Origin of the sequence: Uliginosibacterium gangwonense DSM 18521 (assembly GCF_000373965.1) — a bacterium.
Lineage (GTDB): Bacteria > Pseudomonadota > Gammaproteobacteria > Burkholderiales > Rhodocyclaceae > Uliginosibacterium > Uliginosibacterium gangwonense.
The window spans coordinates 1-57,026 of record NZ_KB892841.1; the positions used below are offsets into that span (position 1 = coordinate 1).

The 57,026-nt window shown below is 58.3% G+C and carries 55 protein-coding genes and 2 tRNA genes (1 of these 57 running past the window's edge); 25 read left to right on the plus strand and 32 right to left on the minus strand.

Translation table 11 applies throughout. The features are described 5' to 3' along the window. Positions 1-312: hypothetical protein (locus B145_RS29060; protein ID WP_033406836.1), on the plus strand; the 312-nt coding region annotated here is incomplete at its 5' end. A 518-nt stretch (positions 313-830) separates the two neighbouring features. Then, positions 831-907 (plus strand) — tRNA-Val (locus B145_RS0109640). A 197-nt stretch (positions 908-1,104) separates the two neighbouring features. On the opposite strand, the gene B145_RS29065 is transcribed toward B145_RS0109640, so the two are convergent. Beyond that, on the minus strand, positions 1,105-1,548 hold the full coding sequence (locus tag B145_RS29065) for a hypothetical protein (protein ID WP_157288355.1): 444 nt from the start codon (positions 1,546-1,548) through the stop codon (positions 1,105-1,107). 215 nt (positions 1,549-1,763) lie between these two features. Then, complete coding sequence (locus B145_RS0109650) at positions 1,764-3,737, minus strand: DNA topoisomerase IV subunit B (protein WP_018606964.1); 1,974 nt, start codon at positions 3,735-3,737, stop codon at positions 1,764-1,766. A 143-nt stretch (positions 3,738-3,880) separates the two neighbouring features. Between B145_RS0109650 and B145_RS0109655 the strand changes: the two genes are divergently transcribed. Next, a complete protein-coding gene (locus B145_RS0109655) occupies positions 3,881-4,993 on the plus strand; it encodes an HD-GYP domain-containing protein (protein WP_018606966.1) in 1,113 nt (370 codons plus the stop codon). A 22-nt stretch (positions 4,994-5,015) separates the two neighbouring features. Here the strand turns inward: B145_RS0109655 and dnaQ are convergent, their stop codons facing one another. The 5 genes from dnaQ to B145_RS0109680 form a co-directional block, all read right to left on the minus strand. Continuing rightward, positions 5,016-5,732, minus strand: a complete 717-nt coding sequence (dnaQ, locus tag B145_RS0109660; protein ID WP_018606968.1) for a DNA polymerase III subunit epsilon — start codon at positions 5,730-5,732, stop codon at positions 5,016-5,018. A 22-nt stretch (positions 5,733-5,754) separates the two neighbouring features. Beyond that, entirely contained in the window at positions 5,755-6,516 is a 762-nt protein-coding gene (gene tpiA, locus B145_RS0109665; protein ID WP_018606970.1) for a triose-phosphate isomerase, read from the minus strand. Positions 6,517-6,587: 71 nt separating this feature from the next. Continuing rightward, entirely contained in the window at positions 6,588-7,955 is a 1,368-nt protein-coding gene (gene radA, locus B145_RS0109670) for a DNA repair protein RadA (RefSeq protein ID WP_018606971.1), read from the minus strand. After that, positions 7,955-9,022 (minus strand): alanine racemase, encoded by a 1,068-nt coding sequence (gene alr, locus B145_RS0109675; protein ID WP_018606973.1) that lies wholly within the window; start codon positions 9,020-9,022, stop codon positions 7,955-7,957. Before alr ends, radA begins: the two co-directional genes overlap by 1 nt. 280 nt (positions 9,023-9,302) lie before the next feature. Continuing rightward, a complete protein-coding gene (locus B145_RS0109680; protein ID WP_018606975.1) occupies positions 9,303-10,256 on the minus strand; it encodes a LysR family transcriptional regulator in 954 nt (317 codons plus the stop codon). Positions 10,257-10,427: 171 nt separating this feature from the next. Here B145_RS0109680 and lplT point away from each other — a divergent pair, with 171 nt between their 5' ends. Beyond that, complete coding sequence (gene lplT / locus B145_RS0109685) at positions 10,428-11,687, plus strand: lysophospholipid transporter LplT (protein WP_018606977.1); 1,260 nt, start codon at positions 10,428-10,430, stop codon at positions 11,685-11,687. Positions 11,688-11,717: 30 nt separating this feature from the next. Here lplT and B145_RS0109690 read toward each other — a convergent pair whose 3' ends face one another. From B145_RS0109690 to moaC, 7 genes are all read right to left on the minus strand, one after another. Next, entirely contained in the window at positions 11,718-11,981 is a 264-nt protein-coding gene (locus B145_RS0109690; protein ID WP_018606979.1) for a DUF2164 domain-containing protein, read from the minus strand. A gap of 11 nt (positions 11,982-11,992) precedes the next feature. Next, positions 11,993-12,796, minus strand: a complete 804-nt coding sequence (locus tag B145_RS0109695) for a uracil-DNA glycosylase (protein ID WP_018606981.1) — start codon at positions 12,794-12,796, stop codon at positions 11,993-11,995. After that, the gene (gene rimI / locus B145_RS0109700; protein ID WP_018606983.1) at positions 12,793-13,239 is read right to left on the minus strand and encodes a ribosomal protein S18-alanine N-acetyltransferase; all 447 of its coding nucleotides are present in this window, start codon (positions 13,237-13,239) and stop codon (positions 12,793-12,795) included. Before rimI ends, B145_RS0109695 begins: the two co-directional genes overlap by 4 nt. Continuing rightward, a complete protein-coding gene (tsaB, locus tag B145_RS0109705) occupies positions 13,236-13,913 on the minus strand; it encodes a tRNA (adenosine(37)-N6)-threonylcarbamoyltransferase complex dimerization subunit type 1 TsaB (protein WP_018606985.1) in 678 nt (225 codons plus the stop codon). Before tsaB ends, rimI begins: the two co-directional genes overlap by 4 nt. Before the next feature lie 44 nt (positions 13,914-13,957). Next, the gene (locus B145_RS0109710) at positions 13,958-14,410 is read right to left on the minus strand and encodes a SixA phosphatase family protein (RefSeq protein ID WP_018606987.1); all 453 of its coding nucleotides are present in this window, start codon (positions 14,408-14,410) and stop codon (positions 13,958-13,960) included. After that, positions 14,410-15,966, minus strand: coding sequence for a CYTH and CHAD domain-containing protein (locus tag B145_RS25120; RefSeq protein ID WP_018606989.1), 1,557 nt, complete (start codon positions 15,964-15,966; stop codon positions 14,410-14,412). The genes B145_RS0109710 and B145_RS25120 overlap by 1 nt, the downstream gene beginning before the upstream one ends. Before the next feature lie 76 nt (positions 15,967-16,042). Further along, complete coding sequence (gene moaC, locus B145_RS0109720) at positions 16,043-16,522, minus strand: cyclic pyranopterin monophosphate synthase MoaC (RefSeq protein ID WP_018606991.1); 480 nt, start codon at positions 16,520-16,522, stop codon at positions 16,043-16,045. Positions 16,523-16,578: 56 nt separating this feature from the next. Between moaC and B145_RS25125 the strand changes: the two genes are divergently transcribed. From B145_RS25125 to B145_RS25130, 6 genes are all read left to right on the plus strand, one after another. Then, positions 16,579-18,093 carry a M48 family metalloprotease gene (locus tag B145_RS25125; protein WP_018606993.1) on the plus strand — a complete coding sequence of 505 codons (1,515 nt, stop codon included), beginning with the start codon at positions 16,579-16,581 and terminating at the stop codon, positions 18,091-18,093. Positions 18,094-18,195: 102 nt separating this feature from the next. Further along, on the plus strand, positions 18,196-18,426 hold the full coding sequence (locus B145_RS0109730) for a sulfurtransferase TusA family protein (protein ID WP_018606995.1): 231 nt from the start codon (positions 18,196-18,198) through the stop codon (positions 18,424-18,426). A gap of 25 nt (positions 18,427-18,451) precedes the next feature. After that, complete coding sequence (locus B145_RS0109735; protein WP_018606997.1) at positions 18,452-18,991, plus strand: YaeQ family protein; 540 nt, start codon at positions 18,452-18,454, stop codon at positions 18,989-18,991. 3 nt (positions 18,992-18,994) lie between these two features. Next, positions 18,995-20,395, plus strand: a complete 1,401-nt coding sequence (locus B145_RS0109740; RefSeq protein WP_018606999.1) for a DNA recombination protein RmuC — start codon at positions 18,995-18,997, stop codon at positions 20,393-20,395. Positions 20,396-20,498: 103 nt separating this feature from the next. Next, positions 20,499-22,310, plus strand: a complete 1,812-nt coding sequence (typA, locus tag B145_RS0109745) for a translational GTPase TypA (protein ID WP_018607001.1) — start codon at positions 20,499-20,501, stop codon at positions 22,308-22,310. 224 nt (positions 22,311-22,534) lie between these two features. Then, positions 22,535-24,343 carry a zinc ribbon domain-containing protein gene (locus B145_RS25130; protein WP_018607002.1) on the plus strand — a complete coding sequence of 603 codons (1,809 nt, stop codon included), beginning with the start codon at positions 22,535-22,537 and terminating at the stop codon, positions 24,341-24,343. Positions 24,344-24,433: 90 nt separating this feature from the next. Here the strand turns inward: B145_RS25130 and B145_RS0109755 are convergent, their stop codons facing one another. Beyond that, on the minus strand, positions 24,434-25,015 hold the full coding sequence (locus B145_RS0109755) for a cytochrome b (RefSeq protein ID WP_018607004.1): 582 nt from the start codon (positions 25,013-25,015) through the stop codon (positions 24,434-24,436). A gap of 437 nt (positions 25,016-25,452) precedes the next feature. Between B145_RS0109755 and B145_RS0109760 the strand changes: the two genes are divergently transcribed. From B145_RS0109760 to B145_RS0109780, 5 genes are all read left to right on the plus strand, one after another. Next, positions 25,453-26,856 carry a sensor domain-containing diguanylate cyclase gene (locus B145_RS0109760; protein ID WP_211209799.1) on the plus strand — a complete coding sequence of 468 codons (1,404 nt, stop codon included), beginning with the start codon at positions 25,453-25,455 and terminating at the stop codon, positions 26,854-26,856. A gap of 145 nt (positions 26,857-27,001) precedes the next feature. Further along, complete coding sequence (locus tag B145_RS0109765; RefSeq protein ID WP_245541848.1) at positions 27,002-27,400, plus strand: PilZ domain-containing protein; 399 nt, start codon at positions 27,002-27,004, stop codon at positions 27,398-27,400. A 139-nt stretch (positions 27,401-27,539) separates the two neighbouring features. Then, positions 27,540-28,883, plus strand: a complete 1,344-nt coding sequence (locus B145_RS27420; RefSeq protein ID WP_157288356.1) for a trypsin-like peptidase domain-containing protein — start codon at positions 27,540-27,542, stop codon at positions 28,881-28,883. 111 nt (positions 28,884-28,994) lie between these two features. Next, entirely contained in the window at positions 28,995-29,444 is a 450-nt protein-coding gene (locus B145_RS0109775; RefSeq protein WP_018607011.1) for a DUF441 domain-containing protein, read from the plus strand. A 110-nt stretch (positions 29,445-29,554) separates the two neighbouring features. After that, the gene (locus B145_RS0109780; protein ID WP_018607014.1) at positions 29,555-30,100 is read left to right on the plus strand and encodes a DUF2939 domain-containing protein; all 546 of its coding nucleotides are present in this window, start codon (positions 29,555-29,557) and stop codon (positions 30,098-30,100) included. An 18-nt stretch (positions 30,101-30,118) separates the two neighbouring features. Here B145_RS0109780 and B145_RS0109785 read toward each other — a convergent pair whose 3' ends face one another. From B145_RS0109785 to B145_RS0109795, 3 genes are all read right to left on the minus strand, one after another. Beyond that, on the minus strand, positions 30,119-31,342 hold the full coding sequence (locus B145_RS0109785) for an MFS transporter (RefSeq protein WP_051082569.1): 1,224 nt from the start codon (positions 31,340-31,342) through the stop codon (positions 30,119-30,121). A gap of 159 nt (positions 31,343-31,501) precedes the next feature. Further along, entirely contained in the window at positions 31,502-32,365 is an 864-nt protein-coding gene (locus tag B145_RS27425) for a S1/P1 nuclease (protein WP_018607018.1), read from the minus strand. Positions 32,366-32,372: 7 nt separating this feature from the next. Next, complete coding sequence (locus B145_RS0109795; protein ID WP_018607019.1) at positions 32,373-32,582, minus strand: SlyX family protein; 210 nt, start codon at positions 32,580-32,582, stop codon at positions 32,373-32,375. Positions 32,583-32,693: 111 nt separating this feature from the next. On the opposite strand from B145_RS0109795, the gene B145_RS0109800 reads away from it, so the two are divergent. After that, positions 32,694-33,545 (plus strand): sulfurtransferase, encoded by an 852-nt coding sequence (locus tag B145_RS0109800; RefSeq protein ID WP_018607021.1) that lies wholly within the window; start codon positions 32,694-32,696, stop codon positions 33,543-33,545. A 1-nt stretch (position 33,546) separates the two neighbouring features. On the opposite strand, the gene B145_RS27430 is transcribed toward B145_RS0109800, so the two are convergent. Continuing rightward, positions 33,547-35,133, minus strand: coding sequence for a GGDEF domain-containing response regulator (locus tag B145_RS27430; RefSeq protein WP_018607023.1), 1,587 nt, complete (start codon positions 35,131-35,133; stop codon positions 33,547-33,549). 118 nt (positions 35,134-35,251) lie between these two features. Further along, entirely contained in the window at positions 35,252-36,187 is a 936-nt protein-coding gene (locus B145_RS27435; protein WP_018607024.1) for a restriction endonuclease, read from the minus strand. Between the two features lie 216 nt (positions 36,188-36,403). Here B145_RS27435 and B145_RS0109815 point away from each other — a divergent pair, with 216 nt between their 5' ends. Both B145_RS0109815 and B145_RS0109820 read left to right on the plus strand, forming a co-directional pair. After that, positions 36,404-36,880: a hypothetical protein gene (locus B145_RS0109815; RefSeq protein WP_018607026.1), complete on the plus strand. Its 477-nt coding sequence runs from the start codon at positions 36,404-36,406 to the stop codon at positions 36,878-36,880. 107 nt (positions 36,881-36,987) lie between these two features. Then, the gene (locus tag B145_RS0109820; protein ID WP_018607028.1) at positions 36,988-37,830 is read left to right on the plus strand and encodes a 23S rRNA (adenine(2030)-N(6))-methyltransferase RlmJ; all 843 of its coding nucleotides are present in this window, start codon (positions 36,988-36,990) and stop codon (positions 37,828-37,830) included. 116 nt (positions 37,831-37,946) lie between these two features. On the opposite strand, the gene B145_RS0109825 is transcribed toward B145_RS0109820, so the two are convergent. Together B145_RS0109825 and hemN are read right to left on the minus strand one after the other, a co-directional pair. Then, positions 37,947-38,669 (minus strand): substrate-binding periplasmic protein, encoded by a 723-nt coding sequence (locus B145_RS0109825; RefSeq protein ID WP_018607029.1) that lies wholly within the window; start codon positions 38,667-38,669, stop codon positions 37,947-37,949. A 135-nt stretch (positions 38,670-38,804) separates the two neighbouring features. Beyond that, positions 38,805-40,190, minus strand: a complete 1,386-nt coding sequence (gene hemN / locus B145_RS0109830; protein ID WP_018607031.1) for an oxygen-independent coproporphyrinogen III oxidase — start codon at positions 40,188-40,190, stop codon at positions 38,805-38,807. Between the two features lie 88 nt (positions 40,191-40,278). On the opposite strand from hemN, the gene fnr reads away from it, so the two are divergent. Next, positions 40,279-41,016, plus strand: a complete 738-nt coding sequence (gene fnr, locus B145_RS0109835; RefSeq protein ID WP_026259000.1) for a fumarate/nitrate reduction transcriptional regulator Fnr — start codon at positions 40,279-40,281, stop codon at positions 41,014-41,016. A gap of 56 nt (positions 41,017-41,072) precedes the next feature. Here fnr and B145_RS0109840 read toward each other — a convergent pair whose 3' ends face one another. Further along, on the minus strand, positions 41,073-42,743 hold the full coding sequence (locus B145_RS0109840; protein WP_018607036.1) for a PHA/PHB synthase family protein: 1,671 nt from the start codon (positions 42,741-42,743) through the stop codon (positions 41,073-41,075). 283 nt (positions 42,744-43,026) lie between these two features. Here B145_RS0109840 and B145_RS0109845 point away from each other — a divergent pair, with 283 nt between their 5' ends. After that, positions 43,027-43,470 (plus strand): universal stress protein, encoded by a 444-nt coding sequence (locus B145_RS0109845; protein ID WP_018607037.1) that lies wholly within the window; start codon positions 43,027-43,029, stop codon positions 43,468-43,470. A gap of 90 nt (positions 43,471-43,560) precedes the next feature. Here the strand turns inward: B145_RS0109845 and B145_RS0109850 are convergent, their stop codons facing one another. From B145_RS0109850 to B145_RS0109890, 9 genes are all read right to left on the minus strand, one after another. Next, a complete protein-coding gene (locus tag B145_RS0109850; RefSeq protein ID WP_018607039.1) occupies positions 43,561-44,082 on the minus strand; it encodes a FixH family protein in 522 nt (173 codons plus the stop codon). 17 nt (positions 44,083-44,099) lie between these two features. Continuing rightward, on the minus strand, positions 44,100-45,485 hold the full coding sequence (ccoG, locus tag B145_RS0109855; protein WP_018607040.1) for a cytochrome c oxidase accessory protein CcoG: 1,386 nt from the start codon (positions 45,483-45,485) through the stop codon (positions 44,100-44,102). 121 nt (positions 45,486-45,606) lie between these two features. Continuing rightward, entirely contained in the window at positions 45,607-46,515 is a 909-nt protein-coding gene (gene ccoP, locus B145_RS0109860; protein WP_018607041.1) for a cytochrome-c oxidase, cbb3-type subunit III, read from the minus strand. A gap of 6 nt (positions 46,516-46,521) precedes the next feature. Then, the gene (locus tag B145_RS0109865) at positions 46,522-46,701 is read right to left on the minus strand and encodes a cbb3-type cytochrome oxidase subunit 3 (protein WP_018607042.1); all 180 of its coding nucleotides are present in this window, start codon (positions 46,699-46,701) and stop codon (positions 46,522-46,524) included. 11 nt (positions 46,702-46,712) lie between these two features. After that, positions 46,713-47,324: a cytochrome-c oxidase, cbb3-type subunit II gene (ccoO, locus tag B145_RS0109870; protein WP_018607044.1), complete on the minus strand. Its 612-nt coding sequence runs from the start codon at positions 47,322-47,324 to the stop codon at positions 46,713-46,715. An 11-nt stretch (positions 47,325-47,335) separates the two neighbouring features. After that, a complete protein-coding gene (ccoN, locus tag B145_RS0109875) occupies positions 47,336-48,757 on the minus strand; it encodes a cytochrome-c oxidase, cbb3-type subunit I (protein WP_026259002.1) in 1,422 nt (473 codons plus the stop codon). A gap of 410 nt (positions 48,758-49,167) precedes the next feature. Then, positions 49,168-49,377, minus strand: a complete 210-nt coding sequence (ccoS, locus tag B145_RS0109880; protein ID WP_018607047.1) for a cbb3-type cytochrome oxidase assembly protein CcoS — start codon at positions 49,375-49,377, stop codon at positions 49,168-49,170. Further along, entirely contained in the window at positions 49,353-51,863 is a 2,511-nt protein-coding gene (locus B145_RS0109885; RefSeq protein WP_018607048.1) for a heavy metal translocating P-type ATPase, read from the minus strand. Before B145_RS0109885 ends, ccoS begins: the two co-directional genes overlap by 25 nt. Before the next feature lie 80 nt (positions 51,864-51,943). Further along, positions 51,944-52,019: transfer RNA gene (locus tag B145_RS0109890), tRNA-Thr, on the minus strand. A 280-nt stretch (positions 52,020-52,299) separates the two neighbouring features. Between B145_RS0109890 and B145_RS0109895 the strand changes: the two genes are divergently transcribed. The 5 genes in view from B145_RS0109895 to B145_RS0109915 are tightly spaced (at most 48 nt apart) and all read left to right on the plus strand, a layout consistent with a single transcriptional unit that may run on beyond the window. Beyond that, positions 52,300-53,097: a BPSS1780 family membrane protein gene (locus tag B145_RS0109895; RefSeq protein WP_157288357.1), complete on the plus strand. Its 798-nt coding sequence runs from the start codon at positions 52,300-52,302 to the stop codon at positions 53,095-53,097. A 48-nt stretch (positions 53,098-53,145) separates the two neighbouring features. Next, positions 53,146-53,832, plus strand: a complete 687-nt coding sequence (locus B145_RS25155) for an RDD family protein (protein WP_018607053.1) — start codon at positions 53,146-53,148, stop codon at positions 53,830-53,832. Next, positions 53,829-54,818: a stage II sporulation protein M gene (locus tag B145_RS0109905; RefSeq protein ID WP_018607054.1), complete on the plus strand. Its 990-nt coding sequence runs from the start codon at positions 53,829-53,831 to the stop codon at positions 54,816-54,818. The genes B145_RS25155 and B145_RS0109905 overlap by 4 nt, the downstream gene beginning before the upstream one ends. Further along, a complete protein-coding gene (locus tag B145_RS0109910) occupies positions 54,808-56,340 on the plus strand; it encodes a DUF4129 domain-containing protein (RefSeq protein ID WP_018607055.1) in 1,533 nt (510 codons plus the stop codon). Before B145_RS0109905 ends, B145_RS0109910 begins: the two co-directional genes overlap by 11 nt. Then, positions 56,333-57,026, plus strand: partial view of a DUF4350 domain-containing protein gene (locus B145_RS0109915; protein ID WP_018607056.1) — the 5' portion only. The gene runs 590 nt beyond the window's last position; the window shows 694 of its 1,284 coding nt (coding positions 1-694); the start codon lies at positions 56,333-56,335; its stop codon lies off the right edge, out of view. The genes B145_RS0109910 and B145_RS0109915 overlap by 8 nt, the downstream gene beginning before the upstream one ends.

Genomic DNA, 57,026 nt, shown 5'->3' on the forward strand with positions numbered 1-57,026 from the left:
ATCAAACTCTTAAGTTCAATCTTTTTTACAAGCTCAACTCAAATTCATTTACTGACATTTGGTGTTGAGTATTCAATCATTTTGCATGCTGTCTTGCGACAGCGGCTTCTGATCAAGCACTCACACCTATCGGTTGTTCAACTTTTTAAAGAGCGTCTCGTTTGCTGCGAGAGGGGCGCATTCTACACGCCTCACATTCAGAGTCAAGCACTTTGTTTTAACTACCAACAACCTGCCCAACTCTTCGCTAAACCGCACCAGATCTACATCTTGCTCGATTCAGCCCTTCGTTGCCGTTGCTTGTTTGCGTGAGCAGCGAAGGAGATGAATTATGGGACTTTCCCCAGCCCGCGTCAAGGCTTTTCTTGCGAAAGGTTTTCAGACTGCCTGGATAGTCAGGCATTTGGCTTGTAGAAGATCGTCATGCTTCGCCTTGCACCTCCCCATCCAGCCAATCCATGAAGCGTCACTTCTGAATTGCTCTTGCAAGAACAAGAAATGAAGCCCCTATGTTGTATATGGATATGGGCATTGATGAAACGCGCTACTCCACGAAGGGGTGTCAACGCCCTGCTTTTTTGCGGTCCGTTGCAAAGCACAAGACAACACTGGTAGTGCATGGCGTTAAAACACGCGGTCTCCTATAACAAGCATCCCGTATCCGTCCATAATATCCGCACACTCTTCAGGCTTGCAGTCATTCAAGCTCAATACCCGAAGAAGGAAAACAGCGCATCAAAGCACGGGAACAAAAACTTTCGGTGAGGTGTTTGACAAGCTCGTAAAAATCCCTATAATGCTGCCTCTCACGACGACATTCATGTTGTTGCGGGCGGTTAGCTCAGTTGGTACGAGCGCGTCCTTCACACGGACGAGGTCACTGGTTCGAGCCCAGTACCGCCCACCAATTCAAGACAAGGGCTTGCGATGATGTCGCAGGCCCTTGTTACATTCCGGCTCCAGTTTTTCTGCCAAGAATCCACTACTGGTAATTCGCTTGGATTGAATCATTGAAACGGCATATAACAACAAAGGCTTGCAACTGACGTTGCAAGCCTTTGTTTTGTATCGGTCTATCAGGTTGCGTCCAAGCCCCCATCCCGGCTATGCAGGGATATGCTCTCCAACCTTGCCGCAATGCGGGCATTTGTATTTACCCCAGGCCCAAGCAATGAATATGACACCAGGGAGCACCCAAAACAGGATCAGGATCAATGCAACAAGCTGTGGCATTGTGTGATTCCGCATCCAGGTTTTCATCTGCCCAGTAAATCCGCAGGAGGTACAGCGCCGTTGCCCCGGAATACCAGAGATGGCCCCCACTACGGCAGGCTGACGCACACCACACTTGGGGCAAATCTCTGCTTTAGCCTTAATGACTGCGCCGCATTCCTGGCAAAATTTCTCGTCTGCTGATTTTTGTGAAGCTTCCATATCTCCCCCAATCAAAGCGCGCTTCATATCCAAATCAGGCTCGCCGCTTTTGCGGGTAGCCGTTCTATACAAAGCACATAGTCTATAGTCATGCGATTCTATCGCTTTCCACATCACCTCGGACTGCTCCGGGAGGAAGCTCAGCATAAAAAGTGGCGCGCGAGCCCTTGTACAGCACAATGCAGCAGAACAATTTTGTCATCGGCTCTTTCGGCCATAACAAATGCATGCTCTTGAAATGAAAATGCCCCGACTGTGGGCAGCTGATGTGCTCCACAATCAGGGCATGGGGCAAGCCTTAATCAGGCTCAACCATTTTGCATGATGGCTTACAGGTCTGCTTCCACCAGGTTACCTTTGGCCTCCATCCACGCACGGCGGCTTGATGCCTCGCCCTTCCCCATGAGGAGATCAAACAAAGCCAGTGTTCGCGCATCAATGCCTTGATCAATCGTCACCGGCAGTACCCGGCGGGTAGCCGGGTCCATGGCGGTTTCTTTGAGTTGGGCCGGTTGCATTTCGCCCAGCCCTTTGAAGCGGCCGATTTCCAGTTGTTCTTCCCGGAAACCTTCTTTGATCAGACGATCGCGGATAGAAGCCCGTTCGCCTTCATCGAGCGCATAGAAGCGCCGCGCTGGGCGTTTTTTGCCTTGTGCGGGAACGTCGATCCGGAACAGTGGCGGCAAGGCGATAAATACATGGCCCTTGGCAACCAGGCGTGGGAAGTGACGCAGGAACAGGGTCAGCAGCAAGGTCTGAATGTGTGAACCATCCACGTCGGCATCGGCCATGATGATGATTTTGCCGTAACGCAGATGATCCAGAACCGAATCCGAGGCCTCTGGCGTGTGCGGATCCACGCCGATGGCGACCGATATGTCGTGGATTTCGGCATTGGCAAAGAGCCGATTGGGGTCGATTTCCCAGGCATTCTGCACTTTGCCACGTAGCGGCAAGATAGCTTGTGTTTCCCGCTCCCGCGCCAGCTTGGCCGAGCCGCCTGCGGAATCCCCTTCCACCAGATACAGCTCGTTGTCGGCAATGTTCTCGCTTTCGCAATCGGCCAATTTGCCGGGGAGCACGGCTACGCCACTGCTCTTTTTCTTTTCGACCTTTTGCGCATCTTTCAGGCGGGATTGCGCCTGCTTGATCGCCAGTTCGGCAATCGCTTTGCCGAATTCGACATTCTGGTTGAGCCATGCCTCGAAGGGGTGAAGCAACATGGTGGAGACCAGCTTGACGGCTTCACGGCTATTGAGTTTTTCCTTCACCTGTCCCTGGAACTGTGGGTCAAGGATACGGGCAGAGAGTACGTAGCTCATCTTGCCACACACGTCTTCTTGCTGAAGCTTGACGCCCTTGGGAAGCAGACTGTGGTGTTCGATAAAGCTCTTCACCGCTTCAAACACACCGCTGCGCAAGCCGGATTCGTGTGTGCCACCGGCCACAGTCGGAATCAGGTTGACGTAGCTCTCACCCAGCTGGATGCCGTCGAACCAACCGAATGCCCAGGCTACCCCCTCGCCCACGGCAAAGTCTTCGTCCTCGCCGGCATACTTCTCACTGGCATAGATCGGGGTGATGGGCTCGGCGCCGCTGGCCATTTCACGCAGATAACCCGGCAAGCCATCCTGATAGCGCCATTCCTGTTTGACAAGGCTGCCATCAGCCTGCTCGACTTCCAGAATCACACGAACACCGGGCAGCAGCACGGCCTTGGAACGCAGCAGGCGCTCAAGTTCGTTCATCGGCACCTTTGGGGAGTCGAAATACTTGCCATCGGGCCAGACCCGCACGCGGGTGCCGGTCTGTCGACCACAAGAGCCTGCCTCCACCAGTTTGCCGATATCGCGCCCGCCATCGGCAAAGGCGATTTGGTGGACCTGCCCTTCACGGCGCACTTCCACTTCCACGCGCTGCGACAGCGCCGTCGTCACCGCCACGCCCACGCCGTGCAAACCACCCGAAAATGCGTAGGCCGAGTTACCGGACTTTTTGTCGAACTTGCCACCCGCGTGGAGCACGGTATAGGCCAACACCACAACCGGCACCTTTTCCACCGGATGTGGGCCAACCGGAATGCCACGGCCATCGTCCGTCACCGTGAACGAGCCATCACGCAACACCAGTACGTGGATATTTTTGGCAAAGCCTGCCAAAGCCTCATCGGCGGCGTTGTCGATCACTTCCTGGATGATGTGGCAGGGGGAATCAGTCCTGGTGTACATACCGGGACGCTCGCGCACCGGCTCCAGCCCTTTGAGAACACGGAAAGAGGATTCGTCGTACTGCTTCTGGCTCATGGTTCTGCGGATGGAAAGCTAAATTCAAGGGGTGAATTCTTTCACAATCAGAAAGAGTTCGCTCGTGCAATCATCTATCAAGTTTCTCTGAGCAAACACGTTACCATTGCTAATCCATTGATCTGACGGCAACAAGGCTCGTTATGCATCACATTCCTCCGAAACTATTGTTACTTGATAAACCCCTGCCCTGGGATGTTTTTGATAGTTCGGGGGCGCTTCTACTGTGCAAGGGCTACCAGCTGACCCGTGAATCACAGCGGGATGTGCTGCTGGCCCACGGCCTGTACGTGGATGAAAGCCTGATCGGGAGCAGCATCTACAAGCTACCGCCGGAGCCCCCCAAGACCACCGATCCGTTTCGCCTGTGGGATAGCATCATCTCTGAGCTGGGGGCGCTGCTGCGCAACATGCGCCTGGAGGTGGATTTCCGCGCCCAGATCAAAGGGTTGACCAAGCTGATCCATGATCTTTCCCTGCGTAACCCAGATACGGCCCTGGCGGCCATCATCCTTTCCGGTCAGAAGCAATACCCCATCATCCACAGCATCCACGTAGCAGTCATGTGTGAGCTGGTCGCCCAACGCCTTGGCTGGGAGTCTGACCGGCGTGAAAGCCTTGTCTGTGCCGCACTCACCATGAACCTTGCCATGCTGGATGTGCAGCAGACGCTGTGCACCCAACGCATGGCCCCCAGCCCCGTGCAACGCCAGGAAATCCACCGCCACCCACAATTTGCTGTCGATCTACTCGTGGAAGTGGGGATTGAAGACAAGGTCTGGTTACAGGCTGTTGCGGAGCACCATGAACGCCTCGGCGGCGGTGGCTACCCTTTCGGGATTACCCATCCGAGCGAAGAGGCACTCCTGATCCAGACGGTGGACATCTTCACCGCCAAAGTCAGCCCCCGAGCTGCACGCAAGCCAGTCAGCCCGCAAGAGGCGGCCAGAACGCTGTACATTCAATCTGGCGGAGGCAGGAGCAATCCGTTTGTGACGGTACTGATCAAGGAGATCGGCATCTTCCCGCCCGGCACCTTTGTGTTGCTCTCCAATGGCGACAAAGCACTGGTCACCCGGCGAGGGGAAGCCGCCAATACGCCGCAGGTACTGAGTCTGGTCAACGCCACTGGGGGTGCATACCCCACCCCGGCAGTCCGGAATACAGCGCACAAGCCTTTCGATATTGTGGCTGTGATCCCGCGAGATCAGATCAATGTGCAGATCGATACGGAAAGGATCTGGCGTGCAGTGTAAGCAACGCAGCAGATAAAAGAATTCAGGCTGCGACTTCGGGCTCAGGTGGCAACCACAGACACTTGGCCTTCTTGGCAATTTCCTGCAGCACCTTGTCGTGGCCCTGCATCTCCTCGTCTGTCGCGCGCAGAACCTTGATGGCTCGACGCTCACCCAGGCCGATGCCGCCGCGCTCATCAGAAGCCGACTCGCCCTGTTCCGCCTCAAACCCCATCGCCAGGCTTTCCTGACCACGGGTCATTGCCAAATACACCTCAGCCAGCAATTGGGCATCCAGCAAGGCACCGTGCAGGGTACGGTGGGAATTGTTGATCGCGTAGCGCTCACACAGAGCATCCAGCGATGCCTTCTTGCCAGGGAACATTTCCTTGGCAACCTTCACCGTATCCATCACATCCGGGCAGAGGATGGTGAGCTTGGTACGCTTGATGCGCTCCTGCTCCATGTTCAGGAAGCCGGTATCGAAGGCAGCGTTGTGAATAATCAACTGCGCGCCGGTCACGAACTCCTCAAAATCTGCCGCAATGGTGCGGTAGAGGGGCTTGTCCGCGAGAAACTCGTCGGACAAGCCGTGGATGCGTTCAGAGTCGCCCACCTCCCGCTCGGGATTCAGATAGACGTGGTAGCTGCGTCCCGTCAGCTTGCGGTCGAGCAACTCCACACAACCGATTTCAACCACGCGGTCTCCACCACGCCAGTCAAGGCCAGTTGTTTCGGTATCCAGAACGATCTGACGCATCCAGTCCTGCTCCTGCTAGGTGTTAAGCGACCGAAGCCACCAAGGCCTTATAGATTGCCACAAATTCAGCAGCATTCAAGGCAGCGGAGCCGATCAGGCCACCATCCACGTTCGGCAGGGTGACGATGCTGGCAGCGTTGCTGCCCTTCATGCTGCCGCCGTACAGGATCGGCAGGCCGGCTACGGCAGCGCTGCGCTTGGTGAGGTAGGCACGCACGAAGGAGTGCACGGCCTGGATCATGTCTGGCGTAGCGGCCACGCCAGTGCCGATGGCCCAGCGAGGTTCGTAGGCCAGGATGATGTTGGCGTTGTCAGTCCCCACCACGGCAAACAGGGCGTCGAGCTGGGCGGTCAGCACGGCTTCGGTCTGGTTGGCTTGGCGCTCTTCCAGGCTTTCACCGATACAGACGACCGGGATCAGGCCGGTTTCGATCACGGCCTTGGCCTTGCGGGCGATCTGTTCGTTGTGCTCGCCATGGAAGGTGCGGCGCTCGGAGTGGCCGACGATCACGTATTCAACGCCCACGTCCTTGAGCATCGGGCCAGCCACTTCACCTGTGTAGGCGCCCTTGGCGAACTCGGAAATGTCTTGTGCGCCCACGCCAATGCCACTGCCAGCGGTGATCTGCTTGAGTTGCGGAATGTAGGGGAACACCGGGCAGACCACCATACCGACGCGCGCATCCAGCGCGGGCAGCTCGGCACGGATGCCATCGATCAGCGCCTTGTTGTCAGCTAGGCTGCCATGCATCTTCCAGTTACCGATCACCCATTTCTTCAACATGTTTGAATCCTCCAGATTAAGATTTGTGCAATTGAACAACTAATATTCTAACCTGCTCCGCCAGGGCTGCGTCACTGGTGGAGTTCCCTTAGTGCGGTAAGCGCCTGGTCGATCCGTTCCACAGCTATCACCTTCATCCCGGGGATGTCTTGTTTGGGGGCGTTACTGCTGGGGATGAGCGCCATCTCGAAGCCCAGTTTGGCCGCTTCCTTCAGGCGCTCCTGCCCGCGTGGTGCCGGCCGGATTTCGCCTGCCAGCCCCACTTCGCCAAAGGCCACCAGCTTGCGCGGCAAAGCCCGGCCAGACAGTGAGGAAACGATCGCCAGCGACACGGCCAGATCGGCTGCCGGTTCGGTGATTTTGACGCCGCCCACTGCATTGATGAATACGTCTTGATCGGCACATTGAATCCCCCCGTGGCGGTGCAGCACCGCCAGCAGCATCGCCAGCCGGTTCTGCTCCAGGCCGACTGATAGCCTTCTCGGGTTCATGTGTGCTGCATCGACCAGCGCCTGGATTTCCACCAACAGGGGGCGGGTGCCTTCCTGAGTCACCATCACGCAACTGCCCGGCACGGGTTGAGGGTGCTGCGATAGGAACAAGGCAGAAGGGTTGCTCACCCCCCGTAAGCCCTTGTCCGTCATGGCAAACACACCGAGTTCGTTGACTGCCCCAAAACGGTTCTTGAAGGCCCGCACGAGGCGAAAGCTCGAATGCGTATCCCCTTCAAAGTACAGCACGGTATCCACGATATGCTCCAGCACACGCGGCCCGGCGAGCGCTCCATCCTTGGTGACGTGGCCGACCAGCACCATCACCATACCGTTGGATTTGGCATGGCGCGTGAGTTGCGCCGAGCATTCCCGTACCTGGGCCACGGAACCGGGCGCTGATTGCAGCACTTCGGAATACATGGTCTGGATGGAGTCGATCACCACCACTTGGGGGCGGGTGTCACGCAAGACGTTAAGGATCTTCTCCAGCGAGATTTCCGGCAGCAGCGGCAAACCCTTCGCGTCCAACTGGAGGCGCTGGGCGCGGAGCGCAACCTGCTCGGCAGATTCCTCACCACTCACATACAACACCTTCTGGGTGCGCAGGAGGCTGGCCAAGGCCTGCAACAACAAGGTCGATTTGCCGATGCCGGGATCACCCCCGATCAGCACCACCATGCCCGGCACCAGACCACCGCCCAACACGCGGTCAAGTTCTTCAACCCCGGTCGACTGACGCGGGGCTTCGCGCGGATCAATCTCCCCTAGCGTCTGGAGCTTGCCGCTGCTGGCGGCCAGCGCCGCAAAGCGCGCCGAGGATGAGGGTTGCTCGGCCACCCCTTCCACCAGGGTATTCCAGTTGCCACAAGCGGGGCATTGCCCCTGCCATTTGCTGCTCTGCCCCCCGCATTCGGTACAGATATAAACGCTTTTCGCCTTGGCCATCAGCACTCCACCACGGGCACACGTTGGGCCAGGGCACAGAACAATTCATAACTCACCGTACCTGCTGCCGTTGCCACCTCATCGGCAGGCATGCCCTCGCCCCACAAGGTGACGCTGCTGCCCACATCGGCATCGATATCGGTAAGGTCACACGCCAGCATATCCATGGAGACCCGCCCCAGGGTACGGGTGCGTTGGCCGTTGACCAGGATCGGCGTGCCGGTCGGGGCATGGCGTGGATAACCGTCGGCATAGCCACAGGCCACAGTGCCAACCCGCATCGAACGGTCCGCCGTAAAGGTGGCGCTGTAGCCCACAGCTTCACCAGCCTGAAGGCTCTGTACACCGATGACCCGGCTGGCAAAGGTCATTACCGGGCGCAGACCGATTTGTTCGGCACTTTGCAGGTCCGGCATGGGGGAGCCGCCATACAGCATGATGCCGGGGCGCACCCATTGATGATGGGCATGGGGATAACGCAGCAGGGCTGCGGAGTTCGCCACGCTGCATGCCAGCCCGGTGGGGAGCGCCGCCGCTTCAAAACGCGCCAGTTGCGCATCAATCCCTGTGCCGTCGGCACAGGCAAAGTGCGTCATCACGCCGATCTGACCAACCTTGCCGCTGGCGCGCAAACGATTCAATACGGTAGCAAGTTGTTCTGGCACAAAACCCAGCCGGTTCATGCCGGTATTGAGCTTCACGAAAACATCCAGTGGGTGTTCCAACTCCGTCAATTCCAGCATGCGCAACTGCTCTTCGCAATGGATAGCAGAGGTGATGGAGTGAGCCGCCGCCAGCTGCAGATCGTCGTGGGCAAAGAAGCCTTCCAGCAACACGATGGGCTGGGTAAAACCGGCACCACGCAAGCTCATCGCCTCAGCCAGCTCTAGTAGGGCAAACCCATCAGCCACATCCCGGACTGCCTCTGCGCAACGCAAGAGCCCGTGCCCATAGGCATTGGCCTTGACCACCGCCAGGGCCTGGGCTTTGCCCGCCAGATTCTTGGATAAGAGGTAGTTGTGGCGAAAGGCTTGGGGATCGATACGGGCCAGGATGGGACGAGACATGATGTTCAATAGGTTCAGGAGATCAAGGTTCCTGGCCCGGCTGCAAGCCGTGCCCGGAACAACGGGAGGTGCACAGTGTACCCCTCCCGCCTCCTATCCGCGTCAATCATGTCAAACAATTGCTCGCCATCCCGCGGCAGAACCAGTTCAGAATCTGTAGCGAGAAGCCGTCAGCGGGATGAAGAGCAGCGCAGAAACCGGAGTCTATTTGCATAGATGAGGATTTCGAGCAGCGCATGAACCCCGATCACGGCCTCGCAGTAAGATTATGAACAGGTTCTCAGGGCTGGGGCTGGCTCGAAATCTTGTTAAGCGACGAGGCAGGCATCACCACACCCTGCTCAATTTCGGAGAACAGCTTGACCGTAAATTCGGCAAAGGTCGAATGCAGGCGGGCACGGAAGCGGTCCTTGGGAACCAACACATTCAGCGAAGAATACAGGCGCGGCTCCAGCGAGACCCCCGTCAACGCATCATCCTTGCGGGCACGCAGGGCCGCACTGGCCACCAGCGCAAAACCCAGCCCCTGCTCGACCAGATGCAAAATACTGGCCAAAGACCCCAGTTCGGCGCGCCGGTTGAGTGTTTCAGGTGGCACCCCGTTATTGCGGAAAAACTCTTCGGCCAGGGCACGAATCGCAGCACCCGGGTCACGGTCAACAAATGGATAACCCTGCAGGGTTTCAGCCGTCAAGGATTTGGCCGATGCCAACTCATGCCCGCGTGGCACAACCACCAGAAGTTCATCCCGGCAAGCCAGCGAGCATTCCAGCGTCGGGTCGGCGGACTGTTTTTCCACCAAACCAACATCCAGATCATGCGCAGCCACGCGATTCTCGATGTTTTCCGAGTTCGCCACGAACACGCGGGGAATCACGCGCGGGTATTTCTTGATGAACTTGTCCAGCAGCATGGGCAGCCAATAGGCTCCAATCGTCTGGCTGGTGCCGATGGTGATCACCCCGGTCAGCTCATCGGTCAATTCCGCGATCCGGGTTTCCATCTCATCAGACAAGCCCAGGATACGGTCTGCGTAAGCAAACACGATATCCCCGGCGGGAGTCAGGGTCACCTTGCCATGGCCACGGTCCAGCAAGCGGGTGTTGAATTGTTCTTCCAACTGCTTGATCTGGAAAGTCACTGCGGGCTGCGTCATGTACAACGTTTCAGCTGCACGCGTAAAAGACCCGAGTTTGGCGACGGCGTGAAACACCTGCAATCTGCGATCAGCCATTTCCTAGCTCCTGATAAATGATATTTATCAAATTGTACACTCACGTTTACTGCGGCGTCGATGCCAATCGTCAAGTGATACGCAAGATTCGAACCGGCATGCCCCAAGGAGTATGGTATAAACGCGAACATTACGAACTGATTCCCTTGGTTCGATACACAGAGAATCCCGATGGGCGCTGGTTTCTATATTGTAATGTTGGCGCAGTTTTTCTCCGCGCTGGCAGACAACGCATTGTTGATAGCCGCTATTTACATCCTGCAACAATCTGGGGTTCCAGATCAGGCTCCACTGCTGAAGTTTTTCTTCACCGTCCCCTACGTAGTATTAGCGGCTTTTGTGGGCGCGTTTGCTGACTCCATGCCCAAAGGGCGGGTGATGCTCATCAGCAATACCATCAAAGTGGTCGGCTGCACCACCATGCTCTTTGGCATGCCCCCTTTGCTGGCCTGCGGCATCGTCGGCCTAGGTGCTGCGGCCTATTCCCCAGCCAAGTACGGCATCCTGACCGAAATGCTGCCGCACTCCAAACTGGTGGTGGCCAACAGCTGGATTGAGGGGATGACGGTAGGTGCCATCATTTTCGGAACCCTGCTCGGCGGCATCCTGATCCGCCCTGATCTGGCGGCCCACATCGTCAACCTGGGGCTGCCGCTGCTGAGTACCGATATCGCCAGCGTGGCCCACGTTGCCACCCTGATCGTGGTGGGACTGTATGCCATGGCGGCGTTTTTCAACCTGTATGTGCCGGAAACCGGCGTTGACCATAAGCCACTCAAGAGCAACCCCTTGTTCCTGGTGCATGAATTCGCGCACTGCGTAACGCTGCTCTGGCGCGACAAGCTTGGGCAGATCTCGCTGGGCGTCACCACCCTGTTCTGGGGCGCAGGCGCCACCTTACAGTTCCTGGTGCTCAAGTGGGCGGAACACAATCTGTCGCTCAACCTGTCGGCTGCCACCAAAATGCAGGGCATCGTCGCCGTGGGGGTGACGATCGGCTCGATCCTCGCAGCCAAATTCATCACCCTGCGCAGGTCCGTCAAGGTGATCCCGCTTGGGATCGTCATGGGGCTGCTCATCAACGCCATGATCTTCATCCACAACAGCTATCTGGCCATGCTCCTGATGGTAGTGGTGGGCGCACTTTCTGGCTTCTTCGTGGTGCCGATGAATGCCCTGCTGCAACATCGTGGGCACGTGCTGATGGGCGCGGGTCACTCCATTGCAGTGCAGAACTTCAATGAAAACCTCAGCATCCTGGCCATGACCTACCTGTACTACCTGCTGCTGCGCTGGAATCTGCCCATCGAAATGGTCATTGCGCTATTCGGCCTCTTCACCGCCGCTGCGATGTACCTGATCAAACGGCGCCATGATGCCAACCAGCGCGAGTTCGACTCCATCGCACTACTCGAAGACAAGCATCACTGACATCCACACCACGGCAAAGGCGCTGCTTGTTCAGCGCCTTGCGCCCCGCTTACGCCAATAGGCAAATTCGTCCTCGTGACACTCGATGTCCAGCTCCATCACACGGGCCTGGAGTGCGCTTTGGGCGTCGGCAATCGCCTGATTGTAGAGACTGGGGCCGATTTCCTGGATAAAGTAATCCAGCAGCGCCCCCGCCTGCAGATTGCCCAGCGGCTCATCAAAGTTTTCCGAAAAATAGCGTTGCATCGACTCAATTGCCGCTGCGCGGGCTTCCTTGCTCAACTCGATCGCCATCGCCTCAATCCTTAATTCTTTTTGAGTGCCTGCATCTGGTCGACCGCAAAACAGAGGTCTTCCCAGGCTTTGTGCTTATCTTCCAGATTGCGCAGCAGATAAGCGGGGTGATAGGTCACCACAACAGGAATGCCGTGGCGGTCAAACACCCGGCCACGGGCGGAACTGATCTTGATTTCTGCATTCAGCAAGGTCTGCGCAGCCGGGCGCCCCAAAGCCACGATCAGGCGGGGCTTGATCAATTCGATCTGACGTTCGAGGTAGGGATGGCAGGCCGCAATCTCGCCTGCTTCCGGGGTACGATTCCCCGGAGGACGACACTTCACCGAGTTGGCGATATACACATCCTGACCACGTTGCAAGCCGATGCTGCCGAGCATGGCATCCAGCAGCTTGCCAGCCTGCCCCACAAAGGGCTCGCCGCGTTCGTCTTCCTCTGCGCCCGGCCCCTCGCCTACAAAGAGCCAATCCGCCTCACGGTCACCCACGCCGAACACCGTCTGCTTGCGCGCCTTGCACAAACCGCAGGCACGACAATCTTTGACGGCTTGATCCAGTTCCTCCCAGCCCATATGGGCCAGACCAGATCCTTTCGCAGCGGCATCCCTTGGGGCAGGCGTTGCGGCCGGCGCACTGACCGCTTCCAGAACAGTCTGCGCCACCCGGCTGACCGCCTGGGCAATCGGCACTGGCGGTGCCGGACGCGGATCAGCCACCGGCGTCACGAGTTCGGGCTCAGCCGCATGCTCCGCCCCACGTAGATGCCAGAGCGGGGCAAGCCCCATTTCAGCCAGAATCTGTTCGCGGCGGCTCACAGCTCGCTCCTCATCACCAGGGCATCCTCCCGCCCTTGCGCAGCGGGGTAATAGCCCTTGCGCAGACCGATCTGCTCAAAGCCACGGCGCCGATAAAAATCCAAGGCATGCACATTGGAGGGGCGCACTTCCAGAAACATGCTGGCGGCTCCGTTTTGCACGGCCACTTTTTTGAGGTGGGCCAGCAGGCAATCGCCCTGCCCCTGCTTTTGCCACTGCGGCAGAATGCTGATATTCAGCAGATGGGCTTCATTAATCACCAGCATCAGCACCGCATAGCCGATGGTTTCTGCGCCACATCGCATCACCCAACTGCTGTAACCAGCCGAGAGGGCATCACGAAAATTGTTGAGGCTCCAGGGGAAAGGGTAAATTTCCCGCTCCTGCTCGGCCACCCAGAGCAGGTCATCTTCACGCATCGGGGTGAAGTTGGGCGCACTCACGCCTTACCCCCTGCCGCCAGACGTTCGGCCACGGTCAAGGCAACACGATCCCGCACGTAGAGCGGGGCTGCTTCGGCCGCATCCACCCAATTCGTGGAACCCGCCAGACGTGCCACCGCTGCCGCACCGGGCACCGCGTTGGCGTCCTGTACCACAATCTTGTCAGCCAACGCAGCAACGCATTCTGGATAGACCCGGAACGCGGTACCCACCCCCACCCAACCCGCTTGTGCAGGTACAGGCATGGCAGAGGGCACGACACAGACAGGCGCCAGATCGGTCTGCCAGCCCTGTTCGCCGCGCACATAGCGGGCCACGTAGACCTCGCTCATCCGCGCATCCATGGCGCAGTACACCTGGGAGGCATCACAACCTTCCGCCAGCGCCAGCAGGCTATCAACAGGCGCGACAGGCAGCCCCAGACCGACCGCCAGCCCCTGGGCCACGCTACAGGCCAGGCGCACCCCGGTAAAGGCGCCGGGGCCACGGCCAAAGGCAATTACGTCCAGCTCTGCCAGACGGACTTTGTGCCTAGCGAGCAGCTCGCGCACCAAGGGCAACAATCCGGCCGAATGCGCAGGGGGGCTCACCAAGGTTTGCGAGTGCAACTCGCCATCGCACAGCAAGGCGACCGAAGCGATCTCGCAGGAGGTTTCGAGGGCTAGAATTTTCATGGGTCGGCCATTTTAGCGCAGAGCGGGGATGGCCGTGCCGACCCTCACACAAAACTGGCTGAAATCACCGCCCGCAATTCGGTACCCAGCTTGCCATCACGTTCGCGGTACTGGAACCACCACAGTGCCCCCTTACGCACGGCAAATTCCTTTTTCTCGCTATCGAGCAGCAAGGCTGCGGCCTCGCCCAAAGCGGGTTGGTGACCCACCAGCAACACCGCATCACGCGAGCTGGGCCAATCTGCGGCAGTCAGCAGATTCCCCCCGCGCGCGCTGATGCCGATTTCGGGGCATAGCTCATACTCGCGCCGCCATGCTTCAATAGTTTGACGTGTGCGCACCGTCGGGCTGACCAGGATGCGCAAGCGGCGTGGCGCATGGGCATCCAGCCAGCGCGCCACAGCCTTGGCCTGTTCGCGGCCATGCGGAGTCAGGGTACGGGTGGCATCGGGAATACCAGGAGCCGCTTCGGCATGTCGCCACAACAAAAGATCCATCAACTGTCTCCGTGATGAGGGGCCGCCACACTCTGGCTCCCCTTGTGTATTGATTTATCCAGCTTTCGCCAAGGCGCACGGGCTTCGAGCAGCCGGGCCGAACGCTCCAGTACGGCCTGCCGTAAGGCTGCCGCCTGGGGCGCATGCCAACCACGCACAAATCCCCCCGCTTCGCGCAGGGCAGGCTGTTTGTCGCCCCAGGCATGGAAGTAGACCTGGGCAACCTCCAGATCATTCAGATGCCCCAGATCGTCTTGCAGGCTTGAGAGCTGCTTGAGGTACTCCACCACGGTTTTTTGTACCATCAACGGGGCAAAGAATTCCAGGGCATAGCGCATACGCTTGAAGCCGATGCGCAATTTATGCAAAGCCACCGGACCAGGGTCAGCCACCGCTTGAGCCAGACGCACCCGCAGGCGTTTGCGCAGGCGGCGCAGGCAGGCATGGGCGAATATCACCAGGGACTGCCCCGCCCCCACATCGGCCAAACCATTCAGTTCCTGCGCAAATTTGAGCAAAGGGGCGCCGCAATTGCTCTGGCGCATCTGCTCCCGCGCAACACGCTTGGCGCCCTGCCGGGCCTGATCACAGCACACCTGCAAAGCCAGCAACGCATCGTCATCCGGGCTATCTGCCACAACAGGTGCGACCACCGAAGCCAGCAACACATCCATATCCCTCGCCACTCCCATTCCATTGGCCAAACGGGTCAGCACCTCCGTCCATTCACTGACGAATTGGGCTGGCAGCGCTTTGGCAAACACCCGGACCAGGGTGCGCAGGCGGCGCAACGACACTCGCATCTGATGCACATAATCGGGGGCATCCAGATTCAAGGCCCCCCAGGTGTTGGCCTGCCAGGCCTGTAGAATCTGAAAGCCCAAGGCTTTGAACGCCTGCACGGGGCTTTGTTGGGCATGGATGCAAGAAGGCTGGGCACGCACCGGGCGAACCGGTTCGTCACGAAAGAGCTGGTAACCGCGTGCGGCCTTACTGGGGTCGAACGGCACCACCGGCAGATCCTGCGCCAGTTCAATCGCCAGCGCCCACAGGTGGCAAGGCTCTCCATGCTCGATTTCAAGCTCCAGTTCGCAGATATCCTCTTCCCGCCCTGCGGCTTTGATCGTGCCCCGATCCACCATCGCCAAGATGCGCACCCCTTCGGCGGGCTCCAGGACAAAGGTTTCACGGTGAAAATCCGTGGAGAACAGCGGCACAATCGCTTCGCGGTGCTGCTCCAGCAAACGGCGCGGTTCATCGGCAACCGCCGAAAAATCGAATTCGCCCGAAAAGTTCTGCTCCCATTCAGGTCGGGAAGACAAGCCCCCTACCGATTCAGCAGCACATTTCACGGTTTGCAGCATCTGCTTGCCCGCTTTGCGGGTACGCAGCGCCACTTTTTTCTGTCCAAGTGCTAGATCCGGCGTGTCATAGTAAGTATTGACCAGCATCTGGATCTGCCCCAGGCGTTTGCTGCGGGCAATCAGAGGGTGTGCCAAGACCTGCGATTGAGCGCTTGGTGGAAAGACCAGCTTCAGCTCGGTTTCCTGCGCCATGGCGTTCGGTGTAAGAGTTTTACCAAACTCCGAGTTTAGACCAAATCACCTTCGCCCATCTAGCTTCAACGCACCATCATCGGGCACGCCAATGCCCAGACTTGCCGCCAAGCTTCTCCAACAGGCGCACATTTTCAATGCACATGCCACGATCCACGGCCTTGCACATATCGTAAATGGTCAGCAGCGCTACGCTGGCGGCGGTGAGCGCCTCCATCTCCACGCCGGTACGCCCCACGGTTTCGGTGGTGACCTGGCAATCCACCGCAGAGGCGGCCTCATCCACCGTGAATTCCACCGCCACACGGGTCAGGCCGATGGGGTGGCAGAGCGGGATCAGGTCCCCCGTGCGCTTGGAAGCCTGGATTGCCGCGATACGGGCAATCCCCAGCACATCGCCCTTGCTGGCGTTACCCTCGCGGATCATCGCCAGGGTGGCCGCCTGCATCACAATACGCCCGCCTGCCACAGCCCGCCGGGCGGTTTCTGCCTTGGCCCCTACATCCACCATGTGGGCCTGCCCTTGGGCATCGAAATGGGTCAGTTCTTCGCTCATAGATCTTTTTACAATATCGTACTTGTCGCGTACACAAGGGACAGTATCATAGCCGGATGAAAACGATCCCGCTCCTGACTCGTCTGCTTTCAGTTGCCGTGGCTGCCACATTGTCGCTCCAAAGCATCGCGGCGCAATTGCCGGATCTGGGGGACACGGCTTCAAGCATACTGTCTCCTGCCCTGGAAAAGAAAATCGGTGACGAGGCGCTCGCCTCCTACCGCTTTGAAGACCCCAGCTACATTGACGACCCGGAACTCGAATCCTACTTCGATACGCTGGGTTCGCGCTTGAGCGCCTCCGGGGCCACCGGGGATCGGAATTTCACCTTTTTTGTGCTGAAAGACTCCACCATCAACGCCTTCGCCATGCCCGGCGGGGTAATCGGGGTGCATTCCGGCCTGGTGGTCAATAGCCAGACGGAGTCCGAGCTTGCAGCGGTGATCTCCCACGAAATGGCGCACATCGTGCAGCACCATATCGGGCGGGGTGCGGCAGCCCAGAGCAACTCCACCGCCTGGATGCTGGCGTCCTTGCTGGTCGCCATTCTGGCAGCCCGCAACAGCCCCACCGCCACCGAGGCCGCACTGGCAACCGGGATGGCCGCTGGCACGCAAAGTCAGCTGAATTTTTCCCGTGATTTTGAACGCGAAGCAGACCGCATCGGCTTCCAGATCCTAACTGCGGCGGGTTTTGATCCCCAGGGCATGCCAAGCTTCTTCACGCGCCTGCAACAGATCACCGGCACAGAAGACAGTGCTTACGCCTTCCTGCGCACCCACCCGCTGACGGCAGACCGGATTTCCGACATGCAGGGACGCGTGCGTTCCCAGCCCTATCGGCAGGTGCCCGACTCAATCGAATACGCGCTGACCAGAGCCAAGCTGACCGTGATCCAGGAAACACCCAACGCGACCTTCCAACGCCTCCGGCACAGCGAAGGCGGCCGCATCCAGGACAAGGCCGCACGCTGGTATGGCCTGACTCTGGCCCACCTCGCCGAACGCAACTATACCGAGGCACAACGCAACTTCAACCAATTGGCGGCCCTCAAACTCAAGACCCCGATGGTTGCCACACTGGGCGCGCAGATCGAGCTTGAACAAGGCCACGGCGCCGACGCAGCCAAGATCTGCCACGCGGCCCGCAGCAGCTATCCGGGCTGGCGCACACTGTCTTACTGCGAAGCGCAAGGGCTGCTTACCGCAGGCGACGGGGAAGGCGCACTGGCCCTGGTCACAGACCTGCTCAACCTCACGCCCGGCGACTTCCGCCTGTATGCACTGGAAGCCAAAATATATACGGCTTTGAACAAACCGGCGCTGGCGCATCGCGCCCAATCGCAGGTCTACCTGATGCACGGGCTGTTGCAACCGGCCATTGAACAGATGCGTCTGGCCCAGCGCAGCCCCGGTGCCAACGCCTACGAAGAAGCCGCCATCGACGCTCATCTGCGGGAGCTGCGCATCCGCCTGTGTGAAGAAACCGACGGCAAGATCAAATCCGACCCGCGTGCCAGCGAACCATCAAAGGATGGCTCAACGTCGGATAAATGCACTAAACTGCCATAGAACAATTCATCTGCAATACTTTTGCGATCTGCACCAGACCGCCTGCCCACCGGGGTAAAACCGAGTGCTTAGGCGGCTTTTCCATTTCCGGAGTAATTTTGAATGGACTTCAACCAGGAACTTGACGTCAAGGGGCTCAAGTGCCCCTTGCCCATCTTGCGGACGAAGAAGGCTTTGTCCGCCATGATGACCGGACAAGTGTTGAAAGTCGTGGCCACCGACCCCTCGACCGTCAAGGACTTTGACGCCTTTGCACGCCAAACCGGCCACGAACTGCTCTCGACCTCGGATGAGGGCAATGAAGAATTCGTGTTCCTGATCCGCCGAAAATAAACCGACCATACGGGATACCTGAAACTTGGCTTTACGTTCCACTGTCTTCAAGGCAGAGCTTGGCATTGCCGACCTCGACCGCCACTACTACGCCGACCACAGCCTGACGCTGGCGCGCCACCCTTCTGAAACTGACGAGCGCATGATGGTACGTATGCTCGCCTTCATCCTGAACGCCAGCGAGTCGCTTGAGTTTGGACGCGGCATTTCCAGCGACGATGAGCCTGCGCTGTGGGACCGTGATCTGACCGGGCAGGTGCGCACCTGGATCGAAGTCGGCCAACCCGATGAGCGCCTGCTGCGCCGGGCCTGCGGACGTGCCGACAAGGTCATCGTGTATGCCTACGGGCGGGGCCTGGATCAATGGTGGCTTCAGAATGCCAAGGGTCTGGGACGGCAGGACAAACTCAGCGTATGGCGCCTGTCGCCAGAGGACTGCAGCGCAATGGCCGCATTGGCCGAGCGCGGCATGCGCCTGCAATGCACGGTGCAGGAAGGCCATGTGTTGATTGCCGGCGACGCAGACACGCTGCAAATCGAACCCGAAGCCCTGAAGGCCGAATAAGCCATGCAAAACCTGATCCTCGTCCTGCTGGGGGTGCTGATCGTCGCGGTGGTCTGGCTGGCATGGCGACTCAAGCAACTGCCTGCGCAGCTGGAAGTTTTCTCCGCACAAGCAGAACAAAAACAACGTGACACACTGGGAGCGGCGCATCGTGCCATGCTCAACGACATGGGCATCGGGCTAGACCGGCTGGGCGACCGCATGTTGGCTGCGCAAACCGATACGGCAGAGCGCCAGCGCAATCTGCTCAACCAGGAACTCACCGCCACCCGCGAAGCCATGCAGGCGTTGCATCTGGCGATGCAGGAACTGATTGGCCGCCACTCCGCAAGCCAAACGCAAAAGCTGGATGCCCTGGCTGCCGATCTGGCGCAGCGCCAGGAACAGCTCAAGGGCGAGATGCTGGCCCACACGCTGGAAAAGCTCGCCGAGGCAGCCCGTGCCGACCGTGAATTGCTGCAAGACGGGCTGCGTACCGCCGCCCAGCAGCAAACCAACACCATGGAAGTACTGACCCGCACGCTCAATGAGCGGCTGGACGCCATCACCGGGGTAGTGAATCTACGCCTGGATGAAGGCTTCAAGAAGACCAACGAAACCTTTGCCAACGTGATGGCCCGGCTGGCGACCATCGACGAAGCACAAAAGAAGATCGGGGATCTGACCATCAATGTGGTCAGCCTGCAGGAATTGCTGGGCGACAAAAAAGCACGCGGCGCATTTGGCGAAGTGCAGCTCGAAGCTCTGGTGCAGAACGCTCTGCCGCCGGACGCCTACGCATTCCAGTACTCACTGGCTTCCGGGGTGCGTGCCGACTGCGTGCTCAAGCTCCCCGAGCCCACCGGACTGGTGGCGGTGGATGCCAAGTTCCCGCTGGAAAACTACCACCGCATGTTTGCCCCCGATGCGGGTGAGGCTGACCGCAAGCTTGCGCAGACGGCATTCCGCGCCGACGTGAAACGCCACATCGATGCCATTGCCAGCAAATACATCGTAGCGGGCGAAACCTCGGACGGGGCGATGATGTTCATCCCCGCCGAAGCCGTGTTTGCGGAAATCCACGCCTACCACCCGGAAGTGGTGGCCTACGCCCAGACCCGACGCGTGTGGATCGTCTCCCCCACCACCTTGATGGCCGTGCTCAACACCGCCCGCGCCGTGCTCAAGGACGTGGAAACACGCAAGCAGATCCACCTCATCAAAGATGCATTGGGCAAACTCGCCAAGGACTTCTCCCGCTTTGATGAACGCATGCAGAAACTCGCCACCCACATCCGGCAAGCGCACGAGGACGCGCAGGACGTGCACGTGTCCAGCAAGAAGATTTCCGGCCACTTCAACCGCATTGAGGCCGTTGAGCTTGAAGGCCTACCTCAAGCCCTAAATGCTCCCGAAGAGGAGTAGACTGAGTGGCTTACTGGCGAATTATTCCGTAATTCGCCAGTCTGTCACATAGCCGTGATACACTCTCGCCCTTTTCTATCAAGCAGTTATCCCCTCCAGAACCATGAGCCGCGCAATCCGCAATATCGCTATCATCGCCCACGTCGACCACGGCAAGACCACGCTGGTTGACCAGCTTCTTCGCCAGTCCGGCACCTTCCGTGAAAACCAGCAAGTCGCCGAGCGCGTGATGGATAGCAACGATCTTGAAAAAGAACGTGGCATCACGATTCTGGCCAAGAACTGTGCAATCCAGTACGGCGACACCCACATCAACATCGTCGACACCCCGGGACACGCCGACTTCGGCGGCGAGGTGGAACGTGTGCTGTCGATGGTCGACTCCGTGCTGCTGCTGGTCGACGCCGTTGAAGGCCCGATGCCGCAAACCCGTTTCGTCACCCGCAAGGCACTGGCCATGGGCCTCAAGCCCATCGTGGTGATCAACAAGGTCGACCGCCCCGGCTCGCGCCCGGACTGGGTGATCAACCACACCTTCGACCTGTTCGACAAACTCGGCGCCACCGAGGAACAGCTTGATTTCCCCATCGTCTACGCTTCGGCCCTGAACGGCTACGCCATGCTGGATGCCGACAAGCCCGGCACTGACATGAAGCCCCTGTTTGAAGCCATCCTCAAGCACGTGCCCGCGCCTGAAGTAGATGCCGACGGCCCCCTGCAACTGCAGGTCTGCTCGCTGGACTACTCCACCTACATCGGCCAGCTCGGTATTGGCCGCATCAAGCGTGGCCGTATCCGCCCAAATCAGGAAGTGGTGGTGATGTATGGCAACGAAAACAAGGGCAAGGCCAAGGTCAGCCAGATTCTGACTTTCACCGGCCTGGAACGCAGCTCGGCAGAAATGGCCGAAGCAGGCGACATCGTGCTCGTCTCCGGGATTGATCAGGTCGGTATCGGTGTCACCCTATGTGACCCGGAACGCCTGGAAGGCATGAAGCCCATCGCCGTCGATGAACCGACGCTGACCATGAACTTCCTGGTCAACAGCTCCCCGCTGGCAGGCCGTGAAGGCAAGTACGTGACCAGCCGCCAGATCCGTGAGCGCCTGGAAAAAGAACTGCTCAAGAATGTGGCGCTGCGTGTGACCTACACCAACGACGCTGACGTGTTTGAAGTCTCGGGTCGTGGTGAATTGCACCTGACGATTTTGCTGGAAAGCATGCGTCGTGAAGGCTTTGAACTCGCCGTGGGTCGTCCCCGCGTTGTGTTCAAGGAAATCGACGGCGTCAAATGCGAGCCGTATGAAATGCTGACCGTCGACGTGGAAGAAGAAAACCAGGGCGGCGTGATGGAAGAACTCGGCCGCCGCCGTGGCGAACTGCAAGACATGCAGCCGGATGGCAAGGGTCGCGTGCGTCTGGAATACCGCATCCCCGCTCGCGGGCTGATCGGCTTCCAGGGCGAATTCATGACGCTGACACGCGGCACGGGGCTCGCCAGCCACGTGTTCGACGAATACGCCCCGGTGGCAGGCAACATGAATGAGCGCCGCAATGGCGTGCTCGTCAGCCAGGACGACGGCGCTGCCGTGGCCTACGCCCTGTGGAAACTGCAGGATCGCGGCCGCATGTTCGTCAGCCATAACGACCCGGTGTACGAAGGCATGATCATCGGTATCCACAGCCGCGAAAACGACTTGGTGGTCAACCCGATCAAGGGCAAGCAGCTCACCAACGTTCGCGCTTCGGGTACTGACGAAGCCGTGCGCCTGGTGCCGCCGATCCAGCTCACGCTGGAATCTGCCATCGAGTTCATTGCTGATGATGAGCTGGTCGAGATCACGCCGAAATCGATCCGCCTGCGCAAGCGTCACCTCAAGGAACTGGAGCGCAAGCGCGCTTCCCGTACCGAGTAAAACAAAAAAACCCGCCACTGGCGGGTTTTTTGTTTCTGCTGTTGCTTCTGCATCTTGCAGCACAACTTGACCATCGCCAATAAATGACACACGTCCGCTACATTGCAAGGTGTCGGCTGGTACACTATTGCAGCCCTTGCTGGCGCTAGTCTCAAGCGTCATGACTTTGTCACATCCATGTCAGCCAGCGGGCACTCTCTCATCGTTCAAAGACAGGCACACCCATGTCATACGATTACAATTCGCAAGATAATCGCTTTGATTTTCCCAATCCGTACCGGATTGAAAACATCTTCTACTTCATCGCCGCCGCCATCCTGCTCCTAGGCGGTCTCTCACTCCTGCTGACTGCGCGTAGTGCGCTCGGCCAGAGTTCGCACGTAGCATGGCTCCCGCTGGGCATCGGCCTGGTCATGCTGGTGCATGGCCTCAAGCTGGGGGCAGAAGCGCTCTCCCGCCTGCGTTTCTTTTTTGGGCGTGGGCAACCGCAAAACCTTTCGAGCGCACTGACCGCAGACCAGATTGGCAGCCCGGCTAGCGCCGAAAAACTCAAAAACCTGCTGCGCCACAATTCCCTGGAATTCAAGGAACCCACTGGCCCACTCAACGGGGTGCTGTATTCGGCGCTCCCCAATCTGATTTTCGCCCCCGCCCGTATCCAGCAGATGGCGCAACGCCAGTTCCAGAATGCACTCATTATTCTGGTTACCTTGCTGAGCCTACTGGTATCTGTATTAGGCGCCAGTGCAGAAAGCGCTTCCTGGCTGGGGCTGTTCTATTTCGGCCTGACGCTGTTCATCCTGCTCAAACCGCTTGATGCAGGGGATAAGAACCAGATTGAAGTCGGTTTGAAGGGGCTGATCATCCTGATCCTGATTTCAGTCCTCGGCCCGGTCATCGTGCCGCGTCTGGTGCATGGCGTGACCCCACCCATCTGGTTGCCGGGCACCTTGCAGGCGGCTGTGGTGATGATCGTCACCGAAGCCGCCATCCTGCTGTTCTTCATGGCTGTGATCAATCAGACGCTGAAGACCCCGCCGCAAGCCAGCATGGCTGTCGAGCAAGGCACGCTGACGATGAACAGCCATCCGAAGCAGATCATCGACGAGCTGGAACGCGAGATGCAAAACCAATGGATCGCCTCGCTGCCCAATCGGCGCTATGCCCGGCAGATTCCAGAAGTCCAACTCAATATCCAGTCTGGCAGTTTTGAAGGTGAGTTGCTGGAAGAAACCCAGCCCGTCCCCAATGGCGAACTGCCTAATATGACTCTGCCATCATGCTTTGGCGAACCCCGCTACCGCTGGCTGGGCTGGCTCAACAGCTATGGGTTGGTCATGATGGGCCTGTCGGTGCTGGCCCTGATCTTCTTCGCCAAGCATTTCTTCAGCCAGGACCAAGGCATCAACACCATCGCCATTCCGATTGCCACGCTGGGCATCTCACTATGGATTCTGGGCAACTATTGCTTCAAGGCCGGCAAGGTATTGTGGGGGCGCTTTGATTTCATCTCCCGCCTGATCTGGGTGGAAATGAAGGGCAACTATCAATCGGCCCAGATGGACTACGGCAACCAGTTCACCGACCGGATCAAGACCCAAAAGCAAGTTATCAATATTGAATCGATGACGCTACGGGTATGGATTGCAGAGATTGAAACGGTGACTTTCGGCAAGGATTCCGAGCGCTTCATTCTCGCCATGCGTGGGCTGAAGAACGAAGCCGCTACCCTACATGCGCATCTGACCAACTTCGCCCAACAACAAAGCATGATCGTGGCCCCCACCTCCAGCGTCGACATGCATCGTGCCAACGCACTGGGGGTGATGAACCAGTTGGGCGACAAGAATCACGAAGCGCATCAGGCATTGCCCGGCGCCATTTCACAGGCCATCCAGAACGCTGCGGCACCGGCGCCACAAGCGCCCAGTGCGCAGCAGCCCCCCGCACAAACTCTGGATACCTGCCCGGCATGCCAACCGGCCCGCTTGATGGGCTCAAAGTTCTGCCCGGAATGCGGTAGCCGACTCTAGGCCAAGCGCCCCCCAGGCATCTGCATGAAAAAGGCCACCCACATCAGCCGATGTGGGTGGCCTTATCATTTGCCTTCAAAGCAAAATCAATCAGCTGTTTGCCGCATCACCCTTGTTGCAGCAACCCTTCTTGCAGCATGAAGGAAGCATTCTGCGCAGGGTGTCATCCTTGACCACGTAGTGGTGCCAAAGGGAAGCCAGCACATGGAGCCCCACCAGGAAGTACACCGCATTACCCAGCGTTTCATGCACTTCGCGCACGGCATTACGCAAATCCGGGTTCTGCGCAATCATGGTCGGCAGTTCCAGGCCGAAAAGCGCGACCGAACGCCCACCAGCTTGCGAAAAGATGATCCCGGTAATGGGCAGGGCAAACATCAAGGCGTACAAGGCCCAATGTAAAAGATGTGCAGAAACCACCTGCCAACGTGCATCCCCCAACACGGGCGGGGTGCCCAGGCGGATGCGCTCCTCAAACCGCACAAACGCCAGCACAAATACCAACAAGCCGGCTGAAATGTGGATGCCACGCAGACTATCGCGCAATGCCTGCCCGGTTTCCTTGGGGACTGTGCCACGATACTCAATAGTGGCCAAGGCCACTACAAACAGGATGAACATCAGCCAGTGCAAAGCAATCTGTGTTTTACGATATGAGTTTGATTGGGCCATACAAAATCTCCTGAGGGGGTCAAGATTCAACGAGTTCCAGGAACCTGATCACGATCTGTAGCGAGACGCTGTCAACGGGGTGAAGCGCAGCACAGAAACCGAAGTTTCTGTGAATAAATGAGGATTTCGAGCTGCGCATGAGCCCCGATCACCGCCTCGCAGTAAGATCATGAACAGGTTCAAAACCTGATCGCGCCATTCTACCTGCAGAACACCCGCACCAGACGACACAGAGCAAAAACCAAGTGTATAGACAGTGCATGGCGCTTCCATGACATAAGCGAAGAATAGAAGGGTTTTCCTTCACGTGCAAAAAACCTGCAAAACAAGAAAATCCCATTAAACTTTTCAACAGGATCGCTTCTTGCACCAACTTTTACACTATGCAGACACCTCTATCACCTTTCTGGCAGCGCCGTTGGTTGGTTTTATTCACGGTGGCCCTGACGCTGCTGCTGGGTTTTGCCTTTACCGTGCTCACAAGCTATGCGGTCTCCCATAAGGAGATTCGGGAAGGCATCCTGAGCACCGAACTCCCCTTGACCTCCGACAACATCTATTCGGAGATCCAGAAAGACCTAGTGCGACCGATTCTCATTTCGTCAATGATGGCACGAGACACTTTTGTCCGCGATTGGGCCATTGGGGGCGAACATGATGTATCTCGCATGAATCGTTATCTGCAAGAAGTCAGCACCCATTACAACACCTTCAACAGTTTCTTTGTCTCAGACGCCAGCCACAACTATTATTATCCCAAAGGCGTACTCAAAAAGATAGAGGAAAAACAAGCACGCGACGCATGGTATTTCCGCGTCCGCAATATGCAAGAAGCTTACGAGATCAACGTCGACTACGACCAGGCCCATCAGGATCGGCTTGCCATCTTCATCAATTACCGGGTTTTTGATTATGACAATCACTTCATCGGCGCAACCGGAGTGGGGTTGGCCGCAGATAACGTCACAGACCTGATTTCAACATACCAGAAACGCTACGGTCGGGAGATCTATTTCGTCGATACCGCAGGCCGGGTCACAATGGCGGGCGAATCCGTCCACACAGTCAAACCCGGCACCCAGCTGCAAAACGTAGAAGGGCTCAAAACCATTCTTGCTGCGGCCCTGGCCAACAAGCAAAAATCATTCGAATATCGCCAGGATGGCAGGCTGCATCTGCTCAATGTGCGCTATATCTCGGAGTTGAAGTGGTATCTCTTCGTTGCCAAGGAAACCGACTCGGCATTCTCGAACATCCGCCATGCACTCTTCATCAATCTGGCAATCTGCCTGCTGGTTACAGTGATTGTGCTGGTGGTGTTCATTCGCGGCTTTGGCCGCTATCAGCGCCAACTCGAAGCGCTGGCGACAACCGATCCCCTCACCAAACTGTATAACCGACGTGCCTATGCCCAGCACCTGAACCGCAGCATGCGCGAAGGCAAACGTTCGGGCAGCCCCTTGTCGCTAGTGATGATGGACCTGGATCACTTCAAGCAGTTCAACGATACGCACGGCCACAACAAGGGAGATACCCTGTTGCAACAAGTGGCCCAGACCCTGCAAAACAACCTGCGCACCACGGACATGATATGCCGTTGGGGTGGCGAAGAGTTTTCCGTCATCCTCAAGGATTCCCCATTGCAGCAGGCCACAGAGGTGGCGGAGAAATTGCGTCAGGCCATTACTGAAGAGTGTGGCGCGGGCGTCACCGCAAGCTTCGGGGTGGCCCAACTGGATCTGGGTGGCCCGGATGCCTCGGCCGAATCCCTGCTTGGCCGTGCGGATGCTGCGCTCTACGCCGCCAAACAGGCGGGCCGAAACTGCGTCAAACAAACCTGAGCGCCCCCGGGGCATGGCACTATTTGGGGGCCGGCGTGATATCCCCCTCACTACGGAGAAGAAAGAATTCAAGTTTTGTATTTCTGCAATTGTTCTTCCGGGCGCCGCCCGTTAAGATTCATGCACTGATGAACTGATGATCCGCATGAATTCCAGCCCGTTATTTGAGCGCCGGACCCGGCAACGCTTTCCCGCTGTGCGGGATGGTAAACCCTATGTGTGGCTGTTGCTGGGCAACGAGCGCTGGCCTTTGAACGACCTGTCGCTTGATGGTTTCAGTGTGCCTGCCGATACCCCCATCCCAACAACGGATGAGCCCTTCGACTTTGCGCTGCGTCTATCTGACTCACCAGACAAGGTGCGGGGTCAGGCCCAGGTCATGAATACCGTGGGTGGGGTCACGGGTTGCCGCTTTGTAAGCGTGGAGGACGATGGCGAAGCCCGTGTCTTTGAGTGGCTCACCGTGATTGTGATCTGCGCGGCCAAGCTGCGCATTACCGCCAAGGAAGCCGAAGCCATCGTCAAGGGGCCATCTCTGATCTGAGGATCGGCCAACTTGCCTGTCGCACGGGTAATCTTCACAGCAGAAGCACTCAATGACATACTGGCAGAATCTGCAATTGGGGACTGACGCGCAGCCACGATGCCATGCCCCACCAGAGTGCCTGTTATAAGAGCATTGGGTGAGCATTACACTACACCGACAAATCGACAACGCCCGTGGCCAGACTCTGAATCCTATGACGAAAAAGACCCTGTATGCCATTCTTGGCGCACCTGAAACGGCACGCATCGAAGAGATTCGACAGGCATACGAGCAGCGTATGGCCGGGCTTGAGCCCAGCGATACTATTCTGCAAACCGCCATCAAGGATGCGTGGGACATTCTGAGCAATCCGCAACGGCGTGAAAGATACGACGCCTCGCTACGGCGGGCGCGGGCCCAGGACGAAATGGCGATCGAGTACGTGGAAGACACCGGCTCCAGCAAAACGCCTTTTATCATCGGCGCGCTGATAGTGCTGGTCGCAGCAGGCTGGTATTTCTTTCGCAAACCCACTCAATCTGCCCCAAAAATGACGGCTCCAGTGGTGCTGGCCCAGGAAAATGAGGCCCAACCCACCGCTATAAACGTCCAAAACACCCCTGCGGCAGCCCCTGGCTCCACCAAGGGTCTGACGCCAGAGGAGCTGTTTGCCCGCGCCTCCAACAGCATTGCGCGTATCAACGTATTCAACGGCAGCGGTCAGCAACTCTCGATTGGCAGTGGCGTAGTCATTGATAGCGGTACGGTCATCACCAACTGCCACGTCACCCAGGGTGGGGCCAGCATCAAGGTCAAGATGCAGAACTCGCAATACGATGCCTCCATCCAGGTCGCGGATGAGCAACACGACCTGTGCAAGCTGTCAGTGCCGCAGTTGCGCGCGCCCTCGGTCAGCATCGGGCGGGTCAGCAGCCTCAAGGTTGGGCAGAAGGTGTTTGCCATCGGCTCGCCCCACGGTCTGGATCTGACCATCAGTGATGGCCTGATCTCCTCGCTGCGGGATGCCAGCGATGGCACCTATATCCAGACTACGGCACCCGTGTCGCCCGGCTCCAGTGGCGGCGGTCTGTTTGATGAAACCGGGCAGTTGGTCGGCATCGTCACCTTCCAGGATCGTAGCGGCCAGAACCTGAACTTTGCCATTCCGGCCGAATGGATCAACACCATGTCGGCCTCGACCGGCCACGACAACAGCCGCTACTCCACTCGCCCGGAAACGGAAAGCAGCAACACAGCAGACGACCTGATCGTGGGCGACTGGCACTGCTTTGGCCCGCTCACCGGGCGCGGCCTGGACGTGACCTTTGCGGGCAACGGCGTTGTCAGCGGCTCCCTGGATGGCAAGCCTTTCATGGGCCGCTACTACATGCAGGGCAAACAGATCACGCTGTTCTCGGACGTATTCCAGATCGAGGAACTCAGCACCGCCCGCCTGGTGATGAGCCAAGGCAGTGGTCGTCGACTCGTCTGCAACCACTGAGCAAGCACCCATACCACCGCAGCAGTGCTGGTGATAGACTGCATGCCTATCACGTCTTGGCCCCGTTTCGCAGACCTTGTACCCAACACGGTCTGCTGATCTGTTTTCCCCATGAGCTTTGAGAACCTGCCCATCATCCTGATTCTGGCCCTGTCGGTCATCGGGAACAACAATACCGTTGCCATTGCTGCCGCAGCCCTGCTGTTGCTGAAACTACTCGGGCTGACCAGTTGGCTCAATGTGGTGGAAACCCGTGGCATCAATGTCGGGGTCATTATCCTCACCGCCGCAGTGCTCACGCCTCTTGTCACCGGCAAGGTTGATATTGCCGGGCTCGGCAATGCGTTCAAGACCCCGACAGGGGTGATCGCCATCCTCATCGGACTTGCCGTGGCATGGATCGCAGGGCAAGGCGTGGGCTTCATGAAGACCTCGCCCGAAACCGTCACCGCACTCATGGTCGGCACCCTGATCGGCGTCTGTTTTTTCAGAGGTCTTGCCGTCGGGCCGCTGATTGCAGGTGGCATGGTGGCCCTGATTGCTGGAACCCTAAGGCTCTAAGCCCTCTGGTAAATCGTCGCGGATTTCATCTGCCTCAAACATTGCGCGGTGCGCGTTGCGTCATTCAGGCGTACCATTGCAAGAGCATATCCACCATCAATGACTCTAGCATGAACAAAAAAGCAAGGCTTGCTGCCGCAGCGCTGGTTGTGGTGCTGGGTGCTGGGTTCTACGCCACCCCTTACATCACCGTGGCACAGATGCGCTCTGCAGCACAGGCCAAGGATGCAGACAAACTCAGCCGCTATGTCGACTTCCCCGCGCTCCGGGAAAACCTGAAAACCACCTTCAACGAAAAGATCAATGCCCAGATCGCCCAATCCAAGGATGCCAGCCCATTTGGCGCTTTGGGCGCAGCGGTGGCGGGGGCGTTGATCAACCCGATGGTCGACGCGATGGTCACCCCGCAAAGCCTCTCCATGATCGTACAGGGGCAACAACCCAAGGGGGAGAAGCCCCAGGAAGAGGCCATCCCAGCCGCCGATGCAGCGTCCAAACCAGAAGACTCCAGCACGGATGTCTCAATGGGCTATGAAGGCTTTGACCAGTTTGCGGTCAACATCAAGCACAAGGATTCCGGTGAGCCAGTCAGCCTCATTTTCCATCGTGAGGGACTGATTTCCTGGAAGCTAGCGGCCTTGCGCCTGCCCATGTAGGGGATTTATTCCATCCGCCTATCCCTTCGCGGGCTGATGCTTGCGGATATCGGGCAGGAAGATCGTCAACATGCCCAGCAGCGGCAGGAATGAACAGACCAGGTAGACGAAGTCGATACCGGAATGGTCGGCCAGCCTGCCCAGCAAGGCCGCACCCACGGCTCCCATGCCAAACGAGAAGCCGAAGAACATCCCGGCGACCATGCCGACCCGCCCGGGGAGCAGTTCCTGCGCAAACACCACAATCGCCGAGAAGGCCGATGCCAGGGTGAAGCCGATCACGAAGCTTAGCACCGTCGTCCAGAGCAGATTGACATGCGGCATCATCAGGGTGAAGGGGGCCACCCCGAGAATCGAAACCCAGATCACCCGCTTGCGCCCGATGCGATCCCCAATCGGGCCGCCGATCACTGTTCCCAAGGCCACCGCAAACAGGAAGATGAAGAGGTGGACCTGTGCCTGCTCTACAGAAACGCCAAACTTGTGGATCAGGTAGAAAGTGAAATAGCTCGTCAAACTGGCAAGGTAGAAATACTTCGAGAAGACCAGCGTCAGCAGCACCCCAATGGCCAGCACCACCTTGCCGCGCGGCAAGTCCTTGTCTGCCCCCCCTTGGCGCAGCTTGGCCTTGAACGCGCCCTGGCGCTGCTGATGCGCGTACCAGTTGCCCACCTGCCACAGCAGGCAAATCGCCATCAGCGCTGCCAGCGAGAACCACATCACACTCTTCTGACCATTCGGCATCACGATCCAGGCGGTCAACAGCGGGCCTAGCGCCGTGCCTGCGTTGCCACCGACCTGGAAGATCGATTGCGCCAACCCGAGCTTGCCACCGGACGCCATACGGGCCACGCGGGAAGATTCCGGGTGGAAGATCGACGAGCCACTGCCCACCAGGGCCGCCGCACAGAGCAGGGCCGCATAGCTGCTGGCATTGGCGAGTAGAACCAGGCCAATCAAGGTGCTGGTCATCCCCGCCACCAGGGAATATGGCTTGGGGTGGCGATCCGTGTACATCCCCACAAAGGGCTGGAGCAAGGAGGCCGTGGCCTGGAAGGTAAAGGTAATCAGCCCGATCTGGGCAAAGCTCAGGTTGAAGCCCCCTTTGATCATGGGGTACATGGCAAAGATCAACGACTGAATCATGTCGTTGAGAAAATGCGACAGACTGATGGTGCCCAGTATCCTGTAAGCAGGGTCTTGAACTGGCGCAGCCGTGGCTGTAGTAGTGGCTGTAGTCAAAGCTGTTTCCTTTATCCAAACACCAAGCACAAATGCTCAGTACAAGGATAGAGCTTCAATCGATTTCCGACTAACGCCAACAAGACCAAATATAGAGAGAAACAGACACTATCGGTACCCCAAGTAGAAAGAAGCCATCAGCCCAGCTGCGTTCTGGATTCACTGCAGCACAGTATTCAGTAACACCGCCAGCCGGGCCGCAGCCCGCTCCATCTGCAAACGGATCACCGGTAGCGCCTGCACCTGATAGGCTTCATCAAGAAGCATTGGCGTGTCGTCGCTGCGGGGCGGGTTCCAGCTCCCACATGCGAAACCAGGCAAGGGGGTATAGGCGTGCTCAAGTGCCAATTGGCGGGATTCCTGCATCCAGCCTGCGACATCTTCAGGGGCATAGGCCGGAAGCTCGGCAGGCAGATGCAGGCGGCCGAGTTTGAGCGCCTTGGCGGCCAGTTCGCTGTCCCATACCTGATGCAGCGTACGACGCTTGCCGTCTTCCACCCCCGCCAGCGCAACAGGCAAAGCCCCTTTGTCTTTGGCCACACCTGAATGCAAGGGCTGATGCAGATCCCCCACCAGATGCACCACCCACTTCAAGGCTTCGTTGCGGGCACGCGGTGCCTGATCCCGGTCTGCGAGAATGGCCGCGTAATGCAGGATCAACTGATCCACGCAATGCCCATCTGGACAGGCGCCCAGTTCGGCGGAACACACAGAATTGCCCCGGACATGCCAGCCACGATAGGTTTTGGCGTCCGCCCCCTCGCGGATCTCATCCGCCCAGGATGCCACCTCTGCCAAGGTATGGCGCCCGGAAGGCTGTCCCCCCCGGTCCAGGTCGTCTGCCAAAAGCAGCTTGACCTGCGCCTGTGCCGCAGGACTCAAAGCTGCTTGTGCCAAGTCCGCAATCGCCGCATGCCCTTTGACACCCCATGCCTGGGCCTGCGGTACGCACACCAGCAAAAAACCGCTACAAAGGGCCCACCTTGCATGCCCCAGCAAACGGCGCACAGCACCTTGCATCATGTGGCACTCAGTAATGTGGGGGGATGTCTTCGCGCAGATCGCGGGGTTCCGCACCACTCGCGGTCGCCTGCGCCTGCATCTGCCGGTAGAGCGTGCGGATCTGCTCTTGCAGCAATTCGATCTGCTGCTGTTGGCGGAACACCGTCCGGTTGAGCGCATCAATCTGATCCTCGCCCAAAGCCACTTTGGTTTCCAATGCCACCAAACGTTCTTCCATGCTTCCACCTCTGCTTATCATTGGGAAGGGATTGTAACGCGGCCCCTTGCAGACAGTTTCCCCAGAACCCCGCTTATTGGCAGAATACAGGATTGCCTAACGGAGCCCACCATGCCTTACACAACAACAATTTCCGCCCAAACCCTTGCCGCTGAGTTAGGCAAGCCGGACTGGATCGTCTTTGACGTTCGCCACGAATTGCAAAATCCCGCCTCAGGTCGTGCCGCCTACCAACAAGGGCATATCCCCGGCGCCCTCTTCCTGCATCTGGATGAGGATCTGTCTGCCCCCAAAACGGGCAAAAACGGGCGCCACCCTTTGCCAGATCGTGCCGCATTTGCCCAACGGCTGGCTGCGCTAGGGGTCAATACCCGCAGCCAGGTCGTGGTGTATGACGCCGCCGGGGGCATGATGGCCGCCCGCCTATGGTGGATGCTGCGCTGGGTGGGGCACGCCCATGTTGCCGTGCTCGATGGTGGCTGGCCCGCTTGGGTAGCCAGCGGCGCAGCGACAAACGCCGATACGCCCGCCCCCCGCCCGCAAGGTGATTTGCAGGCAGCCACTCCTTTGACACGGCAGATCAACGCGGCTCACGTGTTGATCAATATCGAGCTGGGGACCGAACTGGTGTTGGACGCGCGTGGCCCCGACCGCTTCCGTGGCGAAAACGAGACCATGGACCCAGTCGGCGGGCATATCCCAGGGGCACGCAACCGCTGCTTCCGCGATAACCTTGACGCACAGGATCGCTTCAAGTCTGCAGACATCCTGCGTGAAGAATTCAGCCGCGTATTGGATGGCAAGACGCCAGCGCAAGTCATTGCACAATGCGGGTCAGGCGTGACGGCCTGCCACAACCTGCTGGCGATGGAAATTGCCGGGCTGGGCGGCGCTGCACTCTATCCAGGGTCCTGGAGCGAATGGTGCAGTGACCCGGATCGCCCGATTGCGGTGGGTAACTGAATCAGCCCCGTTTGGTATTGACGGCAATGGTGATGCGGTTGCGGCCCTCGCGCTTGGAGATATAGAGGGCTTCATCCGCAGCAACCACCAATTCCATCATGTTGGAATAACTCGGGTATTCGGCCACCCCGGAACTGAAGGTCACCGAGAAAATACCTTCGTCATACGCGTGATAGATTTTAGAGAATCCATCACGAATCTTGTTGAGTTTATCGCGTGCTGATTCAGCCGACGTGCTGAAAAACACCACCACGAATTCTTCGCCGCCGTAGCGCCCCACCACGTCGGCCTTGCGTACATGCTGCTTGAGGTAGCGCGCAAGGGTCTTGAGCACTTTGTCACCCACGGTATGGCCGTAGTTGTCATTGACCTTCTTGAAATAGTCGATATCCAGAATGGCATATGACACTGGCACACCCTGGCGTTCAGCCAGCAGGAGCGACTGTTGCAGCAGCGTTTTGGTCTTGACGTGGTTATACAGCCCGGTGAGGCTGTCTTCCACCATCAGCTTGCGCAGGCCTCGGTAGCGTTCGGCCTTGCTGACCACCGTATTCACGAGCTGCGCCTGGCTGATCGGCTTGGTCAGGTAGTCATCCCCGCCATTGCGCATGGCCTCCAATTGCACCTCTTCGCTGGTTTCGCTGGTCAGGAAGACAATGGGAATGGATTCAAAGGCTTTGTTCTGGCGGATGATGCGCGCCACTTCCAGGCCATTACAGCCATCCATGTGGAAGTCCAGCAAGAGCACATCCGGCGAATAATCCAGCAATGCATCTAGAATATGCTGTGGGGTTCTCAGCGTGCGCAGGTTGATGCTCGGAAACTGCTCCAGCGTGCGCTGGATGGAAGTCAGTACGGTTTGCGAGTCATCCAGAATCAGCACCCGATACGGCTCATCCTTGGTGGCATAGGCCAGGGGGTCCACCGCGTCGACCAACACATTGACAGTCAGGGGAGAGATGAAAAAGCCCTGCGCCCCACAACGCACCGCTTTCAGACGTAGCGCGAAATCCCCTTTGGCGCTCAAACAGAACCATTTGATCCCGCCATTGCTCAGATCATCCACCAGTGGCTTGTGTTCGGCCAGCACGCCAGCAGGCAGATCGGCCACCACTGCAATAGCCCGATGCGCCAGGGCATATTGCACCCCCTGGCCGTAATCGGTGAATGAGCGGAACTGGTAGCCGTAATGCTCCATCTGCAACAACATCTCGTGCATGCTCTCAGGAAGCTTGGTGAGCATCACGATGGTTGGCAGGGCGTACTCGTCCTCGGGGCGCGGAACAATCTGCTGCTGGTAGTCCGGGCTCATGATACGCCGCACCACCACAAAGACGGTGGCAAGGAAACGGTCTACCGCAGATTTCTCCTGCTCGGTCGGCGACTCAAGATTTGCCAGCAATTGCAGCAAAGGCTCAAGCGTTGTTTCCAATTCGGTCAAACCGTGGGCGCGTGCCAACCCCATCAAGCGGTCGCAATGCGGCATGAAGGCTGCCCAGCGCTCGATATCAGAACTGGCCTGCCAGACGACTTTCCAGGCGACAACCAGTGCGTTCCACGCAGAGTGCAATTCCGAACGGTTGATCATATCTGTTTGGCTTGCGAACTTCCCGAAGTAAACGGCAAACCGTCACTGAACTGAAGCTGTGCAGATAGGCTTGTTGCAAAAAAGGCGCCCGCATCTAGCGGCTCCCTGGCGATCAATTCTACCTTTCATTTCGGGCAGGTGCTTGGGGGACAACCCGGGGGACACGCTTGGGACGCATGGCCAACACCCCCTTGCAGCGCGGGTAGGCCCGGCAGCCCCAATAGCGGGCCTGTTCGTTCTGGCGAGACAGCATCTTGAGGCCGCAAACGGGGCAGGAAGGCGTGGTGAAATCGCCTTGCACAGCAATGTCCAACAACTGCTGGCGCCTTGCCTCGGGCTGGCGCATAAGCATGGCAATGAACATGACATCATCGATCAGGGTGATCGAGTGTACCTTGGCGTATTCGCGTGCCTGACTGGAAAAACCGCCGTAGCCCATGAAGAAGCCTTTGGTCACAAACTCTGCCGCCATCAGGGCAGACAGCCTTTCTAGCGAATCCAGCCCGATCTCATGCTCGCCCCAGGCCCGGCAATGCACAATGGCAACCGGCAGGGTCTCCTCGCCCTTGAACAAGCGGATGTCTACACTGCCATCTTCCCCCAGCTTGCCGGGTTTGCAGCGGAAGCGGTCTGAGAAGAACGCCACGCACAGCTCCAGCATCCGCTGCCAATCCAGGCTATGCAGCAGGTCCGGTGACCACGTATCCGGGCGATGCACCTTGGCCGGGGTGGTTTCCTGTGGCAGCACCTCATCGAGCGCACCGGCGGGTGGCGCAACCTCACTGCCATCCAGCCCCTCTTCCTCGGGCTCCACGTCGCGCTGCTCCAGGAAGCGAAAGACCATGAGGCTGAACAAGAGGTAGCTCAGGATCACTGTCGCCCATTGGATGGAACCCGCCAGGGAAGATCGGCCCAACACCCACACGGGCAAGACATAGCCCACGATGAACACGCCCAACGCCCGCCACGCAACCGCCTGAGCGTTGCGCCCCAGCACCCCGAGGGGCAACAGCGTGGATTCACCTTCCCTGTTTTCCTTGTCTTCTCCCACCATGGACTTATCCTTTTTTTGCTCGTCGAGCAGCCACTCATTCTGCAATGATAGCCTGCGTCCAAAGCCCTTAAAGGGCAGCGCACTGTTTGGCCTGACGAGTGGCTGGCAGGACAAGCAAAACGCGCATTAGACTTGGTCTAAGAACCGGTCTGGGGCATTCGCCCCCAGGGAGATGCAAGACACGCAACCGGCCGTCGTCCGTATTGGTTTCCAGACATGTCTGAATTCGAGAGTGGCAAAAATTTTCAACATTTGGTGATCGCAGCCGTGGCTGGCGCGGTCTGCGTGTTTGCGCTTGTCACCCTGGCAGACCGGGTGCTGCTGCCTGCCCCTGTAAAACCCGTCGAAGTGCCGCTTACACAAAGCACACCGGCCCAAAACAATGCGGCGGCAGAAGCCGCTGGCCTGGAGGAAGAACGCCAGGCAAGCGTGGCCAAACAGGAGCGCTTGCAGAAAGAAAAAGAGCAGAGCGCCATTGATCAGGCCCGCCGCGAGCAAAAGCTGCAAGAGGCTCTGAACGCCCGCAATGCAGACAATGAGCAAGCCCGCAAGGATGCAGCCTGGGAACGTTTCTACAAAAAGCCCAAGAAGTGCGACAATCCTGCGGATAACACAGCCATTGTCGAATGCGGCAACCACTATTTGCGAGAACAGCAGCGCTTTGAGAAACTGTTTGCCGACGGCAAACTCTGACCCAACGCAGCGAAGCCGTTTGCAAAAGAGCGTCTGCGCAGGCATAGCCCGATGACTGTGGCACCCTTGAACCCAGCGCCGAGGCCCTTGCGGCAGAAATCCGAAGCATGCTCAGCTATCGCCATTCCTTTCACGCCGGCAACCACGCCGACGTGCTCAAGCACGCCATCCTGATCCAGTTGCTCAATTACATGGGGCAAAAGGACAAACCCTTCTGGGTCATCGACACCCATGCAGGGGCAGGCCGCTACTCACTCGAATCCGTACACGCTTCCAAGTTGGAAGAGCACGTTGATGGCATCGCCCGCCTATGGGGGCATACCGATCTCCCCCCCATCCTGGCCGACTATCTGGAAGCCATCCGTGCAGAAAACCCCAATGGGCGCCTACGCTTCTACCCAGGCTCCCCTTGCATCAGTCAAAGCCTGCTGCGCGAGCAGGATAAGCTGCGGCTGTTTGAACTGCACAGCACCGACCATCAGCTTCTGGCCGAGAACTTTTCGGGGGCGGACAAAAACACCATCATCTACGCCGATGATGGCTTTGCCACCCTCAAAGCCCTACTCCCGCCGCCATCCCGACGGGGCCTTGTACTGATCGACCCCTCCTACGAGCTTCGTGAAGACTACGGCAAAGTCATTCACACCCTGCGTGAAGCCCTGCTGAAGTTTCCCACTGGCACCTATGCCATCTGGTACCCTCAGTTGCCGAAGCTGGAATCAGCCCAGCTTCCCAAGCGTCTCAAAGCACTGGGGGCAGAGAGCTGGTTGCACGTCACCCTTACGGTACGCAAGCCCACCGCCAATTTCGGCATGGCCGGAAGCGGCATGTTCATCATTAACCCACCCTGGACACTGCACGCAGCACTGGAAACCGCCATGCCCCGCCTGCGTGACCTGTTGGCCCAGGATGAACACGCCAGCTTTACGCTGGAGCAACTCGCCAAGTAAGCCCAGATACGCCAAACTCCGTCCGCCTTGAATTCCAAATCAATATCCACACAAGGCATACAAAAAAGCGCCTCCCAGGCGCTTTTTTGTCAAACACCGCGCAAATAGCATAAAGCCTACTCATGCATACCTTTATTCATGATGGTTTTGTACGTCCCATCCTTCATGATGGCTGCCAGCCCGGCATTGAAATCAGCCACTTTCTGTTCATATCCAGTTTTGGCCTTGGAAAAACAGTTGTAAAACTTCATGACTTTCAGCGGTGGAGACAAGAAATCGATTTTGTCCGCATCCCCTGGAAACTGGGTTTTGAGGGACTCCAACACAACAGATTTCTTCTCGACAAACAACGGCATACGCTTGGCCAACAGCTTACGGATGTTGGTGACGTAGTCTGGCGCAGGATCTTTCTTGAAATAGCTTGCCGAATCAAATTCAGGGGTATAGGCGGAACCGCTGATCGTACCAATTGTGTAATTTTTCAGATCAGTCAATTGGTTATATGCAACCTGGGTTTCTTTCAATTTGAAAAACACCATTTCCGACTGCCCGACCTGCTCTGAATATTGCATCTTCGCAGCACGCTCATCGGTATATTGGGCGCCCAACAAGGCTTCCGCCTCCCCGGTCATCACACCACCCAGGGCACGCCCCCAAGGTTGGAATTCCACTTCCACCTGGTAGCCCACCCGTTCGAACGCAGCCTTGGTGATGGCAAGCAGGAAACCGCCTTCCTTCTCCTTGTCAGTCACAAAATGCACCGACTTGGCCGGGGCGGCAAGCCCCGTACCACAGCTCAACAACATGACCAGCGCAAGCAGGAATCCTCTTTTCGTCATGGCAAACCTCCTCCGGGCAATCCACCGCATGGCAAGCATACGCATTCACTATAGCCGGGATGAGCTTATTCGCCAGCCCATTGCAGGGCAGCCTTCGTAAGCTTGTGTTGCGCCGTCGTCCAGAATTCCCGCGCCTCAAATCACCCGTGAATACCTGCGTTGCTCACGATCCTGGCGCAAATGCGCATCGAATACCATGGCGACGATACGCACCAGCATGCGCCCCCGCTCGGTTACGATGATGGCATCCTTGCGCAGTTCCAGCAGCCCGGCTTCGGCAAGGCTTGCCAGTTCCTGCCATTCGGTAGCAAAACGCTCATTGAACGCCTGACCGATCTGCGCTTCGATGGCCGGCAGACTCAGTTGGAAATTGCACATCAGCGCCTGGATGATGTGGGCGCGCAGCTTGTCGTCCTCGGTCATTTCCCAGCCACGCATCACCGGTAGATGCCCATGGTCGATCGCGGTGTAGTAGGCTTCGATGTCGCGCTGGTTCTGGATGAACATTCCATCCACCTGACCGATGGAGGAAACGCCCAGCCCGAGCATGTCGCACTCGGCATGGGTGGAGTAGCCCTGAAAATTGCGTTGCAGCCCCCCTTGTTGCTGAGCCAGCGCAAGCTCGTTGTCGGGCCGGGCAAAGTGGTCCATGCCGATGAACACGTAACCGGCCTGCCCCAGCTTGTCGATCGCCATGGCCAGGATAGCGAGTTTCTCTTCCGGTGCAGGCAAATCTTCCGCATTGATCCGCCGCTGCGGCATGAAGCGCGTGGGCAGATGCGCGTAGTTGTAGAGCGACAGGCGATCCGGCTGCATGGCGAGCACGGTATCCAGGGTCTTGCCAAAGCGCTCCAGGGTCTGGAAGGGCAAACCGTAGATCAGATCCACACTCACCGAGGCAAAACCATTGGCGCGTGCGGCATCCATCACCACGGCGGTTTCCGCCACAGTCTGGATACGGTTGACCGCCTGCTGCACCTGCGGATCAAAATCCTGAATGCCGATGCTCATGCGGTTAAAGCCTTCACGGGCCAGCAAGGCTACGTTGTCGGCAGAAACCTTGCGCGGATCAATCTCGATGGAGTATTCCCCGCCTTCGAGCAGATTGAAGCGGGCACGGATGCTCGTCATCAGGCGCACGATCTCTTCGGGCTGGAGGAAGGTGGGGGTGCCGCCGCCCCAATGCATCTGCGACACCGCCTGCCCCAGCCCCAACGACTGGGTGGCCAGATCCATCTCACGCGCCAGGTAATCCAGGTAGCGTGCACTCAGGCTGCGATCCTTGGTAATGATCTTGTTGCAGCCGCAGTAGTAACAGATGGTGTTGCAGAAGGGGATGTGGACATAAAGCGACAGCGGTACCTGACGTCCCTTTTGAACACTTCGAGCCAATCGGGCAGCGGCTGCCTGTGGTCCTACCGCGTCGGTAAACCGGTCTGCGGTGGGGTAAGAGGTATAGCGTGGGCCGGGAACATCAAATCGGCGGATGAGGTCCAGGTCGAACAAAATGGCTTGGCGCATGGTGGTTTCCAAGGCTAACAAAAAAACATCGCAGAGATACTCTCCAATTACGTTGATGTTGGTCAATAGGCGAGGTAAACTATTAATCGTGGACCCGAAATTTCCGAATTCTCTGACTTCAAACAATCTTCGCGTGGCGTGCGCCCAGTGCAGCCTGCGAGAGTTGTGTCTGGCTGTCGGCCTGGACGATGATGATCTGCACAAGCTTGATGACTTCGTCACCCGACGAAAACTCAAGCGTGGGCAGCAGTTATATCGTGCTGGCGACCCCTTTGAAGCACTTTACGCAATCCGTACCGGATTCTTCAAGACTGACATCCTCACTGAGGAAGGCTTGGAGCAGGTGACGGGTTTTCATATGGCAGGCGAAATCATCGGCATGGACGGGATCAGCAATGATCACCATGTATGCAATGCGACCGCGCTGGAAGACAGCGAGATCTGCATCATGCCGTATGACCAGCTCGAAGAGCTTTCGCGCCACATCAAATCCCTGCAGCAGCAGTTCCACAAGTTCATGAGCCGCGAGATCGTGCGCGACCAGAGCCTAATGATCCTGCTCGGCTCGATGCGTGCAGAGGAGCGGATTGCGGCCTTCCTGCTCAATCTTTCGCAACGGATGCGGGTGAGGGGCTATTCAGCTTCCGAATTCCACCTGCGGATGACGCGCGAGGAAATCGGCTCCTACCTGGGCCTGAAGCTGGAAACGGTGAGCCGTGCCTTCTCCAAATTCCATGATGAGGGTTTGATCGGTGTGCAGCAAAAGTACATCCGTATCCTCGACAGCGATGGTTTGAAGGCGCTACTCAACCACACCCCCACCTGATCCAGCTTGGCGGGAACAGTCAAAAAAGCCACGCAATCTGCGTGGCTTTTTGTGTTTCACGGCTCCAGCACATACTCCCCTGGCGCCGCAGCCAACACCTTGGGGGCCAAGACTTCAGGTGCGGCGCGCTGTGCGCCTGAGCTGGCATCCAGCCACTTCACCCAGTCGGGCCACCAGGAGCCTGCAAGCCACTCGCAACGGGATTGCCATTTGTCCGGCGTATCGGTGCGATGCGCCTCGCCCGCCAGGAAGCGGCGCTTGGGTGGATCAACCACAGGGTTGATGATCCCCAGAATATGGCCGGAACTCGACAGCACGAACCGCTTGTTGCCATGCGCAAAGTTGGCGATGCGGAACGCCTGCCGCCAGGGCGCGATATGGTCGTCCTCTGCCCCCACGGCGTAGAGGGGCTGCTGGATACGCTCCAGATCAATGGGCTGCCCTGCCACCGTCAGCCCGTCGCGTTCAATCAGCCGGTTGTGCAGGTAGAGTTCGCGCAGATACCACGAATGCATCACCGCAGGCATCCGCGTGGTATCCATATTCCAGTACAGCACATCAAAGGGAGGCGGTTTTTCACCCAGCAGATACCCGTGCACGTAGTAATGCCAGATCAGGCTGTTGGAACGCAGCAGGCGGAAGGCAGAGGCCATCTCCTTGCCATCCAGCACACCTTTGCGAAGCATGGCGTCACTGAGGTAATTCACGCTGCCCTCGTCGATGAATACCTCAATATCGCCGGGTTTGGAAAAATCGGTCAGCGTGGTAAACAGAGTCCAACTGGCCACAGGCTGTTTGTCGGCGGCATACGCCCTGCTCGCCCAGGCCATGTAGATCGCCAGCGCGGTGCCACCGATGCAGTAGCCCACGGCATTGACCTGGGGCGAGTCTGTCAGGCTCTGCGCTGTACGCACGGCAAAATCAACACCATCACGGATGTAGTCGTCAAAACTCGCATCCTTCATCTCCACACCGGGATTTTTCCAACTGGTGAGGAAAACATCAAAGCCTTGCTCCAGCAGATAACGGATCAGGCTCTTCTTGGGCACGAGATCCAGCACATAGAATTTGTTGATCCAAGGGGTCACGATCAACAACGGCGTGGCCCTCACCTTGGCCTGCACAGGGCGGTAACGGATGATCTCGACCAGCGCATTGCGCGCCACCACTGCGCCTGGCGTGGTCGCCAGATTTTCGCCCACCTTGAAATCCTTGGGATTGGTCATCCGGATATCCCCGGCGAGCAGATCCTCGTAAAAATTCTGCCATCCCTCGGCCAGACTTTTGCCTTGGGTTTCTGCACATTTGCGCTGAGCGGTCGGATTGGTCCAGAAAAAATTGGTGGGCGCCACCGCATTCAGATATTTCCGCCACCAAAAGGCTGCGCGGCGCCGCTCCTTGCCGGAAAGGCCGGGCGTCTCATACAACATATCCTGGATGTGGTGGGTGATCAGCAGATACCACTCCTTGGTGATATCCCAGGTCGCCTGCTCTGTCCACACGGGGTCACTGAAGCGGGTGTCATCCGGCTGCGGGGTCACCGGGCCCTGGCTGGGAATCCCCATCACCCTTCTGGCCGAATGGGCCGAAAGCGCCATCGCGTCACGCGAGAACCCTATCATTTCCTCAAGCAGTTCCTGAGGATGCAACCACCATGCAGCCTGCGCATGCAGCAAAGGAGCCAATACCCCCATAGGGTCAAGCGCAGCGGCAATCCGCTCCCGCATATGTCGGTACGATGACGCGGGGGGTAGCAAATCGCTCTTTTTATTTGCGGCGTTCATCATGTATATCCTCATGGAAAGGCATAGAATGAAATCAGGCCGATAAAAACGCGGCAGAGCGCCGCAAGGGCGCCAGATCATGATTCGTGTCTTTGGCGGACGCTCTACACATGATAGATGAGGCGTACAGAAAACTTCTCGGGCTTGCCCGTAAGGGGTTCGCCAAGCAGTTTTCGACATGCCTGGACACCGCAGGGTTTTATTAAAAACAGAACAGGAGACGCATATGTTCAAGCATCTGTTGATTCCAACTGACGGGTCGGAACTGTCACAACAAGCCACACAGAAAGGCGTGGAGTTTGCCGCAGTGGTGGGCGCCCGGATTACCTTCCTGTATGTGCAACCTGATTTTCCGCTCCCTTTGGCTGGCGAAGGCATCATGCTGGCGCCAGAAAGCCGTGATGAATTCACGCGTGGCACCCGGGAACAGGCAGAACTGATCCTGAAAACTGCCGCAGACTGTGCCGCCAAGGCAGGCGTCACGGCCCAGACGCGCACCATCGTCTGCGATGTTCCCTATGAGGTGATTATCCAGACAGCGGAAGCGGAGGGCTGCGATCTGGTCTTCATGGCCTCTCACGGGCGACGTGGTCTGGCTGGCCTGCTATTGGGGTCGGAGACACACAAGGTGCTCACCCACTGCAAGATTCCGGTGCTGGTCTGCCGTTGAGTTCTTCACTGAGGCCTGCCAATGAAAAACGCCCCGGCAATGATCTATCGCCGGGGCGTTACTGCCGGAGGCAGCTAGAAAGCTGAAGTTCTAAGGGTCGGTTACCGCTTCCATATGCTGAATTTCCAGCTCGCCGGTAAACGGCATTTTCACCGCGCCCACCACTCGCCATTGCCCGGCGAGGTCCTCGACTGACACATTCCAGCGCCCGGCCGGCATAGCTGCCAGCTTGCCTTCGTAACCCTCGGCGCCACGCTTGAGGGTCACAATCTGGTCGGCCCCCGCCCGCGTTGGATGAATCCAGTGCATTTGCAGGGTGTCCGGCAAGTCAGTCTTGGTATCAGTCCTGATCCGCATCTGCAGCATACCTTCACGCAGACTCACAAAAGCGTGTATGCCCTTTTGTTTGGCAAGCTCATCACGCTCCAGCGATTTGTTGATGGCCAAGCCCTGTTTATAGTAATCGTCGGAAACGACACCGTCATCCGTCTGAAGGGCAATAAACAGGGTCACAAAACTTGCAATCACCACAATGCCGGGCAGGCCGAACAGAATCCAGGGCCACGGCTCCCGATACCAGGGGCGTTTGCTATCCATGGTGGGGTTCAACATAACAATTCCTCTCTTGCTCAGGGCGCAATAAATACGGCTTTTTCATGCACACCCAGCTTCTCGCCGTCAGCGCTGTCGACGCGGAAGTAAATGGTATGGGAGCCTTTTTTCAGGTTTTCCATCGGCACGCGTACCCGTATCGTGGCAACCTTGTTGTCCGTTGCAGGCAGGGTGAATTCACTGCGGCCATCCAGGCTGATGCCATCCATGCCTTCCACGCTGACCTTCACATGGCGGATCTGCTCGCCTGCATTCATCAGTTGCAGGATGTAGACGTTCTCAATGAGTTCCCCCTCCACTTCCCGGCTCAGGATGGTGCGATCTTTGATGACATCTAGGCGAACCTCGGTACGGGTCGCCAGACTCCAGGCAAATGCCAAACAGATAGCACACAGCACAAAGGTGTAGAGCAGAATGCGTGGGCGCAGCACATGCTGGATGATGTCCTTGGTGCCCCAGTGTTTTTCCACGGCATTTTCCGTGGAGTAACGCACCAGCCCACGCGGCCGCCCCACCTTGTCCATCACCTGATCGCAGGCATCAATACAGGCAGCACAGCCGATGCATTCGTACTGCAGGCCCTTGCGGATGTCGATACCCGTCGGGCAGACCTGCACACAAATACCGCAATCCACACAGTCGCCCAGCCCCAGTGCTTTCAGATCGGCCCCTTTTTTACTGGCCCCACGTGGCTCACCACGCTCTTCGTCGTAGGTGATCACCAGCGTATCCGGATCAAACATCACGCTCTGGAAACGAGCATAGGGACACATGTACTTGCAGACCTGCTCACGCATCACCCCTGCCATCAGGTAGGTGAAGCCGCTGTAGAACACGACCCAGAAGGTCTCCCAGCCAGAAAGGTTGAAATGCACCAGCCCGGCCAGAACGTTATGGATCGGGGTGAAATACCCGACGAAGGTAATGCCGGTCCAAGCGGAGAACAGTATCCAGACCAGATACTTGAGGGACTTGAGCGCGTATTTATACAGGCTGCCAGACTGGGCATCGAGCTTCATGCGGCGCGCACGATCCCCCTCGATGAGCCGCTCGAACCACAGAAAAATCTCGGTATAGACGGTCTGCGGACAGGCATAACCACACCATAGCCGCCCTGCCACAGCCGTAAACAGAAACAGGGAGTAGGCACAGATGATCAACAGCACCGCCAGGTAGAACACATCCTGCGGCCACAGCACCAAACCAAGGATGTAGAACTTGCGTTCGGCAATGTCCAACAACAAGGCCTGCCGACCGTTCCAGGGCAGCCAGCACGCACCGTAGAACACAGCCTGGGTGAGCCAGACCATGGCCCAGCGCCATTTGGCAAAGATCCCTGAAACAGCACGGGGATAAATTTTCTGTCGGACCTCGTAAAGAGATCCGCCTGCATCCGGTTCCATGACTACTCTCTCCTGACACCAATTGGGGTTGGCTTGTTATTTTCAGGCAGAACACAAATCAGCCCGCCAAAAAACAACAAGGCGACAAAACCGCTGTCGCCTTGTTGGATGTGTTACTGCACTATTGTTTGTCCTGGTTCTTGGACAGGCTCAACACATAGGCGGCCAGCAGGTGAATCTTACGCTCACCGAGCAGGTCCTTGAACGAAGGCATCTGATTTTGTCGCCCATACGTCACCGTTTCAATGATGGTGGCTTCAGACGAACCATACAACCAGATACGGTCGGTCAGGTTCGGGGCGCCCAAAGCCTGGTTGCCCTTGCCTTCCGGCCCGTGGCAAGCCACGCAGTTGGTCATGAAGACGGTCTTGCCACGCTCGGCACGCACAGAATCATTAGCCAAACCCGACAAGGAACGCACGTAATTGGCCACATCCTTCACGCCATCAGCCCCCAGCACAGGCCCCCAGGCCGGCATGGCACCCTGGCGCCCGCCCGTGATGGTGGTCTTGATGGTCGCGGGCTGCCCGCCATAGAGCCAGTCGTTATCGGTCAGGTTCGGGAACCCCTTGGCCCCACGCGCATCCGCACCATGGCATTGGGCGCAATAGGTCAGGAACAGGCGCTGCCCCATGGCTTGTGCCTCGGGATTTGCCGATACGGCCAGCAGATCCTGCTTGAGGTACTTGTCATAGATCGGGTTGAACTGTTCATCGGCCTTCTTCATCTCTTCCTTATATTGCTCGACTGCAGTCCAGCCGATCTTGCCCGGCAGATGCCCCAGGCCGGGATACAGGAAGAGATAACCGACGGCAAACACCAAAGCCCCCCAGAACAGGTACATCCACCACCGTGGCAGCGGATTGTTGTACTCCTGCAGATCCTCATCCCAAATATGGTGATGCAGAGTCACCGGACCGGGCTTCCGCTTGGTCATATTGGAAGCCAGAATCCAGACGCAGAACGCCAGGCTCAGTACAACCAGCCCCAAAACATAGTAATGCCAGAAATCGCTGACGAAATCGCTCATGATGCGTCATCCCTTTTTGTTGAGCGGCGCGCCCTGTTCCGGGCGTGGATCATCTTCGCTGAACGGCAACTGTGCCGCCTCATCAAACCCCTTACGGGCGCTCTGGCTATATGCCCAGAAAATAATGCCCAGAAAGCAGAGGAAAGACATGGCAGTCACCACCGAATGAAGCATGTTGATGTCCATTCTGGCGCCCCCTATTGCGTGTTCTTGATCAAAGTCCCGAGGCCTTGCAGATAGGCGATCAGGGCATCCAACTCGGTCTTGCCTTTGAGCTGCTCACGTGCACCGGCAATCTCGGCGTCCGTGTAAGGCACACCAACGATACGCAGTGCACGCATCTTGGCTTCGATGTCGTCAGACTTGACAGGGCGATCGAGCCAGAAGAATGCAGGCATGTTCGATTCCGGCACCACGTCACGCGGATTGAGCAAGTGGGTGCGATGCCACATGTCCGAGTAGCGACCGCCTACACGGGCCAGATCGGGGCCGATACGGCGGGACCCCCACTGGAAGGGGTGGTCATACACGAATTCGCCTGCCACCGAGTAGTGCCCGTAGCGTTCGGTTTCTGAGCGGAAAGGACGGATCATCTGCGAGTGGCACAGATAGCAGCCTTCGCGGATGTAGATATCGCGCCCAACCAGACGCACCGGATCGTAGGGTTTGAGCCCTTCAACCGGTGTCGTGGTCGACCTTTGGAAGAACAAAGGCACGATTTCCACCAGCCCCCCCACGCTGATCACCAGTAAGGTCAGGATGATGAGCAGCGGGACACTCTTTTCAATCAATTCATTATTCAGTTTCATGCCTCACCCCCCTAGTGAGCCGCAGCGACTTCAAGCACTGGTGCATCCACCGGTTTTTCCCCGGCAATCGTGCGTATCATGTTGTAGAGCATGATGAACATGCCGCCCAGGAACAGGATGCCCCCTACCAACCGGATTTCCCAGAACGGATAGGAGTTTTTGACTGTTTCAACAAAGGCGTAGGTCAGCGTGCCATCCGGGTTGATCGCACGTGCCATCATCCCCTGCATCACCCCCGCCACCCACATTGAGGCGATATAGAGCACGATGCCGACGGTAGCCGTCCAGAAGTGCAAGGTGATCAGGCGCGTGGAATACATCTCCGTCTTGCCGTACATACGTGGCAGCAGGTAGTAGATGGAACCGATGGAGACCATCGCCACCCAACCCAAGGCACCCGAGTGCACGTGGCCGATTGTCCAGTCGGTGTAGTGCGAGAGGGCGTTAACCGTCTTGATGGACATCATCGGGCCTTCAAAGGTCGACATGCCATAGAAGGATAAGGAAGTAACCAGGAACTTCAGGATCGGGTCGGTGCGCAACTTATCCCATGCGCCCGACAGCGTCATGATCCCGTTGATCATCCCACCCCAGCTCGGTGCCAGCAGAATCAGCGAGAAGGTCATCCCCAGTGATTGAGCCCAATCCGGCAGCGCGGTGTAGTGCAGGTGGTGCGGACCCGCCCACATGTAGGTAAAGATCAGCGCCCAGAAGTGCACGACCGACAGACGATACGAGTACACCGGGCGCCCGGCCTGCTTGGGCACGAAGTAATACATCATCCCCAGGAAGCCGGCGGTCAGGAAGAAGCCCACCGCGTTGTGGCCGTACCACCACTGGATCATCGCGTCCTGCACCCCGGCATAGGCGGAGTAGGACTTGAACATGCTCACGGGGATGACTGCGGAGTTGACGATGTGCAGGATCGCCACCGCCAGGATGAAGGCGCCGTAGAACCAGTTGGCCACGTAGATGTGCGGGGTCTTGCGTTTGACGATGGTGCCAAAGAACACCACCGCGTAAGACACCCAGACCACCGCAATGGCGATCTTGATCGGCCACTCCAGTTCTGCGTATTCCTTGCCCACCGTGAAGCCCATCGGGAGCGTGATGGCCGCTGCCACGATAATGGCCTGCCAGCCCCAGAAGGTGAATTGCGCCAGCGCCGGAGCAAAAAGCCGGGTGTGACAGGTGCGCTGCACCACGTAATACGACGTGGCAAACAGGGCACTACCACCAAAGGCGAAAATCACTGCGTTGGTGTGAAGTGGGCGCAATCGCCCGAAGTGGAACCACTCTTGAAAGTCTAGTTGGGGCCAGATCAGTTGGGCGGCAATGATGACGCCAACCAACATGCCGACAATACCCCAAACAACCGCCATGATCGCGAATTGCCTCACGACCCGATAGTCGTAACTCGCCTGGGATTGCATAAGCTACCTCGTCCTCGGAGAAAATGTGGAACCCACGCAAATCTGCCGTGAGCAGGTAGCATCTGCTGCGCCACTCCGCTTCACGACCCCCATTATCAGACTTGATCAGCCCTTACAGACCCGTACATCGGGGCACCCGAAAGTTCGAGGGCATTGACATGCATCAAGCCAGCATTTGCGCTATCTCAAATGCTACCACAGAGAGTAAGGCTTTATGGTGGGAATCCGGGGCAAGTAGACAAAAAAAGGGTGCGACAAGCGCACCCCCAACCCCAACAGAGAGACTTAACGACCCGCGCCACAGAAGGGCTTTTAGGTCGGCACCGACGCCAACGTCGGTATGAAGCTAGTATGCCTGAGCCCAGCCAGCCGGCCTTGATGAAGGTCAATCGCGCTCCACCAAAGTGGTATCAAGCGGGTAAATCGTCCTTTTTGGTCGGTTGCGGGTGTGCTTCCCCAGGAATCAAAGGGACAGGATCTGCGTCATCAAACAAAACCTTGTAGGCCGGGCCATCCAGATCATCAAACTGACCGCTCTTGACCGACCACCAGAACACCGCCCCGATCGCAAAAACCAGCACGATGGACAAGGGGATCAGGATGAAAAGGCTACTTTCCACGATTTGGGCTCCATTCGCGCAATTCGCAAGGCATTCAAAACAACCAGCACCGAACTCAGGCCCATCCCCAGCCCGGCCAGCCATGGGGAGACCCACCCGGCCATGGCGGCAGGGATTGCCACCAGATTGTACGCCAAGGCCCAGAGCAGATTCTGGCGGATGATCCGCATGGTACGCACTGCCACCTCACGTCCCCAGGCCAGACGAGCCAGATCATCGTTGAGCAAAAGGATGTCCGCCTGATTCCGCGCCAGCTCCGTGCCACCTGCCATGGCGATGGATACATGCGCCTGCGCCAGCACGGGGGCATCGTTGATGCCGTCGCCCACCATCGCCACCACCTGCCCGCCACGCTGGTAAGCCGCCATTGCGGCCTGCTTGTCCTCCGGCAGTAAACCTGCATGCACATCGCCCACCCCCAATGCGCGGGCCACCACCTGGACCGCCGCTTGGGCATCCCCACTCAGAATCGACACCTCGCAATGCGCGGCACGCAAATCCTGCATCAGCCTCGTCGCTTCAGGGCGCAAGCCATCCCCCAGCACGAAAGCGGCCAGCCACTGGCCCTGGCTGACCAGATACACCTGGGTGGAGGCAGCCGCAGCTCCGCACCACTCAGGCAGAGGGACTGCGGCAAAGTGCTCGGCAAAGCGCAACTGCCCGATGGCATAGCGTTGCCCGACGACCACCCCTTCTATACCCTGGCCGGGGTAGACCTGCACTTCACTGGCCGCCCTGGGTTCTGCCACCCGTGCGCAGATGGCCCGCGCAATGAGGTGTTCGGAGTGCACTTCCATCCCTGCCGCCAAGGCCAGCACCGCCTCCTCATTCTGCCCAGGCGCCAACTTGATACTTTCCAGTTGAAGCTTGCCTGTCGTCAGCGTGCCGGTTTTGTCGAACACAAAATGCCGGGTTCGCGCCAAGGTCTCGATGGCATGTCCGCGTGTCACCAACAAGCCGCGATGCGCCAGAACATGCGTGGCAACCGTCAGCGACACGGGGGTCGCCAGCGACAAGGCACAGGGGCAACTGACCACCAGGACCGACACAAAAATCGGCAAGACCTTGCCCGCATCTGCATGCCACCACCAGAGTGCAGTCCCCACCGCAAGCGCCAGCAACACCCAGGTGAATCCGTTGGCCACCTTGTCCGCCAAAGCCACCACGCGCGGGCGCTCTTCGGCGGCACGCTCCATCAGGCGGCGAATCGAGGCAAAGCGCGTGGATTCGCCCGTGCGGCTGGCTTCAATGGTCAGGCTGCCCGCGCCATTCACACTGCCCCCCAGTACCTGGGCACCGGGCTTCTTACCCACCGGCAGGCTCTCGCCACTGAGCCAGGATTCATCCACCTCGCTCTCTCCGGCCAGCACCACACCATCGACCACAATCACCTCACCGGGGCGCACCAGCACCCGATCCCCCACCGCCAGCCTGGAGACCGGTACCTGCTCCTCCACCTCGCCCGAGGCGGACAGGCGACGCGCGAACACGGGCACCAGCCGCCCCAGTGAATCGCCTCCCCTGGCAGCCCGCTGGCGCGCCAGCATTTCCAGAAAGCGCCCACCAAGCAGAAAGAATACGAACATCGTGACCGAGTCGAAATACACGTCCCCCGTTCCACGCACCGTGGACCAGACGCTGGCGAGGAAAGACAACCCGATACCCAGTGCGACCGGGAAATCCATGCCGAAATGCAAGCGCCATAATCCCGCCCAAGCCCGCCGGAAGAAGGGGGCAGCCGAATACACCATCACCGGCAGGGTCAACACGAGGCTTGCCCAGCGCATGATGCTCTGCACGGTCGCGCTCATTTCGCCCTCGCCCGCTATGTAGGCGGGATACGCATACATCATCACCTGCATCATCCCGAAGCCTGCCACAAACAGGCGACGCAAAGCCTGCTGCCGTTCTGCCTTGGCAATATCTTCAAAACGCCCCGGATCAAAGGGGTAAGCGCGGTACCCAATCGCCGCTACCGCAGCCAGGATGACCGAAAGCTGGATGTCTGCCGCGCGCCAACGCACCTTGGCACGATGCGTAGCGTAATTAACCTGCACCGCCACCACGCCCGGCAAGGCGCGCAGGTGACGTTCGTTGAGCCAGACGCAGGCAGCGCAGTTGATGCCTTCCAGAATCAGGTCCGCCTCGGACTCCCCCTCGGCCACCGGGCGCACAAAGGTTTGCTGAAAATCCTGATTGTCATACAGGCCGAGGGCGGCGACTTCGGCCTGAAAATCCTCTACCGCCTTGCTGGGGTAGGATTCACGATGGCGGTAGTAATCCACCAACCCGCCATCAACAATGGCCTGACATACAGCCTGGCAGCCCATGCAGCACATCGGCTGCGCCTGCCCATCAATCTTGACGCTTAGCGCCACGCCCAGAGCAATCGCCTGCCCACAATGGAAGCAGCGCGGCTGCACCTTCTCACGCTCCGTTGCTGATGAACCAAGATTCGACACTGCCGCACCCTGCCCGAAAACCATGCCAAGGCCGCCACTATAGCCGGATGCCACCACAAAACAAAAAAGGCCACCCCTAATGAGGCGGCCCTTTCTGATGCAACTGGTGCTGCTGACCGGAATCGAACTGGTGACCTACTGATTACGAATCAGTTGCTCTACCAACTGAGCTACAGCAGCGTGGGAGGCGGACTATACCGCAGTTTCTGGCCCGACTCAAGGGTCTGCGGCGGCTCCCAAACAAAATTCGTGATAAAAAAACGCCGCCTGAAGTATCCTCTACACAAATAGCCGGTAAAACGCTCTTGTACCGCTTGTCTCATGGCTTGCCCGCCACAAGGTTATTGCAGAATGGGTAGTCATGCTGCATGCTTGACGATTGGGGGCAGCAGGCACCAGCGGCGCACAAACACCGAGGCACAGCGTCATCACAAATTGATCGCAATTGGGAGGGTTTGAAGTGGAAGAACAACATAAGAACCCCTATGCACCACCCGAAGCCAACGTGGGGGATGCACATCTGGATACGGGGACGGGGTCTTTCATTCCCGGTGGCCGGGTAGTCCCTGCCGGGCATGGCATGGAGTGGATCAGCGCAGCATGGCGTTTGTTTGCGAGCGCGCCTTTGGCCTGGGTGGGGATGTTTGTTGTCTTCGCCCTGATCTGGATCGTGATCTCGATCATTCCTATTGTTAACATGATTGCCAGCCTTTTGCTGCCCATGTTCATGGGGGGCTTGATGATTGCAGCTGACAACCATTTCAATAAAGGGGACGCGCAATTTAGCGACCTGTTCGCAGGCTTTGAACGCTACAGCTCCCCCCTGATCGTGTTGGGCGCGCTGTTTCTGGCGTTCTCCTTCGCCTGCCTTTTGCCGATCATTGTGATTGCGATTTTTGGGGGCATTGGCGGTGCGATCCTGGCAGGCACCGGTTTTCAAGGGGCCATGGGTGGCATCTTTGTATCCATCGCCATCGCGGTCATCGTCGTGCTTGCCCTGATGTTCTGCCTGTACGCATCGCTTTGGTTTGCCCCGGCATTGGTGGTTTTGCAGCATGTGCGCCCCCTGGACGCGATGAAGATGAGTTTTTCCGCCTGCATGCGCAACTGGGCGTCCGGGCTGGTGTTCAGCCTGATGGCCTTTTTGCTGATGATTCTGTCTCTCTTGCCACTCGGATTGGGCTTGTTTGTGTTCGCGCCGGTGATGTATATCACCATGTATACAGGCTATCGTGACATTTTCATCCAGGAAGAATGATTTCACCCCATTTACGACGGTGGCACCTGATGGTGTGGCCGCACTTTTATGCTTGATACGGTTCGCTCTGTCACCACCCCGGAACTCATCGAAGTCCAGCTCCACCCGGCCGGTCTGCTACCGCGCTCGCTGGCGTGGCTGGTGGATGCGGGTATCCGCCTGGGGATCATCATCATGGCCAGCCAGATCCTGCTCATCCTGGGGAATTTTGGGCAGGGCATCCTGTTGCTGCTGTATTTCGGGCTGGAGTGGTTCTACCCGGTGCTGTTTGAGGTGCTGGGTTCAGGCGCCAGCCCTGGCAAGCGGGCACTCGGGCTTACAGTCGTCAATGCAGACGGCACGCCCGTGGGCTGGGGGCCTTCGCTGACCCGCAACCTGCTGCGCACGGCGGATTTCCTGCCCTTCCTGTACGCCATCGGCATCATCTCGATATTGTTTGACAAGGAATTCCGCCGCCTGGGCGATATCGTAGGGGGCACGCTGGTGATCTACCGTGACCCGACCGGCAAACTCCCTGCCATCGCCCAACTGGACCCCATTGCCCCCAACCTGCCGCTGGATCGGGCCACGCAACGCGCCCTGGTGGCCTACGCAGAGCGCGCTGCGCTACTCACCACCGCCCGCCTGGAAGAGCTTGCCAGTCTGGTGCCCCACCTCGCCCGTAGCGAATCCGGCCCGCAAGGCATGGCCCGCCTGATCGGGCTGGCCAATTACCTGATTGGGCGGCGGACATGAAGCAGGAACTCTTCGAGCAGTTGCACAACGCAGAGTGGAAGTTGTTTGAAACCTGGCTGGCGACATCCCCCACCCGGAAGAAACGCAAAAAGGATGCGCCCCCGCCACCGCCCAGTTTCCCTGCGGCCGAATTGCCACACCGCTATCGCATGCTCTGCCAGCATCTGGCGCTGGCGCGTGACCGGGACTACTCGCTGGCCCTGGTCGCCTATCTGCACCGCTTGGTGCAGGCCGGACACGACCGGCTCTACGGGGTGCCCGCAGGGTTTGCCATGCGTGCCCTGCGCTACGCGGCCGGGGGCTTTGCGGCGGATGTGCGGGCCAACCGTTGGTGGGTGCTGGCTGCCACGCTTTTGCTGTTTGGCCCGGCTTTACTCATGATGGTAGCCATCCGCTATCAGCCTGATCTGGCGTATCTGGTCGTCAGCCCTGAACAGGTGGCGCACTTTGAGGCCATGTACAACCACACGGGTGACACCATCGTGGCGCGGGAGGCTTCGACCGATGTGGCCATGTTCGGCTTCTACATCTTCAACAACGTCAGCATCTCATTCCGCTGTTTTGCCGGGGGGATTACCGCCGGACTGATGTCGGCCTTTGCCTTGATCTTCAACGGCCTGTTGTTCGGGGTGGTGGAATCCCGTCTGGCACTGGCCGGACTAGGGCACAATTTCTATTCCTTTGTGATCGGGCATGCGGGCTTCGAGTTGGGGGCAATCACCCTCTCCGGCGCGGCAGGCCTGCGCCTTGGCATGGCCGTGGTGGTGCCAGGACGGCGTACCCGGCGCGAGGCGTTGCGCGAGACAGCCTCTTCGCTGATCGGCATGGTGTGCGGGCTGGCAGCGATGCTGGTGATCGCCGCACTGATCGAAGCCTTTTGGTCGCCCTTGCGACTGGACTACACCCTTAAGCTCATCGTGGGTTCCATACTCTGCCTGATGCCCATAGCGTATTTCATCTTCGCGGGGAGGGATCATGGAGCTTGAACGCCTCTCCGTCGCCCTGCGCCCACGCAACAATTGGGAAGCGGTGGACCTCGGGCTACGCCTGGCGGTCTGCAATCTGCGTGCACTCTATGCCAGCTGGATGGTGGTGGCACTCCCCGTGGCCGCGTTGATTTTCCTGGTCGTTGGCGGCGGGCTGGGCAAACCGGCATGGGCCGCTTTTGCCTTGTGGTGGCTCAAGCCTGCTTTTGACCGCATCGGCGTCCACGTCATCAGCCATGCGGTTTTTGGCGAGGCTCCCAGCGTGCGGGATACCCTGCGTGCCTTGCCACGCCTGCTGGGTGCTACAGGTCTGCTCTGGGGACTCACGCTGGGGCGCTTCAGCCTGCAACGCAGCGCGCTTCTACCGGTCGACGTGCTTGAAGGGCTGAAGGGTGCTGCCGCCCGCCAGCGCAAATCACTGATCTCACGCCGCATCTCCAACGCGGCCATCTGGCAGACCCTGGCTTGGCTGCATCTGGAGACGGTGTTCTGGCTAGGCTTCTGGGCCATGATCCTGCTCATGATCCCCAAGGAACTGCTGCCGGACTTCAACTGGCTTGATCTGATCCGTGGTGGTGAACTCCCGAGCTGGCTGTACTGGTGTTCCTATGCCCCGCTCTGGCTGGCGAGCGTACTGCTCGAACCCCTCTATATTGCCGGGGGTTTCATGCTCTACATCAAGCGCCGGACAGACCTGGAAGCCTGGGATATCGAACTGCAACTGCGCCGCCTGAATCAACGCAAGGAGGCCAGTTCGCTCTTTGGCATCCTTGCCAGTGCGGCACTGGCCCTGATGCTGGGCGCTGTAATGCTGAGTCCGGGCGAAGCACAGGCTGCCACCAGCCGCGATACGGCCATTGCCAAAGCGCCAGAGACGCTGAAGGAAGTCCTCAAGCAGCCGGAATTTGGTAAGGATGAAGTGGATCACCAACTCAAATGGCATGACGACTGGCGCAAATCCGATACCAAAGATCCTTCCTGGCAATTTCCAGACTGGTTCAAGGATTTTGCCAAGTCGGTGGGACACGGCCTGACATTGGTCATCAAAAGCATTGCCGCCCTGGGGCGCATCGGCGGTTGGCTGCTCATCGCACTGGCCGTGATGGCGCTGGCCTATCTCATCAGCCGCTTCCGCTGGCAGAAAACCAAACGGCTACACATTCCACCGGCCGAGCTGGCGGGCTTTGATATCCGCCCGCAATCCTTGCCCAAGGATATTGCAGCCCATGCACTGGAATTGTTACGCAATAACGATCCGCGTGGTGCGCTCAGTCTGCTCTTCCGTGGCAGTCTCTCGCGTCTGGCACACCGTGAGCAGGTGCCTTTCACACGCGGGGATACCGAAGGCGATTGTCTGGAGCGTGTTCGCAAGAGTGCCCCTGCCCGCTCGGGTTTCTTCGCCCGGCTACTGGGCTGCTGGCAACGGCTGGCCTACGCCCACCGGGTCATCCCCCCCAGCGAAATCGAAGCCTTGTGTGAAGAGTGGTGGCGGGAATTTGGCCGGGGAGACGCTCATGTCTAAAACCCGCTGGATTCTGCTGACCATCGCGTTGATCCTTGTCTCCTTGGTCGGAAGCTTCCTTGCCATGCATCTGCGCTGGGAGCAAACCACCCGCCGCACAGGCATGACGGGGGAAGCCCTACACAACCCATACCACGCTGGCATGGAGCTGATGGATCGCCTGGGCTACCCGGCCAAACGCCTGGACAACACTGCAAGCCTTGCACGCCTATCGAGTCAGACCACCTTGCTACTGGCGGACCCTGGCAAATTCAGCGATAAAACCCAGCTTGCCATATTGACCAATTGGGTACGCAACGGCGGGCATTTAGTGCTGCCACTCAGTACGGAACAGCGCGACAACCCACTGTTTGATGCTTTTGGCATTCAGCCTCTGGGCGCAATGCAAGACAAGGAAAGCAAAACCTTCAAACTGCATGTTGAAGGCGAAACCTTGCAGATCAGGCTCGACGAGGCAGAGGTCTTTGAATCAGACAAGGCTCCTATGTGGGAAGCCGACCTGGATGGCTGGTTTGTGAGCGACGTTGCTAAACACCCAAAGCCCTCTGAGGATGAAGACGAAGACAGCGAGGGGAACAACGCCTCGCTCAAACACAAGGAACACTTTGTCACCGTCCAGCCCAAGGACGTGGATGACCCCGAGCCCACGGATACGGTCTCCATCTATGCCCGCCTGAAGTATGGCA

Bases quoted from the DNA above. Each gene is read 5' to 3' on its own strand.
- B145_RS0109850 (WP_018607039.1), bottom strand. From the start codon at position 44,082: ATGTTGAACCCCACCATGGATAGCAAACGCCCCTGGTATCGGGAGCCG.
- B145_RS0109825 (WP_018607029.1), bottom strand. From the start codon at position 38,669: ATGACGAAAAGAGGATTCCTGCTTGCGCTGGTCATGTTGTTGAGCTGT.
- B145_RS0109765 (WP_245541848.1), top strand. From the start codon at position 27,002: ATGAATTCCAGCCCGTTATTTGAGCGCCGGACCCGGCAACGCTTTCCC.
- moaC (WP_018606991.1), bottom strand. From the start codon at position 16,522: ATGAGCGAAGAACTGACCCATTTCGATGCCCAAGGGCAGGCCCACATG.
- B145_RS0109865 (WP_018607042.1), bottom strand. From the start codon at position 46,701: ATGGACATCAACATGCTTCATTCGGTGGTGACTGCCATGTCTTTCCTC.
- B145_RS25155 (WP_018607053.1), top strand. From the start codon at position 53,146: ATGCTTGATACGGTTCGCTCTGTCACCACCCCGGAACTCATCGAAGTC.
- B145_RS0109910 (WP_018607055.1), top strand. From the start codon at position 54,808: ATGGAGCTTGAACGCCTCTCCGTCGCCCTGCGCCCACGCAACAATTGG.
- ccoN (WP_026259002.1), bottom strand. From the start codon at position 48,757: ATGCAATCCCAGGCGAGTTACGACTATCGGGTCGTGAGGCAATTCGCG.
- B145_RS0109795 (WP_018607019.1), bottom strand. From the start codon at position 32,582: ATGGAAGAACGTTTGGTGGCATTGGAAACCAAAGTGGCTTTGGGCGAG.
- B145_RS29065 (WP_157288355.1), bottom strand. From the start codon at position 1,548: ATGTGGAAAGCGATAGAATCGCATGACTATAGACTATGTGCTTTGTAT.
- tpiA (WP_018606970.1), bottom strand. From the start codon at position 6,516: ATGTTGAAGAAATGGGTGATCGGTAACTGGAAGATGCATGGCAGCCTA.
- ccoO (WP_018607044.1), bottom strand. From the start codon at position 47,324: ATGAAACTGAATAATGAATTGATTGAAAAGAGTGTCCCGCTGCTCATC.
- B145_RS0109905 (WP_018607054.1), top strand. From the start codon at position 53,829: ATGAAGCAGGAACTCTTCGAGCAGTTGCACAACGCAGAGTGGAAGTTG.
- B145_RS0109740 (WP_018606999.1), top strand. From the start codon at position 18,995: ATGCAAAACCTGATCCTCGTCCTGCTGGGGGTGCTGATCGTCGCGGTG.
- ccoG (WP_018607040.1), bottom strand. From the start codon at position 45,485: ATGGAACCGGATGCAGGCGGATCTCTTTACGAGGTCCGACAGAAAATT.
- radA (WP_018606971.1), bottom strand. From the start codon at position 7,955: ATGGCCAAGGCGAAAAGCGTTTATATCTGTACCGAATGCGGGGGGCAG.
- B145_RS27430 (WP_018607023.1), bottom strand. From the start codon at position 35,133: ATGATCAACCGTTCGGAATTGCACTCTGCGTGGAACGCACTGGTTGTC.
- ccoP (WP_018607041.1), bottom strand. From the start codon at position 46,515: ATGAGCGATTTCGTCAGCGATTTCTGGCATTACTATGTTTTGGGGCTG.
- hemN (WP_018607031.1), bottom strand. From the start codon at position 40,190: ATGCGCCAAGCCATTTTGTTCGACCTGGACCTCATCCGCCGATTTGAT.
- B145_RS0109885 (WP_018607048.1), bottom strand. From the start codon at position 51,863: ATGGTTTTCGGGCAGGGTGCGGCAGTGTCGAATCTTGGTTCATCAGCA.
- B145_RS0109755 (WP_018607004.1), bottom strand. From the start codon at position 25,015: ATGGCCCAATCAAACTCATATCGTAAAACACAGATTGCTTTGCACTGG.
- B145_RS0109680 (WP_018606975.1), bottom strand. From the start codon at position 10,256: ATGGCTGATCGCAGATTGCAGGTGTTTCACGCCGTCGCCAAACTCGGG.
- B145_RS0109710 (WP_018606987.1), bottom strand. From the start codon at position 14,410: ATGGATCTTTTGTTGTGGCGACATGCCGAAGCGGCTCCTGGTATTCCC.
- typA (WP_018607001.1), top strand. From the start codon at position 20,499: ATGAGCCGCGCAATCCGCAATATCGCTATCATCGCCCACGTCGACCAC.
- B145_RS0109690 (WP_018606979.1), bottom strand. From the start codon at position 11,981: ATGGCGATCGAGTTGAGCAAGGAAGCCCGCGCAGCGGCAATTGAGTCG.
- tsaB (WP_018606985.1), bottom strand. From the start codon at position 13,913: ATGAAAATTCTAGCCCTCGAAACCTCCTGCGAGATCGCTTCGGTCGCC.
- B145_RS0109780 (WP_018607014.1), top strand. From the start codon at position 29,555: ATGAACAAAAAAGCAAGGCTTGCTGCCGCAGCGCTGGTTGTGGTGCTG.
- B145_RS0109775 (WP_018607011.1), top strand. From the start codon at position 28,995: ATGAGCTTTGAGAACCTGCCCATCATCCTGATTCTGGCCCTGTCGGTC.
- B145_RS25130 (WP_018607002.1), top strand. From the start codon at position 22,535: ATGTCATACGATTACAATTCGCAAGATAATCGCTTTGATTTTCCCAAT.
- B145_RS25125 (WP_018606993.1), top strand. From the start codon at position 16,579: ATGAAAACGATCCCGCTCCTGACTCGTCTGCTTTCAGTTGCCGTGGCT.
- B145_RS0109815 (WP_018607026.1), top strand. From the start codon at position 36,404: ATGTCTGAATTCGAGAGTGGCAAAAATTTTCAACATTTGGTGATCGCA.
- B145_RS0109655 (WP_018606966.1), top strand. From the start codon at position 3,881: ATGCATCACATTCCTCCGAAACTATTGTTACTTGATAAACCCCTGCCC.
- alr (WP_018606973.1), bottom strand. From the start codon at position 9,022: ATGTCTCGTCCCATCCTGGCCCGTATCGATCCCCAAGCCTTTCGCCAC.
- B145_RS0109800 (WP_018607021.1), top strand. From the start codon at position 32,694: ATGCCTTACACAACAACAATTTCCGCCCAAACCCTTGCCGCTGAGTTA.
- dnaQ (WP_018606968.1), bottom strand. From the start codon at position 5,732: ATGCGTCAGATCGTTCTGGATACCGAAACAACTGGCCTTGACTGGCGT.
- B145_RS0109730 (WP_018606995.1), top strand. From the start codon at position 18,196: ATGGACTTCAACCAGGAACTTGACGTCAAGGGGCTCAAGTGCCCCTTG.
- B145_RS0109840 (WP_018607036.1), bottom strand. From the start codon at position 42,743: ATGCGGGAGCGGATTGCCGCTGCGCTTGACCCTATGGGGGTATTGGCT.
- B145_RS27425 (WP_018607018.1), bottom strand. From the start codon at position 32,365: ATGATGCAAGGTGCTGTGCGCCGTTTGCTGGGGCATGCAAGGTGGGCC.
- lplT (WP_018606977.1), top strand. From the start codon at position 10,428: ATGGGCGCTGGTTTCTATATTGTAATGTTGGCGCAGTTTTTCTCCGCG.
- B145_RS0109820 (WP_018607028.1), top strand. From the start codon at position 36,988: ATGCTCAGCTATCGCCATTCCTTTCACGCCGGCAACCACGCCGACGTG.
- B145_RS27435 (WP_018607024.1), bottom strand. From the start codon at position 36,187: ATGGTGGGAGAAGACAAGGAAAACAGGGAAGGTGAATCCACGCTGTTG.
- B145_RS0109845 (WP_018607037.1), top strand. From the start codon at position 43,027: ATGTTCAAGCATCTGTTGATTCCAACTGACGGGTCGGAACTGTCACAA.
- B145_RS0109650 (WP_018606964.1), bottom strand. From the start codon at position 3,737: ATGAGCCAGAAGCAGTACGACGAATCCTCTTTCCGTGTTCTCAAAGGG.
- B145_RS25120 (WP_018606989.1), bottom strand. From the start codon at position 15,966: ATGGCGCAGGAAACCGAGCTGAAGCTGGTCTTTCCACCAAGCGCTCAA.